This is a genomic window from Rouxiella silvae, assembly GCF_002093625.1.
In the GTDB taxonomy this organism is placed as follows: Bacteria; Pseudomonadota; Gammaproteobacteria; order Enterobacterales; family Enterobacteriaceae; genus Rouxiella; species Rouxiella silvae.
The window spans coordinates 1-57,671 of record NZ_MRWD01000009.1; the positions used below are offsets into that span (position 1 = coordinate 1).

52 protein-coding genes and 1 pseudogene (1 of these 53 running past the window's edge) are annotated in these 57,671 nt (G+C 50.4%); 31 read left to right on the forward strand and 22 right to left on the reverse strand.

Annotation, left to right across the window (positions count from 1 at the left end; translation table 11 throughout):
- From BS639_RS05160 to BS639_RS05180, 5 genes are all read left to right on the forward strand, one after another.
- The coding region (locus BS639_RS05160) for a winged helix-turn-helix domain-containing protein (protein ID WP_233427623.1) at positions 1-428 on the forward strand (428 nt) is incomplete at its 5' end.
- Positions 429-486: 58 nt separating this feature from the next.
- Entirely contained in the window at positions 487-1,767 is a 1,281-nt protein-coding gene (locus tag BS639_RS05165) for an MASE1 domain-containing protein (protein ID WP_084982409.1), read from the forward strand.
- Between the two features lies 1 nt (position 1,768).
- Positions 1,769-2,398: a response regulator transcription factor gene (locus BS639_RS05170; protein WP_084982410.1), complete on the forward strand. Its 630-nt coding sequence runs from the start codon at positions 1,769-1,771 to the stop codon at positions 2,396-2,398.
- Complete coding sequence (locus tag BS639_RS05175) at positions 2,395-5,142, forward strand: ATP-binding protein (RefSeq protein WP_084982411.1); 2,748 nt, start codon at positions 2,395-2,397, stop codon at positions 5,140-5,142. Before BS639_RS05170 ends, BS639_RS05175 begins: the two co-directional genes overlap by 4 nt.
- Before the next feature lie 124 nt (positions 5,143-5,266).
- A complete protein-coding gene (locus tag BS639_RS05180; protein ID WP_072156510.1) occupies positions 5,267-5,518 on the forward strand; it encodes a hypothetical protein in 252 nt (83 codons plus the stop codon).
- Positions 5,519-5,536: 18 nt separating this feature from the next.
- Here BS639_RS05180 and BS639_RS05185 read toward each other — a convergent pair whose 3' ends face one another.
- Together BS639_RS05185 and BS639_RS05190 are read right to left on the reverse strand one after the other, a co-directional pair.
- The gene (locus tag BS639_RS05185) at positions 5,537-6,718 is read right to left on the reverse strand and encodes an MFS transporter (RefSeq protein ID WP_084982412.1); all 1,182 of its coding nucleotides are present in this window, start codon (positions 6,716-6,718) and stop codon (positions 5,537-5,539) included.
- A complete protein-coding gene (locus BS639_RS05190; RefSeq protein ID WP_084982413.1) occupies positions 6,715-7,923 on the reverse strand; it encodes a serine hydrolase domain-containing protein in 1,209 nt (402 codons plus the stop codon). Before BS639_RS05190 ends, BS639_RS05185 begins: the two co-directional genes overlap by 4 nt.
- A 115-nt stretch (positions 7,924-8,038) precedes the next feature.
- Between BS639_RS05190 and BS639_RS05195 the strand changes: the two genes are divergently transcribed.
- Positions 8,039-8,926 carry a LysR family transcriptional regulator gene (locus tag BS639_RS05195; protein WP_055781353.1) on the forward strand — a complete coding sequence of 296 codons (888 nt, stop codon included), beginning with the start codon at positions 8,039-8,041 and terminating at the stop codon, positions 8,924-8,926.
- A complete protein-coding gene (gene pdxR, locus BS639_RS05200; RefSeq protein ID WP_084982414.1) occupies positions 8,923-10,338 on the forward strand; it encodes a MocR-like pyridoxine biosynthesis transcription factor PdxR in 1,416 nt (471 codons plus the stop codon). Before BS639_RS05195 ends, pdxR begins: the two co-directional genes overlap by 4 nt.
- Before the next feature lie 73 nt (positions 10,339-10,411).
- On the opposite strand, the gene BS639_RS05205 is transcribed toward pdxR, so the two are convergent.
- Positions 10,412-10,891, reverse strand: coding sequence for a carboxymuconolactone decarboxylase family protein (locus BS639_RS05205; protein WP_055781346.1), 480 nt, complete (start codon positions 10,889-10,891; stop codon positions 10,412-10,414).
- A 292-nt stretch (positions 10,892-11,183) separates the two neighbouring features.
- Here BS639_RS05205 and BS639_RS05210 point away from each other — a divergent pair, with 292 nt between their 5' ends.
- A complete protein-coding gene (locus BS639_RS05210) occupies positions 11,184-12,647 on the forward strand; it encodes an EmmdR/YeeO family multidrug/toxin efflux MATE transporter (RefSeq protein WP_055781344.1) in 1,464 nt (487 codons plus the stop codon).
- Positions 12,640-13,086, forward strand: coding sequence for a thiol-disulfide oxidoreductase DCC family protein (locus BS639_RS05215; protein ID WP_055781340.1), 447 nt, complete (start codon positions 12,640-12,642; stop codon positions 13,084-13,086). Before BS639_RS05210 ends, BS639_RS05215 begins: the two co-directional genes overlap by 8 nt.
- Before the next feature lie 74 nt (positions 13,087-13,160).
- Here BS639_RS05215 and BS639_RS05220 read toward each other — a convergent pair whose 3' ends face one another.
- The gene (locus BS639_RS05220) at positions 13,161-13,592 is read right to left on the reverse strand and encodes an OsmC family protein (RefSeq protein WP_055781335.1); all 432 of its coding nucleotides are present in this window, start codon (positions 13,590-13,592) and stop codon (positions 13,161-13,163) included.
- Positions 13,593-13,956: 364 nt separating this feature from the next.
- On the opposite strand from BS639_RS05220, the gene BS639_RS05225 reads away from it, so the two are divergent.
- The 3 genes from BS639_RS05225 (at position 13,957) to BS639_RS05235 (ending at position 15,825) form a co-directional block, all read left to right on the forward strand.
- Entirely contained in the window at positions 13,957-14,703 is a 747-nt protein-coding gene (locus tag BS639_RS05225) for a sulfite exporter TauE/SafE family protein (protein ID WP_055781331.1), read from the forward strand.
- Positions 14,704-14,729: 26 nt separating this feature from the next.
- Positions 14,730-15,443 (forward strand): ArsR/SmtB family transcription factor, encoded by a 714-nt coding sequence (locus BS639_RS05230; protein ID WP_055781326.1) that lies wholly within the window; start codon positions 14,730-14,732, stop codon positions 15,441-15,443.
- 88 nt (positions 15,444-15,531) lie between these two features.
- Complete coding sequence (locus tag BS639_RS05235; protein WP_055781323.1) at positions 15,532-15,825, forward strand: SelT/SelW/SelH family protein; 294 nt, start codon at positions 15,532-15,534, stop codon at positions 15,823-15,825.
- A gap of 24 nt (positions 15,826-15,849) precedes the next feature.
- On the opposite strand, the gene BS639_RS05240 is transcribed toward BS639_RS05235, so the two are convergent.
- Positions 15,850-16,767, reverse strand: coding sequence for a bestrophin family protein (locus BS639_RS05240; protein ID WP_055781320.1), 918 nt, complete (start codon positions 16,765-16,767; stop codon positions 15,850-15,852).
- An 808-nt stretch (positions 16,768-17,575) separates the two neighbouring features.
- Between BS639_RS05240 and BS639_RS05245 the strand changes: the two genes are divergently transcribed.
- The 5 genes from BS639_RS05245 (at position 17,576) to BS639_RS05265 (ending at position 24,992) form a co-directional block, all read left to right on the forward strand.
- The gene (locus tag BS639_RS05245) at positions 17,576-19,024 is read left to right on the forward strand and encodes a sugar porter family MFS transporter (protein WP_084982415.1); all 1,449 of its coding nucleotides are present in this window, start codon (positions 17,576-17,578) and stop codon (positions 19,022-19,024) included.
- Between the two features lie 387 nt (positions 19,025-19,411).
- Positions 19,412-21,337: a bifunctional 5-dehydro-2-deoxygluconokinase/5-dehydro-2-deoxyphosphogluconate aldolase gene (locus BS639_RS05250; protein ID WP_084982416.1), complete on the forward strand. Its 1,926-nt coding sequence runs from the start codon at positions 19,412-19,414 to the stop codon at positions 21,335-21,337.
- Between the two features lie 422 nt (positions 21,338-21,759).
- Positions 21,760-23,265 carry a CoA-acylating methylmalonate-semialdehyde dehydrogenase gene (locus tag BS639_RS05255; protein ID WP_084982417.1) on the forward strand — a complete coding sequence of 502 codons (1,506 nt, stop codon included), beginning with the start codon at positions 21,760-21,762 and terminating at the stop codon, positions 23,263-23,265.
- 25 nt (positions 23,266-23,290) lie between these two features.
- Positions 23,291-24,112 (forward strand): 5-deoxy-glucuronate isomerase, encoded by an 822-nt coding sequence (iolB, locus tag BS639_RS05260; protein WP_055781305.1) that lies wholly within the window; start codon positions 23,291-23,293, stop codon positions 24,110-24,112.
- 82 nt (positions 24,113-24,194) lie between these two features.
- Positions 24,195-24,992, forward strand: coding sequence for a TIM barrel protein (locus tag BS639_RS05265; RefSeq protein ID WP_084982418.1), 798 nt, complete (start codon positions 24,195-24,197; stop codon positions 24,990-24,992).
- A gap of 133 nt (positions 24,993-25,125) precedes the next feature.
- Here the strand turns inward: BS639_RS05265 and BS639_RS05270 are convergent, their stop codons facing one another.
- On the reverse strand, positions 25,126-25,962 hold the full coding sequence (locus BS639_RS05270) for a MurR/RpiR family transcriptional regulator (protein ID WP_084982419.1): 837 nt from the start codon (positions 25,960-25,962) through the stop codon (positions 25,126-25,128).
- A 424-nt stretch (positions 25,963-26,386) separates the two neighbouring features.
- Positions 26,387-26,794: an InvB/SpaK family type III secretion system chaperone gene (locus BS639_RS05275; protein ID WP_055781294.1), complete on the reverse strand. Its 408-nt coding sequence runs from the start codon at positions 26,792-26,794 to the stop codon at positions 26,387-26,389.
- Positions 26,795-26,911: 117 nt separating this feature from the next.
- Here BS639_RS05275 and BS639_RS05280 point away from each other — a divergent pair, with 117 nt between their 5' ends.
- A complete protein-coding gene (locus tag BS639_RS05280) occupies positions 26,912-27,379 on the forward strand; it encodes a DUF3237 family protein (RefSeq protein WP_055781291.1) in 468 nt (155 codons plus the stop codon).
- Between the two features lie 26 nt (positions 27,380-27,405).
- Here BS639_RS05280 and BS639_RS05285 read toward each other — a convergent pair whose 3' ends face one another.
- A complete protein-coding gene (locus BS639_RS05285; protein WP_084982420.1) occupies positions 27,406-28,296 on the reverse strand; it encodes a serine hydrolase domain-containing protein in 891 nt (296 codons plus the stop codon).
- A 159-nt stretch (positions 28,297-28,455) separates the two neighbouring features.
- Between BS639_RS05285 and BS639_RS05290 the strand changes: the two genes are divergently transcribed.
- Both BS639_RS05290 and BS639_RS05295 read left to right on the forward strand, forming a co-directional pair.
- Complete coding sequence (locus BS639_RS05290) at positions 28,456-29,481, forward strand: iron-containing redox enzyme family protein (RefSeq protein ID WP_084982421.1); 1,026 nt, start codon at positions 28,456-28,458, stop codon at positions 29,479-29,481.
- Between the two features lie 55 nt (positions 29,482-29,536).
- Positions 29,537-30,439, forward strand: coding sequence for a DMT family transporter (locus BS639_RS05295; protein ID WP_084982422.1), 903 nt, complete (start codon positions 29,537-29,539; stop codon positions 30,437-30,439).
- Between the two features lie 44 nt (positions 30,440-30,483).
- Here the strand turns inward: BS639_RS05295 and BS639_RS05300 are convergent, their stop codons facing one another.
- Positions 30,484-32,241: an SgrR family transcriptional regulator gene (locus BS639_RS05300; RefSeq protein WP_084982423.1), complete on the reverse strand. Its 1,758-nt coding sequence runs from the start codon at positions 32,239-32,241 to the stop codon at positions 30,484-30,486.
- Positions 32,242-32,386: 145 nt separating this feature from the next.
- Here BS639_RS05300 and BS639_RS05305 point away from each other — a divergent pair, with 145 nt between their 5' ends.
- The 4 genes and pseudogenes from BS639_RS05305 (at position 32,387) to BS639_RS05320 (ending at position 36,458) form a co-directional block, all read left to right on the forward strand.
- Positions 32,387-33,211 (forward strand): shikimate 5-dehydrogenase, encoded by an 825-nt coding sequence (locus tag BS639_RS05305; protein WP_084982424.1) that lies wholly within the window; start codon positions 32,387-32,389, stop codon positions 33,209-33,211.
- A gap of 92 nt (positions 33,212-33,303) precedes the next feature.
- Positions 33,304-34,359: pseudogene (locus tag BS639_RS05310) on the forward strand (fructose-specific PTS transporter subunit EIIC); the annotation flags it as partial.
- Between the two features lie 66 nt (positions 34,360-34,425).
- On the forward strand, positions 34,426-34,986 hold the full coding sequence (locus BS639_RS05315) for a VOC family protein (protein WP_084982425.1): 561 nt from the start codon (positions 34,426-34,428) through the stop codon (positions 34,984-34,986).
- Positions 34,987-35,249: 263 nt separating this feature from the next.
- A complete protein-coding gene (locus tag BS639_RS05320; protein WP_084982426.1) occupies positions 35,250-36,458 on the forward strand; it encodes an aldose 1-epimerase family protein in 1,209 nt (402 codons plus the stop codon).
- A 135-nt stretch (positions 36,459-36,593) separates the two neighbouring features.
- Here the strand turns inward: BS639_RS05320 and proA are convergent, their stop codons facing one another.
- The 5 genes from proA to gpt all read right to left on the reverse strand — a co-directional run bounded on the left by proA (position 36,594) and on the right by gpt (position 41,538).
- A complete protein-coding gene (proA, locus tag BS639_RS05325) occupies positions 36,594-37,847 on the reverse strand; it encodes a glutamate-5-semialdehyde dehydrogenase (protein ID WP_084982427.1) in 1,254 nt (417 codons plus the stop codon).
- Between the two features lie 9 nt (positions 37,848-37,856).
- Positions 37,857-38,960 (reverse strand): glutamate 5-kinase, encoded by a 1,104-nt coding sequence (gene proB, locus BS639_RS05330; protein WP_055781260.1) that lies wholly within the window; start codon positions 38,958-38,960, stop codon positions 37,857-37,859.
- 142 nt (positions 38,961-39,102) lie between these two features.
- Positions 39,103-39,504 (reverse strand): sigma factor-binding protein Crl, encoded by a 402-nt coding sequence (gene crl, locus BS639_RS05335; RefSeq protein ID WP_055781257.1) that lies wholly within the window; start codon positions 39,502-39,504, stop codon positions 39,103-39,105.
- 63 nt (positions 39,505-39,567) lie between these two features.
- Entirely contained in the window at positions 39,568-40,815 is a 1,248-nt protein-coding gene (gene frsA, locus BS639_RS05340; protein WP_084982428.1) for an esterase FrsA, read from the reverse strand.
- A gap of 264 nt (positions 40,816-41,079) precedes the next feature.
- A complete protein-coding gene (gpt, locus tag BS639_RS05345; protein ID WP_055781250.1) occupies positions 41,080-41,538 on the reverse strand; it encodes a xanthine phosphoribosyltransferase in 459 nt (152 codons plus the stop codon).
- Positions 41,539-41,784: 246 nt separating this feature from the next.
- Between gpt and pepD the strand changes: the two genes are divergently transcribed.
- Positions 41,785-43,245: a beta-Ala-His dipeptidase gene (pepD, locus tag BS639_RS05350; protein WP_084982429.1), complete on the forward strand. Its 1,461-nt coding sequence runs from the start codon at positions 41,785-41,787 to the stop codon at positions 43,243-43,245.
- Between the two features lie 387 nt (positions 43,246-43,632).
- Here the strand turns inward: pepD and dinB are convergent, their stop codons facing one another.
- A complete protein-coding gene (gene dinB / locus BS639_RS05355) occupies positions 43,633-44,691 on the reverse strand; it encodes a DNA polymerase IV (RefSeq protein ID WP_084982430.1) in 1,059 nt (352 codons plus the stop codon).
- A 300-nt stretch (positions 44,692-44,991) separates the two neighbouring features.
- On the opposite strand from dinB, the gene dpaA reads away from it, so the two are divergent.
- Positions 44,992-45,717, forward strand: coding sequence for a peptidoglycan meso-diaminopimelic acid protein amidase (dpaA, locus tag BS639_RS05360; RefSeq protein ID WP_055781238.1), 726 nt, complete (start codon positions 44,992-44,994; stop codon positions 45,715-45,717).
- Here the strand turns inward: dpaA and BS639_RS05365 are convergent.
- Both BS639_RS05365 and lpcA read right to left on the reverse strand, forming a co-directional pair.
- Positions 45,688-46,455, reverse strand: a complete 768-nt coding sequence (locus BS639_RS05365) for a class II glutamine amidotransferase (RefSeq protein WP_055781234.1) — start codon at positions 46,453-46,455, stop codon at positions 45,688-45,690. The two genes, dpaA and BS639_RS05365, sit on opposite strands and share 30 nt — an antisense overlap.
- A 40-nt stretch (positions 46,456-46,495) precedes the next feature.
- Complete coding sequence (gene lpcA, locus BS639_RS05370) at positions 46,496-47,077, reverse strand: D-sedoheptulose 7-phosphate isomerase (RefSeq protein WP_055781231.1); 582 nt, start codon at positions 47,075-47,077, stop codon at positions 46,496-46,498.
- Positions 47,078-47,337: 260 nt separating this feature from the next.
- Between lpcA and fadE the strand changes: the two genes are divergently transcribed.
- Positions 47,338-49,785: an acyl-CoA dehydrogenase FadE gene (gene fadE, locus BS639_RS05375; RefSeq protein ID WP_084982431.1), complete on the forward strand. Its 2,448-nt coding sequence runs from the start codon at positions 47,338-47,340 to the stop codon at positions 49,783-49,785.
- Between the two features lie 513 nt (positions 49,786-50,298).
- Here the strand turns inward: fadE and BS639_RS05380 are convergent.
- Both BS639_RS05380 and mtnK read right to left on the reverse strand, forming a co-directional pair.
- A complete protein-coding gene (locus BS639_RS05380) occupies positions 50,299-50,769 on the reverse strand; it encodes a YehS family protein (protein ID WP_055781224.1) in 471 nt (156 codons plus the stop codon).
- 198 nt (positions 50,770-50,967) lie between these two features.
- Positions 50,968-52,167: an S-methyl-5-thioribose kinase gene (gene mtnK / locus BS639_RS05385; RefSeq protein WP_084982432.1), complete on the reverse strand. Its 1,200-nt coding sequence runs from the start codon at positions 52,165-52,167 to the stop codon at positions 50,968-50,970.
- A 139-nt stretch (positions 52,168-52,306) separates the two neighbouring features.
- Between mtnK and mtnA the strand changes: the two genes are divergently transcribed.
- Positions 52,307-53,332 (forward strand): S-methyl-5-thioribose-1-phosphate isomerase, encoded by a 1,026-nt coding sequence (gene mtnA, locus BS639_RS05390; protein ID WP_084982433.1) that lies wholly within the window; start codon positions 52,307-52,309, stop codon positions 53,330-53,332.
- A 93-nt stretch (positions 53,333-53,425) separates the two neighbouring features.
- Here mtnA and BS639_RS05395 read toward each other — a convergent pair whose 3' ends face one another.
- The 3 genes from BS639_RS05395 to BS639_RS05405 are packed head-to-tail and all read right to left on the reverse strand — an operon-like array spanning position 53,426 to position 55,282.
- The gene (locus tag BS639_RS05395) at positions 53,426-53,971 is read right to left on the reverse strand and encodes a 1,2-dihydroxy-3-keto-5-methylthiopentene dioxygenase (RefSeq protein WP_055781214.1); all 546 of its coding nucleotides are present in this window, start codon (positions 53,969-53,971) and stop codon (positions 53,426-53,428) included.
- A 13-nt stretch (positions 53,972-53,984) separates the two neighbouring features.
- On the reverse strand, positions 53,985-54,671 hold the full coding sequence (gene mtnC, locus BS639_RS05400) for an acireductone synthase (RefSeq protein ID WP_055781210.1): 687 nt from the start codon (positions 54,669-54,671) through the stop codon (positions 53,985-53,987).
- Entirely contained in the window at positions 54,668-55,282 is a 615-nt protein-coding gene (locus BS639_RS05405) for a methylthioribulose 1-phosphate dehydratase (RefSeq protein WP_084982434.1), read from the reverse strand. Before BS639_RS05405 ends, mtnC begins: the two co-directional genes overlap by 4 nt.
- Before the next feature lie 259 nt (positions 55,283-55,541).
- Here BS639_RS05405 and BS639_RS05410 point away from each other — a divergent pair, with 259 nt between their 5' ends.
- The 3 genes from BS639_RS05410 to BS639_RS05420 form a co-directional block, all read left to right on the forward strand.
- The gene (locus tag BS639_RS05410; protein ID WP_084982435.1) at positions 55,542-56,702 is read left to right on the forward strand and encodes a pyridoxal phosphate-dependent aminotransferase; all 1,161 of its coding nucleotides are present in this window, start codon (positions 55,542-55,544) and stop codon (positions 56,700-56,702) included.
- Positions 56,690-57,463, forward strand: a complete 774-nt coding sequence (locus BS639_RS05415) for an amidohydrolase (protein WP_084982436.1) — start codon at positions 56,690-56,692, stop codon at positions 57,461-57,463. Before BS639_RS05410 ends, BS639_RS05415 begins: the two co-directional genes overlap by 13 nt.
- 143 nt (positions 57,464-57,606) lie before the next feature.
- Positions 57,607-57,671 carry the start of a glutamine amidotransferase-related protein gene (locus BS639_RS05420; RefSeq protein WP_084982437.1) on the forward strand. Its footprint extends 1,225 nt past the window's final position, so only the first 65 of its 1,290 coding nucleotides appear in the window; the start codon lies at positions 57,607-57,609; its stop codon lies off the right edge, out of view.

Here is a 57,671-nt window from a genome sequence, read left to right on the forward strand (position 1 = left end):
TTAACGAACCATTTGCCGATTCCGCTGCTATTACTTGCAAAGGAAATCAAATGAACATTAACAATAGAGTTTTTGAAGTCACAGAAAAACACAAAAGACTTATTATTTGCCTATTAAAAGGCATTACTCAAAAAAACGATATTATTAATGTTGTCTGGTATGAACAAGGCGGCATGGTCAGCGACAACAACTATCATCAACTTATCCATAAGTTTCGCAACCTGCTGTCTGAAAATAATCTGCCTAAAGCCATGTTAAGAACGATTCCACGACACGGCGCCATGCTTGACCTCACCTTGTTACCGGATATGCCCAGCAACGAATCGAGTCTGCCTGAGCATAGTGAAAAAAAAACCTTCAAATTCGCTACGTTAGGTGCAGGATTAATGACGAGTTTATCGCTGTTCGCCAGGTCGTTTTATCGATAAGGTTGTATACTCAAGATCTCGTGGTACTGTGACTCACGTTATTCTAAGAGTAAGTTAAATGATTAAATGGGCGTTTCCGCTGAAATGGTTACTGTTTTCATTAAGTTACTTATCTTTGGCTTTTATTTGCCTCGAAACGCGCGATAACGGCAGCCTATCCTCATCTATTTGGCTTCCTGCAGGACTTACTCTGGGTGTTTTATGCACCACCTCAGTATCTCGCTGGCCGATATGGCTGGTCAGCGCCGGAATTTTGCATGTCTTTGCCAGTTATCTCCACGACCGCCCGATGGATATCGCGCTGATTTTTGCCATCAATGATCTGATGATCCTTTGCTTTAACGCCATGATTTGGCAGAGCGCAATAAAGGGAAGCGCTAGCGTCAACAACCTGACTGCCATGACTATTTTTATCAGCATTGTGTTAGGTACGAGCGCGGTTGGAGGTATGATAAACGTCTATCTTCTCAGACTTTTGTCTTACCCCATTGTTTTCTCGCATTTCACCAGTTCCAGCATATCTAATGCCACTGGCTGCCTAGCAATGGCACCTCTCTTTGTGGTTAATCAACTCAGTCAACTTTCTGTAAACAAGCGGACCCATAGCCGAAGCCTGCTGTTGATGAGCAGTATTCTTATCTTGTCCGTTGCCATATTTTTACCCGAAAGCGACTTTGACCAAAGCGTTCCCGCTATCGAGTTTTCACTTTATTTATTGTTTGGCATGACATTACTTTCTTCATTATTTATTAATGAAAAAAGGCTTTCATTTCTCTATGTCGCGCTGGCGCTTATCATTAGCATCACGACTATTTATCATCGCGGCCCATTTTCTGCAGATTATTATGATAACGGCAGTGGAGTCACCGCCTCTCAACTTTATCTTTTAGCAATATTCATATCCGGGCTTCTGGTGCGCAGCGGCATTACCGATATCTACTTAGCAAAAAAACACAGCGACCAACAGTTGCTACTTGCCTATTCTGCAACGCCCACCCAGTTCCATTATCAATTTAAAATTAATGTTTCGCTGCAAAAAATCATCTGGAGCGATCCTGCCAGTCAGTTAATTAAATTCCCAGCTAACTTACTGGCGACACCGGCTCAACTATTAGGGCGAATGACCCCAGAAGACCGAATCATATTTTCCCCCTGGTTTGATGGTACAAATAAAACTACCGCAACACCTTTTTCACAATCACTTTCATTAGTGTTAACCGACTCGACATTCAGTGATACGCACATTGCTTTGTTATGCGACCACGACAATACTGCCAATATATATGTTAATGGGGTACTGATCGTTTATCAGAACAATCTAAGCCAAGCGGGCCGATAAAATGAAAACAGTATTGATAGCAGACGATCATCCGGTCTATCTACTCGGCCTTAAAACGTTGCTCGAAACGCAGTTTAGCCAAGACTTCTCCCTGAGTGGCATGGCCAGCAATGTCGATGAGCTGCTTAGTGCGCTTAAAAATTCTCAACCCGACCTGTTACTGACTGATTTCACCATGCCGGGAAATCAGCAATCCGATGGGCTGCACCTGATACAGTATTTAAGGCGCACCTATCCCACGCTACCTATAGTCGTGATAAGCGTTCTTTCTAATCAGGCTATTGTTAACGTTATGCTTAAAGCTGGGGTGATTGCGGTTATAAACAAGCAGAGCCTGGGCACAGAACTCAACGCGTGCCTCAAATCTTTGTCCATGGGCCTCGTCATACCACGCAATAGCCATCCTCAGATTGAAAAAAACCCTCAGTACCTCTCGGCCTATGGGCAACTTAGCCCAAAAGAAAGTGAGGTATTACGTCTATTAAATCAGGGTCAGACGGTGAACCAGATTGCCCAGATGCTGCATCGTTCAAAACAGACCATTAGTGGCCAAAAAAAGAGCGCCATGAACAAACTGAGCCTGTCAACGGATGCCGAGCTGTTTGAATATCTGCTTAAGATGGACCTGTGAGTCGGTTAACCGTCCTTTTCATTTTAACAATGCTGACCTGTGCCAACGCAGCGCAGGCGGCGTCGCTACGCGTTGGCATTGACAGCGTTGACGTGCGCTACAACGAAATAAATACCTCTATTCAAGATAATAATATTGAACCTGCGCTGCTAACCCTGTTAGAAAAACAGCTCAAGCAACAAGATTCAGTATTTAATGATTTTAAAATAATTCCGCTCAAAGACCACGGCAAACGGAACACTCTGCTGGCCGAAAAAGACCTTGATGCCGTATTTTCAGAAAGCGCCTTTGCAACTCTGCCTGGCAACTTGGTTGAAACCCTCCCTCTGTTTACGACTCACTGGCGTATGGTTTCACTCAGCGGCAGAATGGCGCAGGGGCTTGATTTCAGCAATCTTAACGACGTACGCGTCATTGTGGTTAGCGACGCGCCAATCGAGGCCTTAAAACAGCGTTATCCGCAGATCACTATCATCGTCAGCGCCTCTCTGGGAGATGCGGTCACACTCCTGAAAGCGGGTGCCGCTGATGGCGTATTTTGCCGAGAGCAGGCAGCCAATGTCCTCAGCGAAAACATATTCCCAGGACAGCTGCAGGTTTATCACCTTGATTCTCTAATAACTCGAACGCATCTGCTTACGCGCAACGACAACCCTGCCGCCCTGGCCGCGCTCAATCAGGCAATACAGCGGTTACCGCAGGAACAAGTGAACAACATCATCAGCCGTAACTTCACCGTGCAGACACTGATGAATATTGTGCCTCTGCTACAGCAAAATCATCGCAACTTTGATAATGCAGCAGTGATAGTGGCAGTGATCGCTTTATTTTTAATTGGCATTCTGTTTACTCAGATTTTACGGCGTAAAAAAGTCGAGCGGCGTCTAAAGGATGCGATAAAGTTTTGGGAAACCCTGCTCAACAGCCTGTCGACGCCGGTTATGGTTTCTAATTCTGCGGCCATTATTACTCACGTTAATCACGCGCTGTGTCGAAGTCTGCAGGTCGAGCCTGCAGCCGTTATTGGCAGTGCGGTTGAGCACTTTAATCAGCGTTTTTTTGCTAACCCTGCACTCGATACGGCAAGATTAGTGGAGGCAAGTCTCGCCACCGAAGCGCAGTTTTTTGAAGGCAGCTACCGTCAGCAAAACAGTCAGCACAGTATTGCTGGCTGGATAACGCCCTACAGCAACACTCATTTAGTACCACAGGGGCTGGTTATCGGCTGGTACGACATGACCGAGCGTATTCGACTTGAGGCTCAACTGGCGCAAGCGCTGGAAGAAGCCAACGCTTTCAGCCATGAAAAAAGTGAGTTTTTAGCCCGAATGAGCCACGAAATTCGCTCGCCGATGAACGTTATCATGGGCGTGCTTGAAATTGAAAATCAGCGCATCAATAATTCACAATCGCCCATCTCAGTGGCTTATAACGCCTCTCGCGGACTGCTAAGAATTATCGGCGACATTCTCGACTTGTCAAAAATAGAGGCGGGCGAAATGAAGCTGAAACTCGCGCCTGTTTCTCTTTATTCCCTGCTGGAAAACGCAGCGGATGCTTATCAGAATCTGGCAGAAAGAAAAGGGCTGCGGTTGGACAGCGATATAGAAAGCTGCTTCGGCCAAGATTACCTGCTGGACGAAGGCAAAATGGTTCAAATCCTTAATAATCTGCTCAGCAACGCGGTCAAATACACCCAGCAGGGGCACATAGCGCTTGCAATAAAGGTGATTGACCTTGGCGATAATACGCATCAGATCACACTTAGCGTCAGTGACAGTGGGATAGGTATTAAAGCATCACTGCTGCCGGGCATTATCAAACCCTACCGCCAAATATCCTCAGCGACGCCAGACAGCACCGGGCTTGGCCTAACTATTTGCCATCAATTGGTCACGCTTATGGGCGGTAAACTCGACATCACCTCACAGCAAAATCAAGGTTCGACGTTTACCGTTACCCTAGGTTGCCAATGTGTAGCATCGGCTACTGTCGCCACCACGCAGCCCGCCCCCATCACAGAAGGCGAGAGCTGTAGGCTGTGGATTATTGACGATTTGCCTGCCAATCTGCTGGTAATGAAACTGCAGCTTACCGCCTTGGGTCATCAGGTAACGACTTTCGACAGTGCACAAGAAGCACTCAAACACCTGCAGCAACCCGCGACTCGTCGACCCGATATGATCCTGACAGATTGCCAGATGCCGGGTATGTCAGGGTACGAATTCGCCACTCAGGTACGTCTTTTGGAAGGGGATAACACTGAGCATCTGCCCATCGTCGGGTGTACGGCGAACGCCTTTTCAGATGAGGAGACCAAGTGCATCAGCGCAGGGATGGACGGTCACTTAACCAAGCCTATGACCCAGTCAGATTTGAAAAATTGCCTGCATGAATTATTGTTTAATCGCCACATCAACCTAAGTGAAATCCTTACCCTGGCTTCAGATAAGCAACCGGTGATTATCAAGCTGATAGACGAACTGCAGAAAAGCAGTGCGGAAGATTTGATGCTGATTGAAAGCGCATGGAAAGAAAATGACCTTGAAACGATGAAAAGCAAAATTCATCGCCTCAAGGGCAATTTCGCCTTGACGCATTTTGAGGCAGGAAAACATCTCTGCCTGATGCTGGAAACGAAGCTAAACCATGCCGACAGTAATATCGCACTGCCCATGATGCAGCTTCATCATACCACTCGCCAGTTTATTGCCCTGCTGCATAAAATTTCGCCAGAAACATAAGTGCTGCGCCCCCGGCTGGGTTGATTAAATTTCGCCCTATCATGTTAATAGGTTGAAACCTGTGACGCCGAGAGCGAAAATAGCAGGGTTTGATTCATTCACTTTCACATTCGTTGTCGGACCTATGAGCGCAAGTAAACCACGCCGTCCGCATGGACGTTGGACCTATTACATCATGTATGAAGACATTCTGTGGCCCTGCCCGGTTCGTTGGGAGTGGGAAAACGGGTACGGCGGCTGGCTGCCTTTTTACTACTCGCCAACGCTGGAGTTTGTCGCGGGTGATCCGACCAAGGCCACCAAAGTTGCACCCGGTCGCGCCGCTGCCCCGAATAGAAGCAAACAACTCGCTTTTTTTGCAGCCCAGCACCGCTAACCGTCAGCCGCGTCATTATTAAACGGTTTCCGATTGGCGGGCCCCAGGCGTAAAGCCCGTTTTTCGGGCACTGAACGCAATCACTAGACCGATCGTCAGCAGCAGCAGCATCGCCCACGGAAATGCCCCCGCGCCCTGCGATTTCAACAATACTCCCCCCGCAATGCCTCCTCCGGCAATAGCCAAATTCCACGCCACCACAATCATCGATTGAGCAATGTCCGCACTGTCGCCTGCTGCATCGGCACAGGCGGTTTGCAGCAATGTGGCCGCGCCGCCAAAGGTTGCCCCCCAGGCAAAGATGGCGCAATAAAATACCGGTGCAATCTGTGCCACACTGCCAAAGGCCAGTGTGGTTAGTGCAAAAATCGCCAGGCTAAAAATCACACTCCTGCGCAGCCAGCGGTCAACCAGAAAACCGGTCAATCCAATGCCCAGCAGGGCGCTTAGACCAAACAACAGCAGGATACTGTCCGTCTGACCGGCAAGGCCGAGAGGCGTTAAAAAAGGCACAATATAGGTATAAAGAATGTTGTGCGCGGTTATCCAAGTAAAAATAACCATCAGCACCGGTCTCACGCCGGGCAGCAGCCACACCTGATACAGCGAGAGCTGCTTCTGACGCGCCTCTCCCGGAAAGTCTGGCACTTTGGCCAATATCCAGCCGATAAGCAGCAGCGTTAACACCGACATAATGCCAAATGCACTACGCCAGCCGACCCAAGAACCAATCCACGTACCAAGCGGCACGCCGAGTGACAGCGCCAGAGGTGTGCCAATCATCGCCAGCGTCATCGCCCTGCCCTGAAGTGCGGGCGCAACCATTCTGCGGGCATAGCCGGCGATCAGCCCCCAGGCCAATCCCGCTGAAGCGCCGGCAAAAAAGCGCGCCACCAGCGTAAGGGTGTAATCCGTTGAAAAGGTGGTCAGAGAATTAAACAGTAAAAAACCGATGGCCGAGCTCAACAGTGCACTGCGCCGCCGCCAACCGCGGGTCGCCACGGTCAGGGGAATAGCCGCCACCAGCGAGCCCAAGGCGTACAGCGTCACCATCTGACCGGCCATCGACGGCGAAACGTACAGGCCGTCGCTGATTTGCGGCAGCAGGCCCGCGGGCAATGTTTCCGTCATAATGGCGATAAACCCGGTCATCGCCAAAGCCAGCAGCCCTGATACTGGCAGTCGTGCGTCGCGGTTCATAAGTTATTCCCGCTAAAAAGGCTGGCATAGACGGCATCACGCAGGTCGCTGACAAACTGCCCAGACATTCCCTCATACAACGTATTGGTCAACGCCACCACCGTCAGTTCACGTTGGCGGTCGACAAACCACGAATGACCGTACGCCCCACCCCAGCGCCAAGTCCCTACCGACTCGGGCGACGCGGCCTCATCTGGGTCACGAAGTACCGAAAATCCCAGGCCGAAACCAAATCCCGGCGCGTTAGGCAGCAAGGCACCCGATGTTTGGTCACGCCCCATCTCATCAATGAGTGATGAAGAAATTATCGGCTCACCGCCCTGACGCAGCGCTTCAAAAAAACGCAGTAAATCAGGTGCGTTAGAGACCATTCCCGCACCGCCGGAGGGGAAAGCCTCGGCGTTCAGAATGCGATGCAATGAGTAAGGTATGCCAACGCTTTCTTCAAAGGGTGAAACGGATTCATTTTCTGCCAAAATGTGCGGCTGAGGATGGTCACTGACGTAAGGCGTCGCCAGACGCTCTGGCTGTAGGGTATAAAATCCACTGTCTTCCATGCGCAAAGGCTCAGTAACCAGACTTTTTACCGCCTGATCCAGGCGTAGGCCACACACCTGCTCAATAACCGCCCCCAGCACGTCAATGGCCAGCGAATAACACCAGGCGGTGCCTGGCGTATAAAGCAACGGCACGCTGGCCAATCGGCGTAAGTTTTCGCTCAGCGACTGTGTTGCATTATCCATGCCGTCAGAAACTCCGGCCTGCGCGTAAGGTCCCTGCGCATCACTTTCAAGAAAACGGTATCCCAGTCCAGCGGTGTGGCTCAGCAGTTGGCGCACGGTAATCGTCGCCGTTTCGCCGTTGGCCAAGGTCGGGCGAAAATCGGTCAGCAGCGCATCCACCGGACAATCGAGAAACAATCGTCCCTGACGAATAAGCGCCATTGCCGCCGCCGAGACAATCGGTTTGGACACCGATGCCAGGCGAAACAAGGTGTTCAGCGACATCGATTTCTGCGCTTCACGGTCGGCCCAACCGTCGGCGATTTGAAAGCAAATCTCCCCCCGATGGGCAACGATGACCACCGCGCCCACTAGGCGATTGTCAGCCAATGCCTGACCGATCACGCGATTAACGGCAGAAAACTGTTCATACTGACCTTTGTTGTCATGCGGATTTTTAACCCACGAAGCTGGCTGTACCATGTGATATTCCCTAAAAGATTACGTCGTGAACTCAAGATAGAACGCTTGGGAATGCGGAAAAAGTAGGGTAGATTTCTTTTATATACGGAATATTTTGTCCGTAATGGGAGATGAAATGGACAGCCTCAGCAGCCTTGGTGTATTTGTACAGGTCGCCGAAACCGGCAGTTTCGTTGCCGCAGGCGGCACATTGGGCGTGTCGGCATCAGCCGTCGGCAAAAGCATTTCACGCCTCGAAAACAAGCTTAACGTGCGGCTGTTTCACCGCAGTACGCGCAGCCTGACGCTGACCGCAGAGGGGCAGCTTTTTCTTGAGCGAAGCCGCAGGATACTGGCCGAATATGAAGCCGCCGAGCACGAGCTTAGCCTCGCGTCGCAGTATCCACGGGGTCGCCTGCGCATAAGCCTGCCGATGGTCGGCTCCTTAATGCTGCCAGTGCTGAGCGAGTTTATGTCCTGCTATCCCGACGTGGAGCTGGAGCTGAATTTCAGCGATAAAATGGTTGATGTGATTGAAGAAGGATTCGATGCGGTGATCCGTACCGGTGAAATGACGGATTCTCGCCTTAACCTGCGCAAGCTTGGTGATTACACTAAATTCGTTGTCGCCTCGCCCGCCTACCTCGCCAAACACGGCACTCCTCAGTCCCCCGAGCACTTGGCACAGCACAGTTGTCTGCACTATCGTTTTAGCCGCAGCGGAAAAATTGAACCCTGGCCGCTGGTGCACGAACGGCCGCTTGCTCTGCCACTTTCAATGGTTTGCAATAACCTTGAGGCGCAGGTTTACTTCGCCCAACAGGGCTTAGGAATAACCTGCCTGCCCGAATTTGCCGTGCGCGAGTCGCTTGCCAACGGTAAATTACAAAGCGTGCTCAACCCATTTGTCTCACACAGCGCCTCTTTCAATATCCTCTGGCCTTCGGGGGGTTGCATGACGCCGAGGCTGCGAGCTTTGATCGATTTTCTTTGTGAACACACCTTTGCGCGGAGAAAAGCATGAGGGCCACTGAAAGCAATCAATTAATGACTCTTGACCGGCTCAGTGATGAGCCGTTTTATCGTCAAATTTATCATCGCATCAGACGCTCAATTGCCGAAGCACTGTTAAAACCCGGCGACAGACTGCCCTCGGCGCGCCAGTTGGCGAAAGAGCTTGGGCTGGCGCGAGGGACTATCGAAGCTGCCTATTCTTTGTTGACCGCAGAAGGTTATATTCAGCCCCAAGGCCAAGCGGGCACACGCGTTGCCCCCAACATACCGCCGCAGTCTGCTCCAAAAAACATTGTCGTTGCCGCTCCTACTCACTACAGCGGTCTGCAACCGCCCGCTATTATGCCGTTGCAGATGGGACTGCCCGCGCTTGACGCGTTTCCACGAAAAATTTGGGCACGGCTGGGAGCGCGATATTTGCGCGCCATGCAGCCCAATGATATGAAGTATCCCGCTCACCTTGGCTTACCGGCATTGCGCAATGCGATTGCGGCTTATTTGCAGATGGCAAGAGGGATTCACTGTAACGGTTCGCAGGTGTTTATTACAGCGGGGTATCGAGGCACTCTACAGCTGATTTTACACACGCTGCTCAAACCCGACGATGAGGTCTGGGTAGAAGACCCCGGTTTTCCCTTAACCCGTGAACTGCTGAGAGGTGCCAATATAAAGCAGATTGCGGTGCCGGTTGATGCCGAAGGTATTGTGGTGTCAGAGGGACGGGAACGGGCGGAATATGCCCGCGCAGCCATCGTGACGCCGGCCCATCAAAGTCCATTATGCGTTTCGCTCTCACTGCCGAGGCGTCTCGCGCTGCTGGAGTGGGCTGCGCGCCAACAGGCGTGGATTATTGAAGACGATTACGATGGAGAGTATCGCTACGTCAGTCGTCCGCTTCCGGCGCTGAAAAGCCTCGATAATCAGGGCCGAGTTTTATACTGCGGCACCTTCAGCAAGGTGCTTTTTCCAGGGATTCGGCTAGCGTATCTGGTTGTACCCGAGCAGCAGGTCGAACACTTTGAGCGCACGAGTTTGAGTTTTTTTGAAGGGATGAGCGAAATGCCGCAGGCTATCGTCTGCGAAATGATGATGGAGGGGCATTTTTCGCGGCACATTCACCGCATGCGAAAACTCTATGCCGAACGGCGAGCCATGGCGGTGGCCGGGCTAAGTAAGATACTCGGCCACCATCTGACCATCGACCCACAGCCCGGCGGCATGCATTTGGTTCTTCGCCTACGCGCTCCGCATAACGACGCCAGAATTGCGGCCCGCATGCGCGAAAGTGGGCTTTATACCCACGCGCTGTCGAGCTGGAGCAGCAATAGTCAGGGTGAGCGCGGACTGCTTATTGGCTTTACCAATATTGAATCGCAGCACCAGGCCGAGAATATAGGCCGACAGATCCTGTCACTGCTGTGAGAAAAAAGGCTCGGCGCCCTATGCGTGGTTGCAGTAAGACGCCGTGATAAGACTGAGGTCGCGCTAGTCAAACTCAGTTAAGACCCGCCTTATCCAAGCCATAGGCCGCATCGGCCGATCCTGGCTTCATGCGAACGGCCACGTTTAGACGGTTCCAGCCGTTAATCGCCACCACCAGGAAGCTGAGGTCGGAAAGTTCCTCTTCTGAAAAATGGGTGCGCGCGCGGTCATAAATTTCGTCCGACACGCCTTGTGCAGAAAGCGTGGTCAACGCCTCGGTCCACTCCAGCGCTGCCCGTTCCCGTGGAGTAAACAGCGCTGACTCACGCCAGATAGCAATGTGGTGAACACGCAGCTCACGCTCGCCCATAATTTTGGCTTCTTTGACATGCATATCCAGACAAAAACCGCAGGCATTTATCTGTGAAGCGCGTACGGTGACCAATATTTTGAACTCCTTCACGACAGCGCTGTTGCCTACGGCAGTATTAAAATCGAGATATTTCTTGGCCAGTCCGGAAGAGAGCTGGAAATAATCTATACGCTGGTTCATTGAAAACCCTTTTCACTGTTGAATGATAGTTAATGCAATAGGCGACGCGGCCGCGGCCTCGCTGCCTGATGTCGACCATCATCGTGGAACTTGGCTCAGTGAAAAAGCACCAAGAACCGCCTTCTTAACTAGTCCATGATGGGATGATTTTCTGCGCTGTGGTTCGCCTGTTCAACCAGCTTGAAATAACGGTTTAATTTAAAAGATCTGATACAAAAAGACTTTGCATAATTGTTATTCTTTAATCATGCTTATTTAGTGAAATTCACTTTTTAATAAAGCTGGAACTATTTTGCAAAACCTTAGAGCCTCTGCGCTCAACGCTATCAAGCGTACCCCTTGGTATCCCAAGCGGCGTTCCTATCGGGTACTGTTTTGGCGAGAGATAACGCCGTTGGCCGTACCTATCTTCTTTGAAAATGCCTGTGTGCTGCTGATGGGGGTTTTAAGTACCTTTCTTGTCAGTTGGTTAGGCAAAGAAGCCATGGCTGGCGTTGGTCTGGCAGACAGCTTTAATATGGTGGTAATTTCGTTTTTTGCCGCTATCGATCTGGGTACTACGGTGGTGGTCGCCTTCAGCCTCGGCAAGCTGAATCACGAACGCGCACGCGATGCCGCCCGGCAGTCGCTTATTATCATGACTCTGTTTGCCATTATTCTGGCGCTTATCATCGAATTTTGCGGACAAAGTATTATTAATTTAATTGCCGGTAATGCGGCGCCGCAGGTAAAAGCCCTGGCGCTAAGTTATTTACGCGTCACGGTATGGAGCTATCCGGCAGCGGCCATTGCGCTCATTGGCTGCGGTGCACTGCGCGGAGCAGGTAATACAAAAATTCCGATGCTGATTAACGGCGGCATGAACATTCTCAACATAGTGATTACCACTGTACTGATTTACGGCTGCTTTTCTTGGAAAGGTCTCGGCTTTATCGGTGCGGGATTGGGCTTAACGATTTCACGCTATATTGGCGCCGCCGCGGTGCTGTACGTGCTGGCTATCGGCTTTAATCCCTCGTTAAAAATTTCGTTAAAAAGCTATTTTACCCGTATCAACACCAACATTTTGGTCGAAGTATTAGGCATTGGCATTCCGGCCAGCATTGAATCTGTACTGTTTAACGGCGGCAAACTGTTAACGCAAGTTTTTGTGGCCGGCATGGGTACCAACGTGATTGCCGGTAACTTCATCGCCTTCTCTATTGCGTCGTTAATCAACCTTCCGGGTAATGCACTCGGCTCCTCGGCTACGATTATTGTCGGCACGCGCCTGGGCAAAGGTGAGATAGGTCAGGCAGAGTTTCAGCTGCGCCACGTTTACTGGCTTTCGGCGATAGGCATTTGCTCGCTGGCACTGCTGTCGGTGCCGTTGGCGGGCATGCTCGCCTCGTTTTACACACGTGAAGAAGACGTCATCGACGTCGTGAAAATTTTAGTCTGGCTCAACGCGGCCTTCATTCCGTTCTGGGCCGCTTCTTGGGTATTACCTGCAGGATTAAAAGGTGCGCGCGATGCACGCTTCACCATGTGGGTGTCAATGCTCGGGATGTGGGGTTGCCGAATTGTGGCGGGTTATACCATGGGTGTGGTGCTCGGATTTGGCGTAGTCGGTGTGTGGTTAGGCATGTTCCTTGACTGGATCGTGCGCGGAGCATTCTTTTATTGGCGCATGGCCAGTGGTCGCTGGCTATGGAAGTATCCACGGCCGCAAAAAGACTTGCAGCCTGCTAAAGAGGAAGTGTCGGCCAATGGATAATCCAGCGCCTTATCTTCAGCCAGGTGAACGCGTGATTATCTATGATGGCGTTTGTCGGCTCTGCAACGGATGGGTCAACTTTCTGATTCGCCACGATAAAAAACACAGCGTAAGGATGGCACCGGTACAGTCAGAGGCGGGACGCGCGCTGTCGATTTGGGCCGGACTCTCACCCGAAAACGTCAATACTATTGTGTTGATTGACGGCGACCACGTTTATAAACGCTCAGAAGCCATATTTCGCGTCATGTCTTTTTTACCCTTTCCTTGGCGAGCGATGGCCGCGTTGCGTATTTTGCCGCTGCGTTTCAGAGATGCCTGCTACAACGGGATTGCGCTCAATCGCTACCGCTTATTTGGCCGTTATGACAGTGTAAAAAAGTTAGAAGCCGACCATAGTCAGAGATTTCTAAAAACGGGGGAAGAGGCTGGAGGATGACCACTGAAGTTTCAGCGGTCATCTGAGAAAACGCTATTGCGCACTGCGGGTCAAAATGAGTTGCCTAAAAAAATTTAATTATCTAACTCATATTTAAGGGTAATTTCAGCTTTAAGCAGTTTCGACACTGGGCAACCTTCTTTAGCCTTTTTGATGATGCTGTCGAATTTTTCTTCTGAAATCCCCGGCAATTTAACGTGACTCTCTAATGCGATGGCACTAATGGCAAAACCGCCGTCAACTTTATCAAGTGAAACTGTCGCTTTAGTATCAATGCCTTCAGGAGTGAAACCTTCTTCCCCCAGCATTAATGAAAGTGCCATCGAGAAACAGGCTGCGTGTGCAGCACCAATCAACTCTTCTGGGTTTGAACCGGCTTTTCCCTCAAAACGGGTATTGAAGCCGTAGGGCTGATCTTTCAGAGCACCACTCTCAGTACTAATGGTCCCTTTACCCTGCTTGATGTCGCCTTCCCAATGAGCCTGTCCATACTTTTTGATAGCCATAATTTCCTCTGCTCTGTTTAACACAGGGATAAGTATAGACGCTGATTAAGATACTGACAGGTGCTCCCCCTTCCGGCGCTTATCTCCGGCACTCGTTTAAAACGGCGTTAGCTCTGCAAGGGGGGGACTAAAAGTATATTAACATTTAAGATTTATCTGACGAAAGTAATTTTACGATTAATAATCATTATCATTTGAAAATTTACACAAGTGTTACTAAATATATCGTTCAGCAGACTCTTTAGACGATTGTCTACTGCTCGTTCAGTTTGCAATGTAGGCATATTTCGTTGGCTGACGAAGTATCCTCAATGCAGGGCGCGCAAGATGGCGGTATAACCAAGTCATTAGGAAATCTAAAACCATGAGTGAGTTCTCACCTGAAATATTGACAATGATTGCCGCCACCTTCTTGCTGGCCGGAACGGTCAAGGGCGTTACCGGCATGGGACTGCCGACGGTGGCAATGGGGCTGCTGGGTTCACTTATTTCACCGGCGACCGCGGCGGGACTGCTGCTTTTACCCTCACTCATCACCAATGTGCTTCAGCTTCGCGGCGCAACTGGCCTAACTCGACTCTGTGTCCGACTGTGGCCGATGATGACAATGATTGTTGTAGGCACTTTGCTCGGCAGTGGGTGGCTGGCGACAGGCAGTAATCATCACACCACCTTGGCGCTGGGCATAGCTTTAGGGGTTTATGCGGTCTGGACGCTGCTGGCCAGCCCCCTTTACGTTAGTAAACGGCTAGAAGTGTGGCTGTCACCGCTGATGGGTTTGGCAACCGGCCTGCTTACCGGAGGAACAGGCGTCTTTGTTATCCCCGCGGTCCCTTGGCTACAGTCGCTGGGGCTGGAAAAAGACGCGTTAGTGCAGGCGCTAGGCCTCTCTTTTACCGTCTCGACCTTTGCGCTAGCCGCAGGTTTAGGCTGGCACGGTGCATTGCATATCGAAGCTTTTGGCACGTCGGCACTCGCGGTTTTCCCTGCTATGCTCGGCATGATCGGTGGACAAAAGCTGCGCAAAAAAATCAGCCCGCAGGCGTTTAAGCGCGGTTTTCTTGTTTGCCTGCTGCTGCTGGGCATTGAAATGATTTGGCGTTCGCTGTAAAAAATCTCATCAACCTGGAGAAATGTATGCCCGTCAATCAGGCTCCCACGGCAGTTTCAGATACCCATCCCGAGGACCGTTTGGCAGCAACCGCGGCCGCGATGGCGGATAAATCTCGCGCCCGCATGCTGTGTGCACTAATGGACGGACGTGCCTATACCGCCACCGAACTCAGCGCCGTGGCAGATATTTCAGCCTCCACCGCCAGCGCTCATCTCACCCGCCTGAGTGACGAGGGATTTATCAACTGCCTGTCTCAGGGGCGGCATCGTTATTATCGTTTGGCCGGTCATGACGTTGCCGAACTGCTGGAATTAATGATGGGGATGTCCTGGAGGGCACAGCCGCGTCCACCGGTGACAACGCCGATTCATCTTCGGCAGGCGCGAACCTGTTATGACCATCTGGCGGGTGAGATTGCCGTTGAGGTGTACCAGTTTATGCAGGCAAAGCAGTGGATCTCTGGCGACGGCGACACACTGACTGCGTTGGGGCAGCGTCAGCTAGAGGCACTTGGCCTCGTTTTCCTCCCGACGACTTCGCGCCGAAAATTCTGCTGTCCCTGCCTGGACTGGAGCGAGCGACGCTATCATCTTGGCGGCCAGCTCGGCGCTGCGCTGCTTACCCTATTTGAAAATAAGGGCTGGATAACCCGACACCTCGACAGCCGCAGCTTGGATTTCACCGACCCAGGCCAAAAAGGGCTGCATAAGGTTTTTGGTATCGTCAGGCATGCCTAACGATCGGTCTGTGAGATTTAAAAAGTTTCAGTTATCTTTGCCGCACAACTGATGTGTTGAAACTCACTAAAAATCAAAGGTTCAGAGAATGGAAAAGCGCCCCGCCGTCACTATCAAATATTGCTCTCAATGCAACTGGCTGTTGCGCGCCGCGTGGATGGCACAGGAACTACTTAACTCTTTCAGCACTGACCTCGGGTCGGTGACGCTGGTTCCCGGCACCGGCGGTATTTATGAAATTATCCTCGATGAGCATCTTATTTGGGAACGAAAAAGAGACGGAGGCTTTCCCGATGCCGCACAGATTAAACAAAGAGTCCGTGATATTTGCTTTCCCGAGCGTTCTTTAGGCCACGTTGACGGCAAAAAGATTGATAAATAAGCCTTTCACTCGCTCATTGAGTGATTAATTAAGCTGGAACTGTTTATCCGGCAGCAGCTTTTGCGGCACGTTGCTTTCGTTGTTCATCTCACGAAGATTGATTTCGATGGCGTTACACATCGCGTTCAACGGCAAGTCATTGGGCGCGGTGCCAAAGGGGTCTTCCAACTCTTCAGCTAGAGCATCAAGAGAAATAAAGGTGTAGGAAATAAACACCGAGACGAGAGGTGTCATGTAGTGCAGGTCAGGTACCAGCGCAAAAGGCAGCAATGTACAAAACAGATAAACCGTACGATGCACGATCAGGCGATAGGCAAAGGGGATCGGCGTATTAGAAATTCGCTCACACCCCGCCAGCACCGCCGAAAGCTGATTTACATTCTGATCGATACTATGAAAAAGAATATCCGAAACATCCCCTTCCTGACGTCTTTTCCCCAACCATTGCCCAATTAACAACAAGATTTGATTACAGGGTGACGCGCTGTTGGCGATCGTTTGCGTGTCGTGTTCCGCCAGCAGGCGGGCTAAATCCTCATCCATCGGCGTTTTGCGTAGCTGATGTTTCAGACAGTAGCTAAACGCCATCAGCAGTGCGGCAAGCTCTTGCGCCAATTCGGGTCGCTGAGGAAGAATACTTTTTACTTGCCGTAGCAGTGAGCGGTTAACAATGAGTAAATTTCCCCACATCATGCGCGCCTCAGTGAAACGGGCATAGCTCACGCTGTTGCGAAAGCCGAGGAAGATAGCAATTGCCACGCCGAGCAGGCTAAAAGGCGCCAAGGTGAGTTTAACACCTAGGGCTTCGTACCACTGAAAACACAGAATGGCGACAACGGACATCGCCAGATTGAGGCTCAGACGAAATAATATTTCCGACAGCACCGAGCCGTGCCAAACAAAAAGTCTTCGAAACCAATGTTGGTGGGGTCTGACAATCATAAAAGCGGAGTGACTTTAAAGGGGGTTAAGCCTTTGTTATAGCAGATTCATTTGATGAATATCAATGCTGAAAATAAGCGCCTTAATCTCTTAATCAGATTTTACTCAGTTCTTAGAAGATCTGATTAATGTCGTAGAAGTCTTATTTTAAGGTCAAAATAATAGCTCATGCTCATACAGAGGGATAAATTATGCCTTACAGCAGTTAACTCAATAAGTTAAGTGGAATTTAATATGTCCTTCAAAGGTAAAGTTTGGCTCGCATTATTCGTTTCAATGGTTTCATTTTGGAGCGTAGTAGGTTACGCCGGTTATACATTGCTGACGCTTTAGCATCTAAATATTCACCCTCAAACTACGAAAATATTTCACAAAACAATCAGTGTAACGATCAAAAAATACTCAAATCCCGTCGGTGACCTTTTCTACCCGACGAGTAACAGCAGTATTCGATACAACGTCTTAATAGCCCTCCTTTCTCGCCCAGCTCATTTCAGTCCTGTTTCCCGTAATGTCCGTTTTTAACCCGTTTTTAAAAAAAAACCTCGACCCGATCACATAAATTTGTGTGAAACATCAGCCAACCCTATAAAATTAAATTTAAATCATCAACTTAGATAAAATCATAAGTAATTTAACCTATTTTTTAAATTGTAGCCCCCCTCACATTAATGAAATTAATAATTCATTAGCATTAATTTGCGAATATTTATTTCAATATAAATTCAAATAGAACATTTCATCAACCTATAGAAAACCTTTCACGTATCAGATAGTTAAATCGAATAGGTGAAAAGGGAGGGTAAAAATGGCTACAAATAAGACTCATTATAACCTTGTCTACCTGGTGCTCTGTTGCACCGTCGCCGCGTTTGGTGGCCTGTTAATGGGTTACGACAGTTCAATCATTTCAGGGGCGATTGAACCGTTAAGTGCATACTTCCAACTTACACCGGCGGAAACTGGCTGGGCAGTCTCCTGTATTCAGGTATCAAGCCTGCTCGGTTGCCTGTTAGCGCCAAAAATTAGCGATCGTTTCGGCAGAAAACGCTCTCTGTGCGTCACGGCAATTATTTTCGCCGTTTCTATTATCGGCACCGCACTGGCGCATAATTTCACCGCCTTTATACTCTTTAGACTGATTGGTGGCTTGGCGATAGGCTTGGCCTGCGTTATTTCCCCTATCTATCTGGCAGAGCTTTCGCCGTCCCGCTACCGTGGCAGAACTACCGCTCTCTACTCCATTTGCTGCGTTGGCGGACAAAGTGTCGTGATGCTGACTAACTTCTTTATCAGTAAATCAATGACATCTGACGTTTTAGTCGATACTGGCTGGCGTTATATTCTCTCTTCAGCGCTGGTTCCCTGCGTGGCATTATTGGTGTTCATCGCGTTTATCCCCGAGTCACCGCGCTGGAGTGTATTCCGCGGGCGCGATAAAGAGGCGCTCACAACGTTGGGTAAAATCTCTAATCCTGAACATGCAAAAACAGTGTTCAGCGAGATACGAGAATCGATTACAACCGACACCAGCAACAACGGCAAAACGAAGTTCAAGCTCAATAAAAAAACCATCCCACTGTTAATCATCGGCATTGGGCTGGCCGTGGGTAACCAGTTAAGTGGCGTCAATGTGATTCAATATTTCGGCCCTACGCTGATGAAAAACATCACTACCGATAACGACACCGCGATGTTCTTGGCCTTTGTTCTGGCATTTGCGCAGTTCCTAGGCGTGGTGGTCGGCATGATGCTGCTGGATAAAATCGGACGTCGCAGGCTGTTGCTTTGGGGCGCACTGGCGTCAACAGTCTGCCTTGCCTACTCCTTTGCAGCGTTTTATCTGCGCTTTCCCGGCGTGTTTTCCGTACTGGGTCTCTTTACCTTTATGTTCCTGTTTGGGATCACTTGGGGTCAGGTTATCTGGACCGTACTGGGAGAAATCTTCCCAATGGAAATTCGCTCCATCTGTGTCGGTATTTCAGTATGTTCACTGTCCGTTGCCAACTTTGCCGTCAGCACCACTTTCCCTATCATGAACAGTAACCCTTATCTGCAGGAAGTGTTCCACGGAGGGTTCCCTCTTCTGCTGTTCTCCGGATTCTCACTGCTGATGTTCGTGTTTACCTACCGCTTCGTTCCTGAAACGGCCAATGTACCCTTGGAGAGAATTGAAGCCATTGCACTGAGGCAATTTTACGGTCGAGATATCCATGAAGATGTCGAGCCAGTAAACGCGACATCATCGGTCATCTAGGCAACGTCATAAAAAACTTCTCTGCTAACGCGCTATCTACAACAGTGCTTGACTCGATGGCCTGAACTTTGTCCCGCACAAATTCAGGCCTCTTCTTATTTGAGTCCATTATTTAAAGATAAATAGTGTGGCGCAGATCAAAAATGGAGTAAAAAATCCAAAAAGGGTTTTTCGTTTCATTTTTAATGAAAATTAAAAAATAAAAATAAAACCATTCAATATCAATCATATAAATTAAAATACAGGCTGACAAATAAGACTATAATTAAGTATCTGTGAGCATTGTCATAAAAATAATGCGTTAAATAATTTCATTTTAATTGAAAATGAAATTATTAATCCTTAATATGCTTTAAAGGCCATTCAGCTTGGGTTGAGGATAGGAAGATGAATAACATGCAAAAGAAACTGGATGTAATCTGTTTGGGACGCATCGCCGTCGATCTGTACGGGCAGCAAATTGGTGCACGTCTGGAAGACGTCGGCACCTTTGCCAAATATCTCGGCGGTTCGTCAGGCAATGTGGCGTATGGCACAGCAATTCAGGGATTACGCGCCGGCATGCTGGCGCGCGTCGGCGATGAGCATATGGGCCGGTTCCTGCGCGAAGAGTTGATCCGCGTGGGCGTCGACACCCAGAGTTTGATAACCGATAAGGAGAGGCTTACTGGTCTCGTGTTGTTAGGGATTAAAGATCAAGACACGTTTCCGCTGATCTTTTACCGCGATAACTGTGCCGATATGGCGCTGACGCCGGAAGACATTGATGAAGACTACATTGCCTCATCGCGCGCGCTGGCGGTGACGGGCACTCACCTTTCCCATACTCAAACCCGTCAAGCGGTATTGAAGGCGCTAGAATACGCCCAAAAACATGGCCTGCGCCGTGCACTCGATATCGACTACCGTCCGGTTCTGTGGGGGCTGACCTCGCTGGGCGACGGCGAAACCCGCTTTGTCTCTTCTGAAAAAGTGACCCGCGAAATTCAGGAAGTGCTTCATCACTTCGACCTGATCGTGGGTACAGAAGAGGAGTTCCACATTGCCGGTGGCAGCACCGACACCCTTACCGCGTTAAAACGCGTGCGTGAACAAACCGATGCCACATTGGTGTGCAAACGTGGCGCGTTGGGATGCTCGGTATTCGAACAGCAGATCCCCTCTTCGTGGGAAGAGGTGAAACTGCACTCCGGCGTTCGTGTAGAGGTGCTTAACGTATTAGGCGCAGGCGACGCGTTTATGTCAGGTTTGCTACGCGGATATCTAAATGACGAAGGCTGGGAGCAGGCGTGCCGCTACGCCAATGCCTGCGGTGCACTGGTCGTTTCACGACACGGCTGCGCACCGGCCATGCCGACCAAAAAAGAGCTTGATGACTATTTGCTGCGCGATAAGTCAGTGCCTCAGCCTGATAAAGACGCTCGCCTGAATCATCTGCATCGAGTAACCACCCGCAAACAACAGTGGCCTGAGCTGTGTATCTTTGCCTTTGACCACCGCAAGCAGCTAGTCGATATGGCGCAGGAAGTGGGCGCTGATGTCAATGAGATCCCGCGCTTAAAAGTACTGTTGCTGGAAGGCGCACGTCAGGCCGCTCAGGAAGCCGGTTTGCACAACAACAGCGGGATTTTGGCTGACACGACGTTCGGGCAAAATGCCCTCAATGCAATTACCGGTGAGGGATGGTGGATTGGCCGACCGATTGAACAGCCAAGTTCGCGTCCGCTGCGTCTGGAGCACGGTAATATTGGTTCACAGCTAATCGACTGGCCGCTAGAGCACGTGGTGAAATGCCTGATGTTCTATCATCCAAAAGATGATCCGGCGCTGCGTGAAGAACAGGAGGCGCTGGCTCTGGAGGTGTATCAGGCGTGCTGCAAATCAGGTCACGAACTGCTGCTGGAAATCATTCTACCTGCTGATAATTCGGACCAGGACGAGAAGTATTATGCACAAACCGTGGAGCGTTTTTATACACTGGGGGTACAGCCAGACTGGTGGAAACTTCCAGCGCAGACCGTTGCAAACTGGAAGGTCATTAGCCAGTTGATCGATGAAAACGATCCTGAGTGCCGCGGTATATTGATTCTTGGTCTTGATGCGCCAGAATCAACCCTGAAGGCAGGTTTCGCGGCCGCGGCCGATATTCCGTGGGTTAAAGGCTTTGCCGTAGGCCGTACTATTTTCGGTGACGCCTCCCGTCAGTGGCTGGCTAACAAATTTGATGACCAACGATTGATTGATGACGTGAAGCAACGCTACCTCACGTTGATTAAATATTGGCGTGAGCACCGTCCTGCAAGTCACCGCTAAACGCCCCTTCCCCTCAGGCCATAAAAACCGCCGGAGGGGATTTCTTAATGTCACGCCTCTTATGTTGCTGCGGAATTGACAGACACCCCCGCATAATGAAATGTTTGTGCTGAAAAAATGAAATAAATAAGGACACCATTTCGTTTCAATACCCTCAGATTTTATCACGCTTCCGTTTTCGCCATTAAGGCCTGGATTTTAAAAATTAATCTTTTAAATCATATAAATACAAATAATTAATTTTTAAGATTTTTATGAAACACTGGAGTTAAGCATTAAAATCCCGCCTCAGATCACAGAAATATAAATTCCATTAAATTTAATTTGAAACATTTAATTCAAAGTAATAAAGTAATTTCTGACAGGCAACCCCTTAGCAGGGTCCAGAAAACTCATCAAGGTTCTGAGGTAAGGTAGAGAAGATGGAAACAATTGCGAATTTCATAAACGGCCAGCGCTCAACGAGCAGCAGCAAAGAAACACTTCCCGTCACCAATCCGGCTACTGGTCAGGTTATCCGTCAGGTCACCCAAAGTACCGACCAGGAAGTGTTGCAGGCGATTGAGCATGCGCACAAAGCTTTCCCCGCTTGGGCTAAAACTCCGCCACTGCGCCGCGCACGCATTCTTTTCGAGTTTAAAGCCTTAATCGAAAAAAATCGTGAAGAGTTGGCGGAGCTGATTGTCAGCGAACACGGCAAAGTTTATTCCGATGCGCTAGGCGAGTTGACGCGCGGTCTTGAAGTCGTTGAATTTGCCTGCGGTATTCCACACTTGCTGAAGGGTGAGTATTCCAACACCGTCGGCACCGGTGTAGACAGCTTCTCGGTGATGCAGCCGCTGGGCGTAGTCGCCGGCATTACGCCATTCAACTTCCCGGCGATGGTGCCAATGTGGATGTTCCCAGTAGCCTTGGCCTGCGGCAATACTTTTATTCTTAAACCACCGGCTCCTGCACCTTCTGCTTCACTGCGCTTGGCTGAACTGCTCAAAGAGGCTGGATTACCAGACGGCGTTTTCAACGTTATTCACTGTGGTAATGAAGCCGCCAGCCTGCTGACCCGCGATGAACGTATTCAGGCCGTAAGCTTCGTAGGTTCTTCTGCAGTAGCTCAACATATTTACGCCACTGCCAGCGCCCATGGCAAACGCGTTCAGGCCTTTGGTGCAGCGAAAAATCACGCCATTGTCATGCCCGATGCCGACTTAGATGCCACCGTGCAGGCCATTATGGGCGGTGCGTTTGGTTCAGCAGGCGAACGCTGCATGGCGTTGCCGATTGTGGTTGCGGTAGGTGATGACACTGCCGACAAACTGATCGCCAAATTGACACCGCTGGTCAATGCACTGCGCATTGGACCGGGCAACTTGCGCGGTAAAGAAGAAAATGAAATGGGTCCGGTTATCTCGAAAGCCCACCAAACTAAAGTTTTGGGCTATATCGATCAGGGCGTTGCAGAAGGTGCCAAACTGGTTATCGATGGCAGAAATCATCAGGTTGAAGGTCATCCAGAAGGTTTCTACGTGGGCGGCACGCTGTTTGATAACGTCACCACTGACATGAAAATCTACCGCGAAGAGATTTTTGGACCAGTATTGGGCATTGTCCGCGAGAAAGATTTCGAGTCTGCGCTAAACACGGTTAACGGCCACGAATTTGGCAATGGCAGCGCCATTTTTACCACTAACGGCCATTACGCACGTGAATTTGTACAAAACGTTGAAGCCGGCATGGTCGGCGTCAACATCCCGGTTCCTGTTCCGGTTGCCTTCCACTCATTTGGCGGCTGGAAACGTTCTGTGTTTGGCGCACTGAACGTTCATGGGCCCGACGGCGTGCGCTTCTATACCCGCATGAAAACCGTCACCACCCGCTGGCCAACCGGACAGCACACGGTTGCCGAATTTAGCATGCCCACTTTGGGTTAAAAATTTTCAACACAAGGAGAGGGACATGACCCGCTTGCTCAGTAAGTACGCACCGTCGCAAGACGGGCGTATCCAACACATTACGCCGGAAAGTGCAGGCTGGAAATATGTTGGTTTTGACGTCTATCAGCTTGAAGAGGGTCAGACACTGACCCTGCCTGCGGATGATAAAGAGCGCTGCCTGGTGCTGGTCTCGGGAAAGGCAAGCGTGGTCACTCCGACTGAGACGTTTGCCCATATTGGCGAACGCATGAGCCCCTTTGAACGTATTCCGGCGTGGTCGGTTTATGTACCACACAATATTCACGCCGAGGTACAGGCGGAAACTGCGCTGGAGCTGGCAGTATGTAGCGCACCGGGTTTTGGCAACCTTCCCGCTCGCCTAATCGCCCCGAAAGATGTAGGTGTTGAGCAGCGTGGTAAAGGACGTAATAAGCGCTTGGTGCACAATATTTTACCCGACGACCAACCGGCAGACAGTCTTTTGGTGGTAGAAGTCTATACCGATGAAGGTGCCACCAGCTCCTACCCCAGCCACAAGCACGATACGCCGGTAGAGGGTAAAGAGACGTATCTTGAAGAGACCTATTATCACCGTTTTGATCCGCCTCAGGGCTTTGCACTGCATCGGGTTTATACCGACGACCGCAGCCTCGACGAGTGCATGGCCCCTTACGACAGGGACGTGGTGCAGGTTCCCCGCGGTTACCATCCGGTGGCGACCATCGCCGGTTATGACAACTACTATCTAAACGTCATGGCAGGGCCAGAGCGTAAGTGGCAGTTCACCTGGGAGAACGATCATGCTTGGGTAAACTCAGATAACTATCCGAGAAATAAGAACTAATCAGTTGACTTAACGCCTTACCTCACACTTACAAGCAGCCTCAGGGCTGCTTTTTTAACAATGTTGGATTAGGAAAACGACGATGTTTGCTCTTAACGCCTCCCCTTTTCAACTGGCGGTATGCGCCGAAATGGTTTTTCTCGATCTGCCCTTTGTTGAGCGGGTAAAGCGCATTCATCAGGCAGGATTTGCAGTAGAAATATGGGACTGGACACAAAAAGATATTGACGCGCTGGCCGCCACCGGAGCCCGTTTTACCTCCATGACCGGTTATATCGACGGCAACCTGCTTGACGATGATCAAATTGGACGCCTGCTGGAGAGCGCCCAGGCCTCAATTGAGGTGGCAAAACGCCTTGATTGCCCGAGTCTTAATTTGCACGGCACCGGACTGGACAAGCAAGGTCTGCCGATTAAACCCCTTAGCGAAGTAACAGGGGCGATGTGGATTAGAGCCTACAAAACGCTGTGTGAAATTGCGAAATTGGGCGAGCGCCATCAGAAGGTGTTTCTGCTTGAGAACCTCAATACTCAGGTGGACCACCCAGGCACGCCTTTCGCGCGCGTGCAGGACACGCTAACCCTGATTTCAGCGGTGGACAGCCCTTGGCTAAAGATGAATTTGGACCTGTATCATGCGCAAATAGGTGAAGGGAATTTGATTGAACTGATCCGTCATTCGGCACCGTATATTGGTGAAATTCAGGTGGCCGACGTTCCTGGTCGCCAAGAACCTGGCACCGGTGAAATCAACTACCCGGCGATTGCCAACGCTCTGTACGCGATCGGTTATCGCGGCGTGGTTGGCATGGAGGCGTGGGCATCGGGGGATTCCAATAAAGCGATTGAGCGCTTTTTAAGGGCGTTTTCAGTGAGATGATAATTTTTTATTTCAATTTTTTTGTAGGTCAAGGGTGTGTGCTGCGCACGCTGAGCCGCCGCCCAGTGCCCACAGCGCATGCATTTTCCCCTGAAAGCCCTTGACCTTAATCTCAAGAATTTGAATCTAAGAATCAATCCGCGTGATTCAACGCCAAAGACACCGCCAAAGTTTGCGCCAAACACATCGATGCAACCTGCGAACGAAAACCGTCAAGCTGGGCTTCGCGTACCACAAAACACACGTCACTGAATGCCGCCAGTGGGCTGACTTGGCTGTCAGTAATGGCTATTTGACGCGCACCACGGCGGGCACCAAGCTGAACCAGCTCCATCGCTTCGCTGGCATAGGGAGAATAACTGATGGCGATTACCACATCTTTTGGACTCACCATGCTTAATTGCTCGGAGAACATGCCGCCCAACCCATCAATCAGAAAGGCGCGGCGCTCAAGATGGCGCAGTGCATAGGTCAGATAACTGGCCACGCTGAAAGAGCGGCGCAAACCGATGATATAGATATTGTCCGCTTGCGACAGCATCGCAATTGCCTCGTTAAGCTGCTCGGCGCTGATTTGCGTCGGTAACTGTTGCAGCGCCTGGGCGTTGACCATTGAGAACATATTCAGAACTTCATCAGGTTTTTCAGGCGCAGCGCCACCGTCTTCAGCACTAGATTGACGAGATAAACGCGCCCTTTCGGTATAGCTGACGGTCTCTTCCATCAGATGCTGACGAAATACCTGTTTCATTTCATTGAAACCGCTAAAACCAAACGCACTGGCAAAACGTATCAACGTTGAAGGTGGCACGTCGGCCCGCTGAGCAATAGATGCCACCGTATCAAACGCTACGCTATTGCTATTATCAAGAATATAACGAGCCACCTGCTTAAGACGCTTGCTCAGACTGTCGTAACGGTTACGGATGTCTTCCTGTAAAATAGACAATTGAGTTGAATGTTTCGACACGGGTCATCGTCCTTTATAAAACATGGTACTGAATGCTACAGTCTAACAAAGTGAACAAAAAATTTCATTTTATTAGACCCTGAGTCGCATTCCACTATGAACATCGTTGTTTATCAGGGAAGCTCAACGGCTAGTACACGCCTTAAGACTGTCAACGTTGTCTTTACCCTTTCATCTGCCAAAGGTCACCCTCCCAATCAGTCTGACTGAACTGCTCATTTTAACGGGCCCACGGCCCACTAAAGACGTGTTAGCAATGGCGTACATACACAACCTCATCCGTTTTTAGCCGCTATATGACATACACTGTGCACAAAACGAAAAAAACAATCCATTTTTATATCTAATGAAAAACTAATATCGTGATAGCCATCAAACTTAATGATGGAGGAATATTAAGGCAGTACAGGTCATTTTCGGCATGCTACTTCGATTGGCTGAAGCGTTCGCTCAATCGTAGGCAAAGCACGTAGAAGGCCTCAAGCAGAGCTTCAAGATTTGCCTCCTCGTCAAAGCAGGCGTCGTCCACCAACGCTTTCAACTCATAGCCTTCGCTGCCTAATCCCAGCACTGGCTGGCCAGTCACCACCCAGCAAATCGCCTCCTGCAACTCTTCCCACAGCTCGGTTCCCCAAGAAGAAAGCGTTGAACTGTCCATCCAGCTCAGAGAGCTCCATAGCCACAGCCTGTCGTCAATCACGGAGAAAAACAGGCTAGGAATATTGGAAAAACTGATCTCGATAGTAGAATGCGCATCGAACTGATGGGATTCAACGGGATATCCCATATTACTCAGGGTTTTACGCAAACGCTCTGCAATGTTGTAATGCATATACTCTATCCTTAGAATTCATAAATAATTAATGAAAAACAGCAACCTGCCACGGTGTACAAGCTAAATCGGTTCTGTCTTATTAACAGCTATAAATCGCTCAAATTTGGAGGGAAAATGCACCCTGAGCTTAAACACAGTTTTTCTGTCGAGATACGGGTTGATAAGCCAACAGTAATTAATGCCACCGCAGACGGGGGAAAACGCCAGCTTATTGCTATTCTGGAGGGAAAGGTTACCGGCAGAATAACCGGTTCAGTATTGCCGGGCGGCATTGATAGCCAAATCGTTCATTCCGATGGAACCTGCCACCTATCGGCGCGTTACGGCCTGCAAACCAGTCAAGGCTGTGTTTACATTGAAAACAACGGCATCCGTCGTATTCCTGAAGCATGGCGTAATAAATTATTTGAGGAAGACATGTCGTTCTTCAATCAGATCCCGCCTGAAGAAATCTATTTCAAAGCCGTGCCTAAGTTTGAAGTCTACAGTGAAACGCTGCGCTGGATGACCGAGTCAATTTTCGTCTGTATCGGACAACGCACCGCTGAGGGCGTTTCGCTAAATTTTTATGAAATTTTATAGGTAAGGATTTGCAGTCATGCTGTTGTTCATCCCCTGCTGGCAAGCCGCGCAGCATAAAATTCAGCAAGCCCTTCATCTATACCTTCGGTGAAACAGGCGACGGTAATCGGGTCTGCGCGGTCGGGAAAGTGATAGACTGCGTTGACACAAAAAGGCCCGGCACCTGAATGGCCGATTGCACGTTTTCCTTGATCTATTTTGCCGCTCATGAGTCCCAAACTGTAGCCACACTCGGTCCACGGCCTCCCGGGAATCGCACCGCCTAGGGGATAGCGTACCAGCATGTGCTCACGTATTTTATCACTAAGTAATTCACCGCTAAACAGTGCGTGTAAAATTTTAGCAGCGTCGTTTGCGGTCCCTGTCAGGCAGCCATGGTAGACCCAACCAGGGTGATACTGCGCGGCAGCTTGCCAATGCAGACTGGCAAACTGTTCTTGCGTAGTCGCCAGCTCAACGCTTTGTAAACCCAGCGGCGCGATAATGAGCTCATTCAGAAGGCTTGAAAAACTCCGCCCAGAAACGGACTCAAGATGTTCACGGGCCAGCATATAGCCAACGTTGGAGTAGGCCCAGCCCTCGCCCGGGGGAAACAGCGTGCCTTTCGCCTTTACTGCAGCCAAGAGTTTTTCTCGCGGCCAAGGCAACTGTCGGGCTGCAACATCGCGATGATAATCGGCAAGCTGCCCGTAGTCGGCAATACCGGCGGTATGCTGGAGCAGTTGACGCAGCGTATAGGCTTCACCGTCAAGGTGAGTATCGAGCTCAACCATGCCAGTGTCAGAAAGCTTCATAGCACAAATGGCAATAACGGTTTTGGTAAAACTCCAATAAGGAAAACGAGCCGCCGCGTGTGCACTTGTGTCTTGATGACCGTCACGCGTTATCCAGCTCCAATGAAACGTCTTATCTAACATATTCATTTCTCATTAATCAGACCTTATCGATTAAGTTAAACAATATTCTCACCCATGCCACCTAATATACTATAAAAAAACGAACATAATAATCTTTCTTCTGGCTAATAGGGTATGTAGGCTTACACTAAAAACATCCATAACAAAGAGGAGTTCATTATGTTTAACTTAGATGAAATTAAATCAACCATTAAAAATGACAGGTATAACTTCACGCAAAAAATTATTTCACATATCAACCAGCAGACTCCCTATAACATTAAAGAAAGTGACAGTGATATCGATAGAATACTAACAGAAGCTTATGATAAAAACGGTTTAGATGCGCAAAAAGTAGTTCAAAATGCATTATTTATGATTTACCAAATAAACTTATGCAGTCCATTATCTTCCACCGCCTTATTTCAATACGACCCTACTTTGCTGAGTATTAGGGGTAAAATTGAAACCCGCTGGCTTTCGCACGAGTTTACCAGCCTGCAAAGCCTTAACTTCTCCTCAAATTTTGAAACCTGCGCTGAATTCCTGATAAATCTTTGGAAAAACCACAACGCTTCCCATCACCCTTTGTTCGATTTTATAGAGAGCAAAGCGACAGAAGAACAACTTTATTTTTTCCTAAAAAGTGACAGCGCCCTTAACTTGCTCTTTTTCGATCTGGTCGCGTATACGCTTATTGGTGCACCACCGCAGACCCGAGGGACTATCTGTGAGAATATCTGGGATGAAATCGGTCACGGTGATAGTTATTTTACTCACGTAAATCTTTATAAAGACTTGCTTGAGAGGCGAAATATCGCCCTGCCAGAGAACCATTTTATTGAGCTGTATGGGGTGGAGGCGATTGCCGGACATAATGCTTTTATGCTCGGAGGCGTTAATCGTTGTCATTATTACAAGTTGCTTGGTGTAATGGCCATGACTGAAGTGCTCGACCCACCACAATATTCAAAGCTGGTAAAAGGCTGTGCGCGATTAGGATTGACGGCAAAGGATACTCATTATTATACCGAACACATCGACGTCGATATAAAACACGGTGAAGACTGGCTTTACAAGGTCATTAATGTCATTACCTTGCAGCAACCACAGGCAAGCAACGAGTTTTACCTTGGCAGTTTATTACGGCTAAATACTGCTGAAAGATATTATGACAACTTACTGAGTGAAATAAAAAAAATATAATCGACCTGCACACAAACACACATTTAGTGGCCTTATGGCCACTACAGGAAAAATAATGCCCTATTTATTATTGATTCTCGCGACACTTTTCTGGGGCGGGAATTATGTTGCCGGCCACATGCTGGTCAGCACTGTTAATCCTTATCTTTTAAGCCTCATTCGTTGGGGGCTCACCTCGGCGCTGATGTTTTCTCTCTATTGGAAAACCATAAAAAATGAGTGGCACTATTTAACAGAAAATATGCTTCTGAATTCACTCTACGCTTTTTTGGGGCAGGTTTGCTTTCCCCTCACCTTATATATCGGACTTCAGTACACCAGCTCCTTGAATGCCGCCCTCTATATTTCAGTAACGCCCTGTCTGGTTATCATCATAAATTTTTTCTTTTTTCACGAAAAAATCACCCGCAGGAATATAATCGGCGCCGTTGTCAGCACGGCTGGTGTAATCTATCTGGCTACTGCCAACGCCAGAGACGGCTCTTCGTTCTCAGCGTTTGGCATCGGTGATATTCTCACCATAATATCTGCACTAAGCTGGGCGTTTTACTGTGCATTATTAAGATTGAAAGATAAACGTGTGACTAACACCGCCTTTGTTGGCTTCTGCTCATTAATGGGTACGTTGATTCTGCTGCCCATCTATTTTGGATATCGCTTCTTTTCATATAATGACTCACTGTTAACTCAGGAGCCTAATTTCAGTACCGTTTTAGGCGTGCTTTATCTTGTGATATTCCCTTCATGGTTGGCTTATGTTTTTTGGAGCAAAGGGGTATCAATGCTAGGCACGACCCGCAGCGAGATATTTACCCATATTATCCCTGTTTCCGGCGGCCTGTTTAGCATCTTGTTATTAGGTGAAACCCTTCAAATCTATCATCTGATCTCACTCATCCTTATCACGTTTGGTATTGCTTGCTGCTCGGGGAAAAGTAAATTTGGACGATATGTTTAAAGTTTGTTATCCCCCGTGAGATAATGAAACCTTTTAATCTAGGCTTACTCCGGCTCCATCCAGGTCGTTTTAAAGTCAAACCAGCCAAGGTTATTAAGGTGAATACCCTGCGCCTGCTCGGGTCCTTTTAGCCGCATCCAATGGTGGAACAGCGGCTGTAGCCACCCCTCGCCCACCACGTTTTGCACCAACTGCTGTGAGCTTAAAGTCTGACTGCGCCACTGTTGTAACCATTCTAAAAACAACGGAATATTACCTCCAGACAGACTGTTTTTTAGCAGCGGCATGCCCAGCATCCATGCCCCCACGTTCCACTCTTCGGGTACCGCGAAGTTTACTGTTCCCAGCCATAGGTCAGCCTGAGCATCGCCGGTAGCCCAGCGCTCATAGTCAAGCTCAAGTATCTCAAGCTCGACCCCCTCGGCGGCAAGAATTGTCTTCATGTCATTGGCCAGCATCGTGTATTCAGGATGCTGTTCGTGATAGGCCAACCTCAATTTGGCAGGAAGATGCGGAGCCTGGGAAATTCCGGCATCCATGCAGTGAAACCACGAAGGCAGCAGGCTTCCGGTAGGCACCCAAAACTGGCGGATAGGCTCAATAAGCTGCTGAATTAATAAGTTTGGATTGAGCTTCTCGCGCAGCCAGCGGCGTTGCTCGATTGTCTTCCAATGGGTAGATCGACTGTCGCAGAGTAGGAAGTACCCGCCCCGTTCCAGAAACATTTCGCTCGAAAGGTCGGAAGGCTTCCCGGTAAAATTAACTGCGTGACCGGCAACGTAGTCCACATCACTAATACTTGAACTTAACCAGGCAGCGGACTGCGCAGGGACAGCATTCGTCGAGGAGGCGCTTTTATCCGTCAATGACAGCGTTGCCAGGTCAGGCCACATCAATACCTCAACTTCGTCCAGCAGCGCTCTGAATCCAAAATAGTGATCGAAAGCCTTCAATAACAGCCGCCAGTCGTTATTTTCACTGACCTGATAAGGCCCAGTTCCAATAGGCCGTGAAGCAAAATCACTGCGAGAAGCATGGTCTGCGGGCAAAATCATCGCCGCGGGATGAGACAATAAAAGAGGAAGCTGCGCATCTGGCTGAGTCAGTTCGACCACAACGCTTAGCGATCCACTTTGATAAATCTGCTTTATGTGAGAAAAAAGCGGCTGTAGCGCACAGCGGGTCAACGATGCCACCACGTCAAGACTCCCAAGTTCACGACCGTCATGAAACTGCACACCAGGACGCAGGTAAAAACGCCATTGAAGTGGGTCAATTTGTCGCCATTGATGCGCAAGGTCTTGCTCAACGCCGCCACTGTCCTCGTTGATACGCGTTAGTCCGTTAAAAATCTGTCGAACCAGATGCAACTCGGAACGTCTTAGCGGCGTCCCCGGATAAAGGTTAGGCATCGTTCGGTAGTAAGGCACTCTTATTGACTGATATTCATCGCGAATACTGTATCCAAGCTTACTACGCAGCAGTGAGGTCACCAGCTGTTTTTCATCGCCAAGCAGATTAATCGCCTCGTCAAAGTTGCCTTCATCCAACAGTTTATCGGCTTTTGCCACCAGCAGTTGATGGGCATTTCTTAGCAAGACCAGCTGCGAACGATGGCCACGACCGGCGACTGATTGCCAGTCAATCCACTGCAATTCCTGCATTTGAAGCAGCAGATTGCGCATGTGCCTTTTGCTGCAATGAAGTTGGTCCGCCAGCTCCTGTAGCGTGGTGCTCACCTTCTGCATCGGGAAAAAGTCCAGCAGGCGCAAATATTGCTGTTCAAGACGACGGCTTGGCATAAAAGAGGAACTCCAGACAGTAAAAGGCAGCAATTTTTAATATCACCTTTTTAGGGGATTATCTCTAAAATCGCAATAGCCGACGATCCGCATTTGTCTCGCCTCGGCCTGCGTATCATAAAAAAGTGAAATACAGGACTCTGTTATGACCAAACATTTGAACAAAGACACCATCATCTGCATGTCGCTCGCCGCCCGTCCGAGCAATTTCGGTACGCGTTTTCATAACTATCTCTACGACGCGTTGGATCTCGACTACTTGTACAAGGCGTTTACCACCCAAGACCTTAAAGGGGCCATAGGCGGCGTACGCGCATTAGGCATTCGCGGCTGTGCGATTTCAATGCCGTTCAAAGAAGAGTGTATTCCTATGCTCGATGAACTGGACGCTTCAGCCAAAGCCATTAACTCTGTAAATACTATCGTCAATACAGAGGGTTACCTCAAAGCCTACAATACCGACTATATCGCCATTGCCACCCTGCTCAAACAATATAAGGTTCCCAATGACTTCACCTTCGCCCTGCGCGGCAGCGGCGGCATGGCTAAAGCCGTGGCCTGTGCGCTTAAAGATGCTGGATTTACACAGGGCTTTATCATCGCCAAAAATGAAAAAACCGGTAGCGATCTGGCCAAACTTTACGGCTTTGAATGGCGTAAAGATATGACCGACCTCAAACCTGACTTGCTGATTAACGCCACACCCATTGGCATGGCGGGCGGCGAAGATGCCGACAAGCTTTCCTTCAGCGAGCAGCAGATCAATTCCGCACAGGTTATTTTTGAAGTGGTCGCCCTGCCTGCTGAAACGCCCTTAGTAAACTACGCAAAAAGTCAGAATAAAGCGGTGATTACCGGTTCTGAAGTTTTTGCGATTCAGGCGGTTGAGCAATTTGTTCTCTATACCGGCGTTCGCCCTAATGACGAACTGTTCCAACAAGCGGCTAAACATGCACGTCAAGGTGCATAGCGTCGTTGTTAAGCCTCAGTCTTTTATATAAAAAAACCTGTCGATACTTGTATCCGATGACATAAAAATAGAAGGCGTACCCTATGAATAAAGGCATTTATAAGCATCTCATGACTGGCGTTTCACATATGTTACCTCTGGTCGTCGCCGGAGGATTGTGCATCGCCCTTTCTTTTGTTTTTGGCATTCAAGCGTTTAAAGAGCAAGGTACGCTGGCTGCCGCCCTCATGGACATCGGCGGTAAGGCTGCCTTTGCCTTGATGGTGCCGGTGCTGGCGGGATACATCGCCTTTTCAATCGCCGACCGGCCAGGACTCGCACCGGGATTAGTCGGCGGCATGCTGGCAAGCCTGGGCGGAGCCGGCTTTTTAGGCGGCATTGTGGCTGGTTTTCTCGCCGGTTATACCGCTAAATTTTTGGTTGAAAAAGTCAAACTTCCCGCCGATATGGAAGCCTTAAAACCAGTATTAGTGGTGCCCTTATTGGCGACGCTGTTCACCGGTCTGGTCATGATTTATGTCGTCGGCGGTCCAGTAGCGGCGGCGATGAGCGCATTGACCACCTTCCTGGCGGGCATGACCACCGCCAATGCCGTCCTGTTGGGCGTGTTACTTGGCGTAATGCAGTGTTTCGATCTGGGTGGGCCGGTTAACAAAGCGGCCTACACCTTCGGCGTGGGACTTCTCGCCTCGCAAACCTATGGCCCGATGGCCGCAATTATGGCCGCAGGGATGGTTCCGGCACTGGGAATGGGTGTCGCGACCTGGTTGGCCAAATCCAAATTTACCCAATCCGAGCGTGAAGCAGGAAAAGCCTCATTTGTGCTCGGGCTGTGCTTTATCTCCGAGGGTGCGATCCCCTTTGCCGCGAGGGATCCGATGCGGGTTATCCCCTCAACGATGGCGGGCGGTGCTCTGGCGGGTGGCCTTTCAATGTTCTTTGGCTGCACGCTGATGGCGCCACACGGTGGGCTTTTTGTACTTGCCATCCCCCACGCTGTGGGCAATGTGGGGATGTATCTTCTGTCGATTGTTGCAGGAACAGGGGTGACGGGCGTGATGTATTCGGTATTAAAACCGGCAATGGTTGATGTTAAGGAGGAGGCAGAAGTGGCGGAAGGGACCTCCGCTTTTAGAGCGGGAAATTAGATCCTATCCACATTGCTGACTATGCTTAAGGATAAGCTTATATTTCAATACGGTAAGGAAAAAGCAATGATGGATAATAATCCAAAGAAACTCACCCGAGGCATCAATCACATTGGTCTGACAGTCCCTGATTTAGACCAGGCGACGACATTTTTTAAACAGGCACTGGATGCAAAGTTTGTTTATAACGGCCTGACAACCGACGATGAGCCGCGAAAAGGGGCAACAACGGAAAAACAGTTGGGCCTCTCATCGGGTGCGATGGTTATCAAACAACGTCTGCTACGCATCGGCAATGGTGCCAATCTGGAACTGTTTGAGATAATCAGTAACAGGCAGGCTTCTCCGGTAAGTCTTGAAGATATCGGCTGGAATCACATCTGTTTTTATGTGGATGACATTGAATATACGATTAAAAGCGTGACGTCTGCTGGCGGTACGCTTCTTTCACAGGTCCATGAAAACTCGCGCCATGAAGATACCGAAGGCAACGCTAGCGTTTACTTTAGAACGCCTTGGGGCAGCCTGGTAGAGTTACAGTCAATACCCAACGGCTACTACTATCCAGAAAACAACGAAGCCAAGACGTGGATCCCACAGGCAGAGTCTCGTGATAATAACCGCTGATCTTCTGCATAAATTTTAAACCCTCTACTTCAGGGATCGGAAAAGCTGAATCGATATCAGTTTTTCCGATCCCTACAATTATCACCCGCATTTTTTTATGTAATACCGTGTTCAGATCGTCATGAATCGTGATGTACCCCGCGTTTTAATCAACTTATTTACCCAAACATCCCGCAGGTGATACCCCTCACATATTTATCTCATTTAACTTTGTAGTCTGCCCTTGGTTTAAGCTAAATCAATTCAGCTAAAGGAAGAGAATAATGAAAAAGCGTATTCTGGCAGGGGTAATTCTGGCATTAATCAGCTCACAGGTGGCGGCAAAAAGTTGGATGCTGACCGATGCTGACACCAGTACTGAAAAGGGAGATTGGCAGATAAACAGTTCACAGCTGAAGTTAGGCAATGAGCCCTTCAGCATTCAACAAAAAGTGCTTCACGGCGGCAAGCAGGAAGGGTCAAAGGTTATCACTCTAACCAGTAAAAATGGCCTGACAATCATGCTAAGCCCGACACGAGGTATGGATCTGCTGCGTGTGACCGGCCACGGCGTTCGTCTCGGCTGGGATTCACCGGTGAACGAAGTGGTGAATCCTGCTTACATGAATCTTGAAAGCCGTAACGGCCTCGGCTGGCTGGAAGGTTTCAATGAGATGATGGTGCGCTGCGGATTCGAATGGACTGGTCACCCAGTGACTAAAGACGGCGTAATTTACACGCTGCACGGCAAGGCGGGAAACACGCCAGCTTCAAAAGTTGAAGTGATTGTTGATGACAAAGCGCCGCACGAAATCCGCATTCGCGGCCTGCTGAAGGAGCACACGTTTAAGAAAGCCAACCTCGAGACCTGGACCGAGCTCCGCTATGTGCCGGGCAGTGACTCTTTCACGATTCATGACGTATTAACCAATAAAGCAGACTATCCGCACGACTATCAGATTATCTATCACAGTAACTTCGGCACACCTATTCTTGAAGAAAATGCGCGATTTATTGCTCCACTGGCGTCAGTTTCACCGTTCAATGATTATGCTAAAAAAGGGTTAGACCACTGGGCAACCTACGGCGCGCCGACCAAAGACTTTGATGAAATGGTGTTTAACCTGAAGCCCAAAGCAGACAGCAACGGTAAAACAGTGGCCGCGGTGATTAACAGCAAAGGTGACAAGGGCGCATCGATTGAATTTGATACCCATCAGTTGCCGCTGCTCACTATGTGGAAAAATACTGACACATTGAAGCAAGGTTATGTTACCGGCATTGAACCCGGCACCAACTATGCGTATCCGGTCACTATCGAGAAAGAACAGGGGCGCGTTAAGCAACTTCAGGCGGGAGAAAGCACTGAATTTACACTGACCTATTCTTTGCTTAAAGATGCCGCTGCGGTTTCGAAAGTGGAACAGCGAGTGAAGGATATTCAGGGCAATGAGTCTATAAAAGTGGATGAGAAACCGATTGCCGTAGAGTAAGGCCGCACTCAATACCTCAGCAGCCACTACTGGTTTCATCTCAATTATTTTAATATCTGAAAAGAGAAAAACCGGTGTCGCATAATACTTCACCGGTTTTTTTAGCTTGAGGCAGAAGAATTAGGCCGTTAAGAGCTAAGGTCTCACCAAATCATCCCCATAACCGATCCACTTATAAGTGGTCAATGCTTCAAGGCCCATCGGGCCTCGGGCGTGGAGTTTTTGGGTACTTACCGCCACTTCAGCGCCGAGGCCAAATTGGCCGCCGTCGGTGAAGCGCGTGCTGGCGTTAACGTAGACCGCCGACGAGTCGACCTCATTCACAAAGCGCTCCGCGCTGCTTATTGAACGCGTCAAAATGGCGTCGGAATGCTCTGTGCCGTAGTGACGAATGTGCGCCACGGCGGCCTCGAGGTCTTCCACCACGGTGACGTTGAGATCCAATGACAGCCACTCGTCCTGATAGTCTTCGTCTTTCACTTCAACGACAGTGGCCGGTCCGTTTTTAAGCCAAGGCAACGCGGAAACGCTGGCGTGCAGAGTGACGCCCGCAGCATGCATCTTCTCGCTAAGCGCAGGCAGGAAGCGGCTGGCAATCGCTTCATGAACCAACAGCGTCTCGAGGCTGTTACAGGCACTCGGGCGCTGCACTTTGGCGCTTTCAATTACCGTCAGCGCTTTGTCGAAATCAACGCTTTCATCAACAAAGGTGTGACACACACCAATGCCGCCGGTGATGACCGGAATAGTCGACTGCTCGCGGCAGAGTTTATGCAGCGCAGCGCCACCGCGCGGAATAAGCATGTCGATGTATTTATCAAGGCGCAGCATCTCGGCCACCAGCGCGCGGTCGGGGCTTTGAATCGCCTGCACGGCGGCGCCAGGCAGTCCACACTGTTCAAGCGCTTTCTGAATAACGTTTACCGTCGCCAAATTAGTATGATGCGTCTCTTTGCCGCCGCGCAGAATAACGGCATTGCCCGTTTTCAGACACAGGCTGGCGACGTCTATAGTCACGTTGGGACGCGCTTCGTAAATCACGCCGACGACGCCAAGCGGCACGCGCCGACGTTGCAGTTTTAATCCGCTGTCCATCTGCGCGCCGTCGATCACTTGACCCACCGGGTCACTGAGACGGCACACGTCTCGCACGTCGTTGGCAATGGCGGTTAGGCGTGCGGGGGTCAACAACAGGCGGTCGAGCAGTGACTCTTTCATACCGTTTTCGCGCGCGGCGGCCATGTCGAGCTCGTTAGCCTGAATAATGCTCTGGCTGTTGGCCTCAAGCATGTCGGCAATCAGCATCAGCGCAGCATTTTTTTGCGCGGTGCTCAATGTAGAAAGCTGGTAAGACGCCAGTCTGGCGGCTTTGCCCATTTGCTCCAACATAATGACTCCTTAACTTACGATCATATCGTCGCGGTGAACGGCAACAGGACCGTATTCATATCCAAGAATGTCGTTGATCTGCTGGGAGTGTTGCCCGGCAATCATGCGCATTGCATCACTGTTATAGCGGCTAACGCCGTGTGCCAGATCGCGACCAGTCAGATTGCGGATGCGGATCACTTCGCCGCGCGAGAAATCACCTTTCACGTCGCGAATGCCTTTGGGCAGCAGCGAGCTTCCGCGCTCGAGCATCGCGGCAACGGCGCCGTCGTCAATGGTAATTTCACCGGCGGGTGGCGCGCCAAAGATCCAGCGTTTGCGGTTTTCTAGCGGGGTTTCCATGGCGTGGAAACGCGTACCGACTGAGTTACCGGCTATCACATCGCCAACTACGCCAGGCAGGCTGCCCGCGGCAATAATCGTGTCGATTCCGGCGCGGCATGCAATGTCGGCGGCCTGCAACTTAGTCGCCATACCGCCGGTGCCAAGCCCGGAGACGCTATCGCCGGCAATGCCGCGCAGTGCATCGTCGATACCGGTCACTTCGCGAATTAACTCCGCGTCGGGGTTAGTACGCGGATCGGCGGTAAACAGGCCCGGCTGGTCGGTCAACAGCAGCAGTTTATCGGCACCGGCCAAAATGGCGGCCAATGCGGAAAGATTGTCGTTATCGCCAACTTTAATTTCGGCGGTCGCCACGGCGTCGTTCTCGTTAATCACCGGCACGATGTGGTTATCGAGCAACGCATTCATGGTGTCGCGGGCGTTGAGAAAGCGTTCGCGGTCTTCGAGATCAGCACGGGTCAGCAGCATCTGCCCAATGTGGATGCCATAAATTGAGAACAGCTGTTCCCACAGTTGAATCAAACGGCTCTGCCCTACCGCCGCCAATAGCTGTTTGGAGGCGATGGTGGCGGGGAGTTCGGGGTAGCCAAGATGTTCGCGTCCGGCTGCAATGGCGCCAGAAGTGACGATAACAATGCGATGCCCTGCCGCATGTTGCTGGGCGCACTGACGCACCAGTTCAACAATGTGGGCACGGTTAAGGCGGCGTGAACCACCGGTGAGCACGCTGGTGCCCAGTTTTACAACCAACGTTTGGCTGCCACTCATAATCTTTCTGCCGTTTGTATTGAATTAAAATCGAAGGGTCGACGTCATCGCCTGTGCTGTATATCTAACAGCTGGAACGCGTTATGCCAACTGACATAACGCTAAATAATGACATACAATTGGGGTAGAGCGAAATCAGTCTTTACGCTGAAAGCTTGATGGGGTCTTTAGCAAAATCGTGTGCGGGTTCGAGCTTAAGTTCCATTTCCACAATCATGGCGTTCAAATTTTTGAAAAAGGTCTGCAGCGTGGTTTCAAGTTTATCGACCACTTCAGGATTTTTAATCTGTTGAGCTTTCCAATTGCCATCTTTGTCAAACAGGCCGTACTCGTAGATATAGGTAAATCTGTCACTTTCTGCCTGCAGCTCAATCCACCAGCCCCAAAACTCACGTTTTTCTGGAGCTGGCTTCACGTTTACGCAAACTGCCAGACAATCGAAGAAGAAACGCTCTTTTTCGCATTTCGCTTCGCGGATATAAGGCCCTAACGTGCCGAAACGTTTCATCAGTCTGCTTTTAGGATGACCACTAGGTAACGTCATGTACAATCTCCTTATGTAGGCCTCCATTTGTAGCAAACCGTTTAAAATTAGCAAACAATTTCGTTATGACAGTTTTAATTTTAACCACTGACAAATATCTTTAAGTGCCTTGTCAAAACTGCCATATAGCGGCTGCGAGGGGATGGCGATAGTTTTGCCATCTGCGCTGGAGGCCGCAATAAGTCTGGATTCTTCCTTTGGACTAAAGGGGTCATTCTCCCAATAGCATGAGAGCATCGGCACCGGCGTTCTTCTGCCCAGCAGGCCCTGCGTTTTCAGAGAATACCGATTAAGCTCAACCTTCAACGCCGCGTCGCTGGCGTAAGGCATGCCAATCCGGCTCGCCAGCACGTCCATATACATATCAGGCACGCGTTTCTGGCAATTCGCATCGGTCAGCATTTGATGAACAATCGGCCCCAGGCAGGCAACCGCCTTGATTCTGCGTGGCTCAAGATAGCCCAAGCGTACCGCAACATTGCCGCCAAAACGGGTGCCTAAAACGGCGACGCGCGTGCTGTTGACCCAGGGAATTTTATCAAGCTGCTGTAGCACCTGCTGATGCAGCACGCTGGTATCTTGCGTTAGCTTGGTGTGCGATGAAAACCCGACCGACGGCATGTCGATAGTTATCATGGCGATACCCAGCGGAGCCAGATAGCTGCGGAACAGGCGATGATAATCGCTTTGCAAAGAATCCAGGCCACCGCAAACCAACACCGCGGGTAAAGGTGCAGTGCCGCTGTTTGGCAGGTGCACAAATCCGACAATCGGCTTGCTGCCTTCCACCGGCAGTGAAAACTCTTTTAGCTTATAGGATGAACCTTCGGTGGATTTTTCGAAGGCTTTATTCGCCAGAACCTCGGCCTGCTCTGCCAAAGCATCGCCTTTTATGTGTGGATATCCGGCAACGCTGTAAAAATTAGCCGCCCGCAGCCAATATTCGCTGGCCTTTTCTGGGTCCTGCTCATCCTGCGCTTTCTGCTGCCAACTCATCGCCTGATTCGACCACTCATAGATCCAATTACCGTTGCGATAACCGACGACGGTATCCAACAGTTGGTCATCGGTGCGTTCGGCGGTTGAAACGGCAATGCGCGACAACACTTCTTCTACCTCCAAAGGGTCAATACCGCGCCACAGCCACATCAGACGATTCAGAGTGCGGTACCAGCAGGGTGCTGAATCGCCTTCAAGCGCGGAATGAATCGGCGGAGAAGAGTGACGATCGGCACGTGGAACCAGCGTGGAGGTCTCAGGATATTTAAATCGAGGTTTAAACAGTTTTACAGAAAGATTAGTGGGTGCCATAACAGTTAACATCCTCTTTTGGCAGGTAAGAAGGCGCGGGAGCACCCTCTCCAGTGAAGGATTATAACAAAGTCTGCGGAGGTCAGATCAGAACATAAATCAAAAACGCCCGCATAAGCGAGCGTTTAAATATCAACTGTTGAGAAACGATCCTCTAAAGCCTTTGAGTTGCAGGAAAGCGGCAACCAAGCACATCCCCAGGCGCTGACTCAGGTCAGTTATCAGGGCGGCCAACGCATCTGCGGTTCAAAGGGTGACGAGGATTTATTTGCCCGCGATAGGCGGGACGAAGACTACGCCCATATCCCAAGGCTGCTCAATCCAGGTATCCTGAGGAATATCAATTACGTAATCATCAACCAGCGGACGACCGGCTGGTTTGGCAAACACGGTGACGAAGTGTGCTTTTGGGTACATTTCGCGGATTGCCTGTGCGGTTCCGCCAGTGTCTACCAGATCATCAATGACGATAAAGCCTTCGCCGTCACCTTCAGCGCGTTTAACGATTTTCATTTCACGCTGATTGTCGTGGTCATAGCTGGAGATGCAAACGGTATCAACGTGACGGATATTTAACTCGCGAGCCAGCAACGCTGCTGGGACCAGTCCACCGCGGCTAACGGCAATAATGCCGGTCCATTGTTCTACCGGCAGCAGGCGTTTTGCCAGTGTGCGGGCGTGAATTTGCAGCATGTCCCAAGTTACAACGTACTTTTCGCTCATTTTTTAACTCTCAAAAAAGGGATATCCCAGCCTGTAAGATTAACGGCTTTTAACAAAATTATTCAGGGAAAAATTGTTGCGCGAGATTATAGTGAGTCCTGCGGTTAAAAACCAGCGCTTATCCCGCACGGAAAGGCCAAAATTAGCGGATTATCCCCTTTGCCTGACGCGCACAGTGCGGGAGAAAGTGATATTCTGTCCGCCATCTCGTCAACTCTTTTCGACCTACAAACCGGGAGACTTACAGTGTCTGAACTGTCTCAGCTTTCACCACAACCTCTGTGGGATATTTTTGCCAAAATCTGTTCAATTCCGCACCCTTCTTATCATGAAGAAGAATTGGCTAAACACGTTCTAGACTGGGCCGCCGAGCAAGGCCTGCACGCCGAACGCGATCAGGTTGGCAACATTTTGCTTCGCAAACCCGCGACTGCCGGAATGGAAAACCGTAAACCTGTCGTGCTGCAGGCCCATCTGGACATGGTTCCGCAAAAAAACAACGACACGGTGCATGACTTCCTTAAAGACCCTATTTTGCCTTACGTTGATAACGGCTGGGTGAAAGCCCGTGGCACCACGTTAGGTTCCGATAACGGTATCGGCATGGCGTCTGCGCTGGCGGTACTGGCGGATAAAAGCGTTGAGCACGGCCCGCTGGAAGTGCTGCTGACCATGACAGAAGAAGCCGGTATGGATGGCGCATTTGGTCTGCAGCCTAACTGGCTACAGGCAGAAATCCTGATTAACACCGACTCGGAAACCGAGGGCGAAATTTACATGGGCTGCGCAGGGGGGGTCGACTTTATTACCACTCTGCCGCTCCAGCGCGAAGCAGTTCCGGTGGGCTTCACCACGCTAAAACTGACGCTGAAAGGCCTGAAAGGCGGTCACTCTGGCGCTGAAATTCATTTAGGCTTGGGCAATGCTAATAAACTGCTGGCGCGCTTCCTGTGCGAACATGCACAAACGCTGGACGTTCGCCTGCTGGACTTGACCGGCGGAACCTTGCGCAACGCGATTCCACGTGAAGCCGTTGCTCAGTTGGCTGTACCTGCTGATAAAGTTGAGGCATTTAAGGCCGCCGCGGATGCTTTCCAGGCTACCGTTCAGTTCGAACTGGCCGCCGTTGAGAAAAACATCAAGCTGGTGATCGAAGCGCTGAACAGCGATGCCAAAGCGTTGAACAAAGACAGCCAGAGCCGTTTTCTGGGCCTGCTAAATGCAACGCCAAACGGCGTTATTCGCATGAGCGACGACGTAAAAGGCGTGGTTGAAACCTCGCTAAACGTAGGCGTTGTGACCATGACCGAAGGCGAGGCTGAAATCATCTGCCTGATCCGCTCCCTGATCGACAGCGGTAAAGACTATGTGGTTAGCATGCTGAGCTCTGTGGGCCAGCTGGCGGGCGCTAAAACGACACCTAAAGGCGGGTACCCTGGCTGGAAACCTGAGCCAACGTCACCGGTAATGGCGCAGGTCCGCGAGATTTACGAAAGTCTGTTTAACAAAACGCCAAACATTATGGTGATCCACGCGGGTCTGGAATGTGGTTTGTTTAAGAAGCCTTATCCTGACATGGATATGGTCTCAATCGGACCGACCATCACCGGACCTCACTCCCCGGATGAGCAGGTACACATCGGCAGCGTCGACCTTTACTGGCAACTGCTGACTGCGTTGCTGAAAGCTATTCCAGAACGCGGTTAATACCCAGTCAATATCCTGTGGATTTCAAACGACAGGAAGGCGGCAACTGAGCGACGCCCCAAGAGCTTACATAAGTTAGTGACTGGGGGGAGAGAAGGCAGCCAACGCCTCTGTCGTTTGAAAGATGCGGACAGTAAATATCCTGTGGATTTCGAACGACAGGAAGGCGGCAACTGAGCGACGCCCCAAGAGCTTACACAAGTCAGTGACTGGGGGGAGAGAAGGCAGCCAACGCCTCTGTCGTTTGAAAGATGCGGACAGTAAATATCCTGTGGATTTCGAACGACAGGAAGGCGGCAACTGAGCGACGCCCCAAGAGCTTACACAAGTCAGTGACTGGGGGGAGAGAAGGCAGCCAACGCCTCTATCGTTTGAAAGATGCGGATATTATTCCCACGGCAGCAACAGCTGCCGTTCTATCTGTGGATCCTGCAAAGTCACGTGCAACCCAACCAGCCTTACCCCTCGCCCTCCGCGACGCATTTCCCACGCTTCTTGCGCGACTTTTAGTAAATCAGCCTTATTTAATACCGGCCAAACGTGCTCTTGGGTAGTTTGCTGAAAATCATGAAACTTGAGTTTCACGCCCTGCCGGGCAATGCGCAAGTCGGGGCTGACGCGCGTTAGTCGGGTTTCAAGCTCGGGATATAGGCGGTCAATCAGCTCAACACAGCTTTCCCAATCGTGAATATCTTCTGCCAGCGTGCGCTCAACGCCCACTGATTTGCGCAACCGTTCAGATGAAATTTCGCGTTCATCAATCCCTTGACAGCGTTCCCACAAGACTCGTCCAAATTTTCCGAATCTTTTCAGCAACAGCGACAAATCATAGCGCTGCACGTCACCGCAGGTGATTAAACCGTTTTCTTCCAGCTTACGAGCGGTAACTTTTCCTACGCCGGGTATCTTGGCCAACGGCAAATTAAGCAGGAATTCATCCACCTTATCAGGGGTTATGACAAACTGGCCGTTAGGTTTATTAAGGTCCGAGGCAATTTTGGCAAGAAACTTGATAGGCGCAATACCGGCCGACGCCGTGAGGTTAAGCTCGTTGGAAATAGCCTGGCGGATTTCACTGGCCATTAACGTCGCCGATCCACTGCAGTGCGTACTGTGGGTCACGTCGAGGTAGGCTTCATCCAAAGAAAGAGGTTCGATCAGCGCGGTGTAGCGGGCAAAAATTTCGCGAATATGCAGCGATGCTTCTTTATAGGCCTCGCCCCTGCCGGGAATAACTTTAAGGTGTGGGCAGAGCTTTAAGGCCATGGCGGTGGACATGGCGCTGTGTACGCCGTAACGTCGCGCCGGATAGTTGGCGGTGCTTATTACACCCCGCCGGTCTTTGCTGCCGCCAATCGCCAACGGGATATCGCGCAGGGACGGATCGTCGCGCATTTCTACGGCTGCGTAAAAGCAGTCCATATCGACGTGTATGATCTTGCGCATAATCCCCCCCTTTCACTTCCTCAATAACTGTATAAGTATACAGTTGAGTTTCTAAATCTCAAGCACTGTCATTACGCGCAGTTGATCTAAAATTTGGCTTAATTGGCGGGACTTTTGTAAAAACCTGCAAATAAAGGCTTTTTTTATCTCAATCGCGAAATAAATTACATTTCAAACCATTGATAAAAATTTAATCAGTATTAATATGGCTGCGTTCAAGATATTGAATATCAGTGGCGGTCCGCGACGCTAAGTCAGCGGATAAAAAATAATAGAGTTGTAAATAAAGCAGGATTAAGAATGGTCAGAATCGCGCTGCTGCTTGCGATGCTTTTTAGTTTTCCCTTTTTTAGCGTGAGCACCGCTGTCGCCAGCGAACAGGCTCCTGTAGAAACGGGTGTTCAACAGCAATTATTAGGTTCCCCTGTTTATATTCAGATATTTAAGCAAGAGCGCACTCTCGAACTCTATGCCAAAGTTGAAGATAAATTCCAGTTGGTCGGCGCTTATCGTATTTGCGACTTCTCGGGTGGGTTAGGCAACAAACGTCGTGAAGGCGATTTTAAAAGCCCAGAAGGTTTTTATAACATCGATATTCATCATTTGAAGCCTGACAGCAAGTTTTATCGCGCCATTAATATTGGTTTCCCAAATGATTACGATCGCGCGCAGGGATATTCAGGTAAATACCTGATGATCCACGGTAACTGTTTATCTATTGGTTGCTACGCCATGACCGATGCCTATATGAACGTGATTTTTAATTATGTTCAGGCAGCCTTTAACAACGGCCAACGTAACGTTGAAATCAGCATCTATCCTTTCCGAATGACTGATGCCAACATGCAGTTAAACAGAAACTCTTACTACATTAATTTCTGGCGTCAGCTTCAGCCTGGCTATGCGTACTTCCAGAAGTACCACCAGCCGCCGAGCGTTTCAGTGGTCAACGGCGGTTATGTCGTTAATCAGACACAGACTCTGACACCACCGGCTTCACAGCTGGCGTTCGCCACAGTGAAATAATGCAAACTCGCCTGGAGCAATTTTGTTCCAGGTTTCATTGCCCGTCAGCGGCTGGGTCGCAATGACCGTCACGACATCGTCAGGCGTCGTTTGCTGCTGAAAATCAATCTCCACGTCCCTATCCAACAAGGTCGCTTTCCCAAACGGCGCGCGACGCGTTATCCAGTAAAGATTGGTCGAGCAGTAGGCCATTACAAAATGCCCATCTGACAGCAGCATATTAAACACCCCTTTCTTACGAAGCTCGCCGGCCAATGACGCAATATAGCGAAACACAGAAGGCCAACTGCGCGGCGTGCGCGGATAACGTTCGGTCAGCTTGTGCAGCAGCCAGCAGAAGGCGTATTCACTGTCAGTTTGTCCGATGGGGCGCAGCGTACCGGTATCAAGCTGACGATAGCCGCGCAGTTGCCCGTTGTGCGCATAGGTCCAGTTACGGCCCCACAGTTCGCGGGTAAAGGGATGGGTATTTTCCAGCGCCACCTCCCCCCTGTTCGCCTGGCGAATATGCGAGATAACGGCAAGGGATTTAATTGGGTATTCCTGCACCAGACGGGCAATGGGCGAATTAAAGCTGGGCTGGGGATCTTTAAAGGTGCGGCAGCCATTACCTTCATAAAAGGTAATGCCCCAGCCATCTTTATGCGGGCCTGTCAGCCCCCCACGTTGCACCAACCCGGTAAAACTGAAGCAAATGTCCGTAGGCACATTTGCACTCATCCCGAGCAGTTCGCACATTGCCAATCTCCTTAATCTACATAGGCAACAACGATAGTCGTTATTCAGCCATCTCTTTTTCTATTAACAATATCAGGATGTGGATGATTTTGATGTGAATTTCTTGCACTCGATCAGCATAACCAAAATGTGGCACGCGAATTTCAACGTCTGCACCCAGCGATGCCATTTTACCGCCGTCTTTACCGGTCAAGGTAATGACTTTCATCCCCTTGGCCTTGGCAGTTTCCAGCGCCTTAATAACGTTGCCGGAGTTACCTGAGGTTGAAATACCCAGCAGTACGTCACCTTTCTGGCCAACGGCTTCTAAATAGCGAGAGAAAATGTACTCGTAGCCAAAATCGTTGCTGACGCAGGAGATGTGACTAACGTCTGAAATGGCGATGGCCGGGTAGCCTGGACGGTTGTCGCGGTAGCGGCCCGTCAGCTCTTCGGCGAAGTGCATGGCGTCGCAGTGGGAACCGCCATTACCGCATGACAATACTTTGCCACCCGCTTTGAACGAGTCGGCAATCAGTTTTGCGGCACGTTGAATAGACGCAATATTGTTTTCGTCACTGATGAATTTATTCAGTACTTCAGCAGCTTCGTTAAGTTCAGTGCGGATAATATCCAGGTACATGGCAGCCTCTTAGCGTTTCTCTTGCAGCGGATTAACCGCGCGTAGAATTGTTTTGCTGTGCAGTGTAGCGGAAAGCCGAAAAAGCGAGAAGACTTCCCGCCATCTTCACGACGATAGTTTACGCTTTTCCGACTTCATGCTGCGAGTTTGTGACGTGAGTTGTAATTAAGATGTAAACGCGTTGATAAAGCCTTTAGCTTGGACTAAAACCATAGTATCAACCCAACAGGTCAGACCTCCTACAACTCAGGAGTTTTACTATGATAGTTCTTAGCGTTGTTATCCTACTGGTTCTTATTGGTGTGCTGTTTTATCACCGCGTCAGCCTGCTGCCGAGCAGCGTTGTTTTGCTGGTTTATACCGCGGCAATGGCCGTAATTGGCCTGTGGACGCTGTGGGTGCTGCTGCCTATGGCCATCGTTTTGCTGCCGCTCAATCTCCTTCCTCTGCGCCGCTCGCTGTTTTCCGGCCCGGCACTGCGTACCTTCCGCAAAGTGATGCCCAGCATGTCGCGCACTGAAAAAGAGGCGATTGAAGCCGGTACCACCTGGTGGGAAGGCGATTTGTTCAGCGGTACCCCGGACTGGAAAAAGCTGCAAGATTATCCTCAGCAAACGCTGACCGAAGAAGAGCAGCGCTTTATCGACGGGCCGGTTGAAGAAGCCTGCCGCATGGCCGATGACTTCCAGATAACTCATGAACTGGCCGACCTGCCGCCGGAGCTGTGGGCTTACCTGAAAGAGCACCGTTTCTTTGCGATGATTATCAAAAAAGAGTACGGCGGCCTCGAATTCTCGGCCTATGCTCAGGCGCGAGTGCTGCAAAAACTGGCCGGTGTGTCAGGTATTTTAGCCATCACTGTCGGCGTGCCAAACTCCCTCGGCCCGGGCGAACTGCTACAGCACTACGGCACAGATGAGCAGAAAGATCACTACTTGCCGCGCCTGGCCAAAGGACTTGAAATCCCTTGCTTTGCACTCACTAGCCCGGAAGCGGGTTCAGATGCCGGTGCCATTCCCGACGTTGGCGTGGTGTGCATGGGTGACTGGCAGGGTAAACAGGTTCTGGGTATGAAGCTGACCTGGAATAAACGCTACATTACTCTGGCTCCTATCGCTACGGTGCTGGGTTTGGCCTTCAAGTTAAAAGATCCAGACCACCTGCTGGGCGATGTAGAAGAGCTCGGGATCACCTGTGCGCTGATCCCGACCGACACTCAGGGTGTTGAAATTGGCCATCGCCATTTCCCGCTTAATATTCCGTTCCAGAATGGACCTACCCGCGGCAACGATATTTTCGTGCCTATCGACTACATCATTGGCGGACCTAAAATGGCCGGCCAAGGGTGGCGCATGCTGGTTGAATGTTTGTCGGTGGGCCGCGGTATTACCCTGCCTTCCAACGCCACCGGCAGCCTGAAATCGTTGGCGGTGGCGACGGGTGCTTATGCCTACATTCGCCGTCAGTTCAAACTGCCGATCGGTAAAATGGAAGGGATTGAAGAGCCGCTGGCGCGCATTGCCGGTAACGCTTATGTGATGGACGCGGCGGCTACGCTGATAACCAACGGAATTATGCTCGGTGAAAAACCGGCGGTGCTTTCAGCTATCGTGAAATATCACTGTACCCATCGCGGCCAGCGCGCCGTAATGGATGCGATGGATATTACCGGGGGTAAAGGCATTATGCTGGGGAAAAGCAACTTTGTTGCCCGTTCCTATCAGGGTGCACCGATCGCGATTACCGTTGAGGGGGCAAATATTTTGACCCGCAGCATGATTATTTTCGGTCAGGGGGCGATTCGCTGTCACCCTTATGTATTGAAAGAAATGGCCGCTGCGGAGGCGAAAGACTTGCACGCCTTTGACCGTGCGCTGTTTGGTCACCTCGGCCACGTTGGCACCAATAAAGTGCGCAGTCTGTGGCTCGGCCTGACGCACGGACGTACCAGCCGTGCGCCGGTGAATGACGTAACGCGCCGCTACTATCAGCATATCAACCGCCTGAGTGCCAACCTGGCATTGTTGTCTGACGTATCGATGGGTGTGCTGGGCGGCAGCCTTAAACGCCGTGAGCGAATTTCGGCACGCTTGGGTGATATTCTCAGCCAGCTTTATCTCGCCACCGCAACGCTGAAACGCTATGACGAGGAAGGACGTAATGAAGCTGATCTGCCGCTGGTTCATTGGGGCGTACAGGACTGTCTTAATCAGGCCGAAACGGCGATTACCGACCTACTGCGCAACTTCCCCAACGGCTTTATTGCTGGGCTGTTGACGATGGTGATTTTCCCGATTGGCCGCGTGCATCGCGCCCCTTCCGACCAGCTTGACCACCAATTGGCTCGCATTCTTCAGGTACCATCTGCCACACGAAGCCGCATTGCGCGTGGTCAGTATCTGACGCCAAGCGAGCATAATCCGGTAGGTCAACTTGAGGAGGCATTGGCCGACATTATTGCCGCCGAGCCGGTGCACAAAAGACTGTGTGAGGCGATGGGTAAAAAACTGTCGTTTACCCGCCTGGACAAGCTGGCACAGATGGGAATGGACGCCGGACACTTAAGCGCCGACGATGCCCGCATTCTGGCCAGAGCCGAAGAGAGTCGCCTGCGTTCAATCAACGTTGACGAATTTGAACCTGACCAGCTCGCGCAGCAAAAAACAGCAACCGAAAAACCCGCCACTCGACATACTGAAGCGGCATAAAAAAATAGCCACCCAATTGGGTGGCTATTTAGCTTACTTGTTGGTGGTAGTGATGATCACTTTGAGAGAGTTATTAGAAATATTCCAACTCCCCTTCCCGGCACTCAACACGACAGCCAATACAATAAGAACAATACCGAGGTATCGTTTCATTGCGCGGTCCTTGCTCAGACCGCTTCACGGGAATACCACCGGAGATACCACCGTGAAACAAGCACTGGAACGTGCTTGCATTTACGGCCGTTGGATATCCTTTTCAAAATCCGATGCCCACTTGCTTAAGGCGGCGAAAAGGCCCGCAGGCATCCTACACCCATTTGACTTAGGGTTCGCTTGACAGTCGATATTATTAAGAACAAACTGCCTTTACTGGAACGTGCTTGCTATACAAGAAAATAGTTAAGTATCATCCCGCTGGAAAGGCCGCTTACTTGACCAGCACAAAAAAACCGCCATCAGGCGGTTTTTTTGTTGGCGTAACAAGGTGATATGCTCAAAACATTCAGAGAATAATCAGCCTTTTTTCGGGCGTACGCGCATGGTCAGCCCCTTCAGGAAGTAGCGCAGAACCTGATCGCCGCACGGACGGTAGTTCTTGTGGCCTTCTTTACGGAAGAAAGCACTCAGCTCGCCTTCAGAAACCTTAAAATCAGCCGCTGCCAGAATGCCCTGCAAATCTTCAGTTTTCAGCTCAAAAGCCACGCGCAGTTTTTTTAACATCACGTTATTGGTGACGCGCTTTTCAACTTCTGGTGCCGGGAAACGATCGTCCCTACCGCGTTTGAAGAAAATCAGACCATTAAGGAAGTTTGCCATGACTTCATCAGGGCAAATCATGTAGTCCGCTTCGTCTTCTTTTTTCAGATAACGCGACATCACCGGCGGACTAATGGTAATTCCGGTGGATGCCAAAATCTCAATCAGCCTGCCTTCGCTCAAGTCGAGCATGTAGCGTACGCTGCGCAAGACGTCGTTATTCATCATAATTCTGTATTCCCGTGTGGGTGGTTGGTAACCGAGGGATTGCACAGGGGGTTACCCGCTGGCACCTCGTAGCCGGGCATTATACAAGTCTGGGGAACAATCGCCCCTTCTTTCTGATGACTTATTTGACGAATTTTGCAGCCTGATAAAATTCGCGGCGTTTTTTACTGTGTTTATCGAAAGGCCGCGAGATTGTAATCAGCCGTTCTGGCGAATTCGGGCAATCAGTGCGTCAATGTCGTCAATCTGTGGCGCAGTAATGATCAACCACTGGCCAAGGCTGACAGCGTGACGCTGGCATTCATGCCGCATGTCGTCATCAATGATATTTTTAAGGTCAGCAATATTAGAGAAACCGACAGTGCGACGAATAAGCTCCGAGCCGCAGTAACCCACCGCATCGTGCCATACCTGTTTCAGGAAATATTCGGCATATCCCGGTACTTTAAACGCCACGTCCTGCGTTTCATCACGCGCCAACTGTAGGAAGCGTTCCGAGAAGCTTAACCACAGGTCGCGCAGGTCCTGGAGCCGCTGTTCCCTGCCGTCTGCCGCTTCACGCGTGGCAACCAGACCTGGCAAACCGCAATAATTTAGCAGCAGGTTACCCATCGCAGAACCGGGATCAAAACCAATCGGGCCATAAAAACCAAATTCTGCGTCTATGACTTTCAGGCTGCCTTCGGCCACAAAGATTGATCCACTGTGAACGTCGCCGTGAAGTAGCGCTTCGGCATTACTGAGAAAACGCTGCTTGAGGGCCGCCACCGCTATCCGCAATGGGATATCGGCACGCAGTGCATCAACCGTCGGCTGCAAAGCAGCATCGTAGCGATTGCGTTCGTGTTCAATATAAGGATCGGTAAAGAACAAATCCTCAGTAATCAGACAAAGCTCAGGGTTAATGAAGCGGCCAACTTCTGATTTTTTATGCTGAGCATCCTGATAAAAATCTGAAGTATGGAACAGAGTTTGCGCCAGATATTCCCCCAACTGGCTAGCGGCCTGAGGATAGTGTTTACCCTGCACCAGCTCACCGCGCCAAATCAGATGATCGGAGAGGTCTTCCTGAACCATCACCGCCAACTCAGGATCGTGATGAATAATTTTAACCGTGTGCTGTGGGCAATATTGGCCATGAACAATCAGGGTTTCAGCTTCGATGCGAGCTCGGTCAATAGTGAGCGGCCAAGACTCTCCCACGCAGCGCACATACGGCAACGCCTGCTTCACAATCACCCTACTGACGCCGTTGGTATCGCGAATTTTGAACACCAGATTCAGGTTACCGTCGCCAATTTCGTCGGCAGTGACCAGAGATTGCGGGTCTTCAACACCACCAAACTGGCGGGCATATTCTACCGCGTCCGCAGAGCTAAATGTGTAATAACGTGACATCCTAACCTCTCGTAATCTTCTGAATTCAGCGCCACCCTGAGCGAATAGCCATAAAAGCATTTAGACGTCTATACATCCGAAACTTATGTTGGCAGAATAAGCAATCAGATGCAACCGTGCAACAGGGATTTGACTTACAATGCAGACACTCACAACAACCAGTTTACGCATCCGCAAAAGTCAGCTGTGGATCTTGGACCAACAGGCCTTACCACAGCGTGCTGAATGGCATCTTTGCCGAACCGTTGATGACTTGGTCGGCCATATCCACGCGTTGCGCGTTCGCGGAGCACCGCTGATTGGTTTATCCGCCAGCCTGTTGTTGGCCCAGCTGGCGGAAGAAGGCATGCCGGTAGCTGAGCTGCATCAAGCACTGGCCACTCTCCGCGCCTCACGCCCCACGGCGGTAAACTTGATGAACAATCTTGACCGCATGAAAATCGCGCTGGAACAACGTTTCCACATTCCGGCCATGGTTCAGGAAGCTGAAGGACTGGTCGGCGAAGACCGCGAACTTTGTGACCGTATTGCCACCCACGGCGCCGAATTGGTGACGGCGGGCAGTCGTCTTTTGACCCACTGCAACACCGGTGGTTTAGCCACGGCGGGCGTCGGTACTGCGCTCGGCGTCATTCATCGCGCGCACCAGCAGGGCAAAGTGTCACAGGTTTGGGTGGATGAAACGCGCCCACTCTTACAGGGCGGAAGACTGACGGCGTGGGAGTTGGGTGAGTTAAAAATCCCCTACCGGCTGATATGTGATTCGATGGCGGCGAGCCTGATGGCAAAAAAACAGGTCGATGCCATTTGGGTCGGAGCAGACCGCATTGCGGCCAACGGCGACGTTGCCAATAAAATAGGCACCTATAGCCTGGCGGTGTTGGCTAAATATCACGGCATTCCTTTTTACGTTGCCGCTCCGCACACCACTCATGATCCACACTGTCCGAACGGCGAGGCTATTCCTATCGAACAGCGCGCAGCAAAAGAAGTCACCGGCGTGTCAGGCAGCTTTGGTGATGTGCAGTGGGCACCGGTCGATGCAGAGGTCTACAATCCGGCGTTTGACGTCACGCCAGCCGAACTTGTCAGCGGATGGGTATTGGATTCGGGCGTGGTGACACCCGAACAGGTTAGAGACGGAATTTTTAGAGCAGCGCGGTAAAGCTAGTAAAGAGTGAAGGCCTTGAGTCCCGAGATGGCATTACCTCCATCCTTGCCCTCCCTCACTGAAAAAAGTGGGGGAGGGATTTTTCAATTATTCGCCTAATCTCGGATACGCATCGGCGATCGCATCACCGGTGAAGTGGGCCACCCATCCCTCCTGATTATCAAACAGACGGATCGCCGTAAATGAAGGCGAACCGCCCATGTCAAACCAGTGGCGGGTATTAGCAGGTACAGAGATCAGATCGTTTTTCTCGCACAGGATCTGGAAAATCTTGCCTTCGAGATGCAAACAAAATAGTCCGGCACCGTCAACAAAGAAACGAACTTCGTCTTCGCCGTGAGTGTGCTCAGAGAGAAACTTGGTACGCAGCACTTCACGCTGCGCATTATCGGGACGCATGCTTATCACATCCCAGCTCTGATACCCTTTTTCAGCCACCAGCTTGTTGATTTCATGCTGATAAGCCTCGATAACCTGCTCTGGCTGAGGATCGTTACCCAGCTCGCGATCGGCCTGCCAGCGTTCGAAACGAACATCAATCTTGCGTAACTCAGCGGCAATTTCATTACCGTCGCGGCTTTCCCAAATAGGTGCTGAAGGATTGCTGTCGCTGAAGATAGTCAGTGCACTCATTGCAAACTCCTGGTCAGTGGGTAAGGTCAATCTCGACCTGATCAAATCGGTTAACCTGCGGGTGATCGCTCAACTCGTCGGCTTCGTCGCGTACCAGCTGGCAGGTATTCCAGCCCGCCTCACGCGCAGCGTCAAGCTCTTGGCGGATGTCAGACAAAAACAGCAAGTCAGAGGCCGGCAGCATGAGTTGTTCGGCTATATTTTGGTATGAAGCCACTTCTCGTTTGGCACCGACGCGGGTGTCGAAATAGTCGGTAAACAGCGGCAAAAGATTACCTTCCTCGCTGTAGCCAAACAACAGCTTTTGCGCATCCACCGAGCCGGAGGAGTAAACGTACAGTTTAATGCCCTGAGTCTGCCACTGCGCCAGCTGCGGCGCTACGTCCGGATAAAGATGTCCGCGAAAGTCACCGTCGGTATAACCGGTTCGCCAGATGATCCCTTGCAGCGTTTTCAGCGCGGGGGATTTTTCGTCTTTATCCATATAAACATAGAGTTGATCGACAAGATCGACGATTTCGGCCTGCGGTTCGTTAATTTCTTCACGCAGCGCGTCCAGCGCCTGTAGCACCTCGAGGTCTTCTGCATGTCGAGTAATAAAATCAGCAAGTCGCGCACGCGCGTAAGGGAAAAGTACCTGATGTACAAAACGGATGTCAGTGGTTGTTCCTTCAATATCGGTAACAATGGCGCGGATCATTTTGCCTCCAACAGGCGAAGTTGCAGTTCACACTGGAATAAAAACTCGAGTCCTTCGAGATGACGACGAGCCTCGGCGACATTTTTGCCCCAACAGGTCAGGCCGTGTCCACGGATCAGAAAACCATAGTGTAGCGGATGTGACTGCGCCCATTGGGCAATCTCTGCTGCCAGCGCCGGAATATCCTGACTGTTATCGAAAATAGGAATAATGACCTTATCCAGGTGGCTGCGCTGACCGGCCAGTGACTTCTGCATTTCATAACCTTGCAGCACCAGACCTGCGCTGCGCTCAATCCTGGACAGCACGGTAGAGTTCACCGAATGGGTGTGCAGCACGGCGCCAACCTGCGGATAAAGGTTATACATCAGAGTATGCAGACCCGTTTCGGCAGAAGGCGTTCTTCCACTTGGTACATGATTGGTGGCAATCTCAACTCGCAGAAAATCATTTTCTGTCAGTTGCCCTTTGTCTTTACCAGACTCGGTAATCAGGCAGTATTCGCTGCCTTCACGCACGGACATATTGCCGCCGGTGGCCGGACACCATCCCTTCTCACCAATCCAGTGACAGGCGGCAAGCAGAGCATGTAGAGGGTTATTTTCGGTCATCATTATTCCTGAGAAGGCCGGGTATTTAAGAGGAAGCGGCCTCCACTTTATTATTGTTTATTATGTTCCGCTATAAATTAGATGATTAGGATATTTAGCCGTTTAAACATCTAAGCGTCTTGATTGCCAAATATTAACATCGTGCGGTAGTATCAACCAATAGATATCGACAATCTCAGGTATCGAGCAATCAGCTTTCGATGAGCAAAACAGAGATACATTTTTTATCGCTTAAACCGTGTCTGGAGCAAGAAAAGCAATGAGCACAGCAGCACTTATTCCACAGAGCAAACTGCCCGCACTAGGAACCAATATTTTCTCGCAAATGAGTGCGCTGGCGCAAAAGCACAATGCAATAAATTTGTCGCAGGGCTTCCCAGATTTTGACGGACCAGAGTACCTGCGTCAGCGCCTGAGCGTGCACGTGGCAGAGGGGTCGAATCAGTATGCGCCGATGACAGGCACTGCGGCTCTTCGTAACGCTATCGCCGATAAAACCGAGCTGGGCTATGGTTACAGGCCTGATGCTGAGACGGATATTACTGTCACCTCAGGGGCCACCGAAGCGCTGTACATCGCCATTACTGCTCTGGTCAGTGAGGGCGATGAAGTCATCAGTTTCGACCCGAGCTACGACTGTTACGCACCGGCGGTGCAGCTGGCAGGCGGTGTGAGTAAGCGTATTCAGTTGCAGCCACCAGAATTCAAGGTTGACTGGGCGCACTTTGCCGATCAAATCACTGACCGTACTAAAGTGGTTATCATCAATACGCCACACAACCCGACGGCGACGGCCTGGAACAATCAGGACGTTGACCGTCTGTGGCAAATTATCGCCGATCGTAATATTTTCGTAATAAGTGATGAAGTCTACGAGCATATCTGTTTCGCCAAACAGGGACACGCCAGCGTATTGCGCCATCCACAGCTACGCCAACGCGCCATCACCGTGTCCTCTTTTGGTAAAACCTTCCACATGACCGGCTGGCGCGTGGGGTACTGTGTGGCACCGGCAGCTATCAGCCTGGAACTGCGTAAAATTCACCAGTTTTTGACCTTTGCTATCACCACGCCGGTTCAACTGGCCTTGGCCGACATGCTGCGCGAACAGCCGGAACACTGGCTTGAGCTGCCAGAATTTTACCGCGCCAAGCGCGACCGTCTGGCTCAGGGGCTGGAGAAAAGCCGGCTGAAAGTATTGCCAAGCGAAGGGACATATTTCCTGCTCGTAGACTACAGTGAAGTCTCTGATTTAGATGACGTTGCATTCTGCCAATGGTTGGTTGAACATGTGGGTGTCGCGGCAATACCGCTGTCGGTATTCTGCGCCGAACCTTTCCCACACAAACTGATCCGCCTGTGCTTCGCCAAGAAAGAAGCCACGCTGGATGCTGCTGCGGAGCGCCTGTGTCAACTTTAAAACTGTCGTTGTTACAACAGCCACTGGTTTGGCTGGACGGCGAAGCGAATCTGAGCCACTTTGATTCGCTGCTCGGCCCACTTGTCGGTCGAGATTTGATTATTCTGCCCGAGATGTTTACCACCGGCTTTGCCATGCAGGCACCCGAGCGCGCCCTGCCTGAATCACGGGTTATTGAGTGGCTGCATCAGTGGGCACAAAAGTTGAACGCCATGATTGGCGGCAGCGTAGCGCTCTCTACGTCGAAAGGCGCAGTCAACCGTTTCCTGCTGGTTGAGCCTCAGGGCAAAGTACATTTCTACGACAAGCGTCATCTGTTCCGCATGGCCGGTGAGCATAACTATTACATCGCCGGTAAACGTCGAGAAGTGGTTGAATGGCGCGGCTGGCGCATTCTGCCACAGGTTTGCTATGACCTGCGTTTCCCTGTGTGGTCTCGCAATGGTCAAGATTATGATCTCGCTCTTTACGTTGCTAACTGGCCAGCCCGCCGCACGCATCACTGGCAGGCACTGCTGACCGCACGCGCCATCGAAAATCAGGCCTACGTGGCCGGTTGCAACCGCGTGGGTGATGACGATAACGGCCATCACTACAGCGGTGACAGCCTGATCATTAATGCCCTTGGTGAAGAGCTCGCGCGCGCTGAACCTGGCGCATCAATGATTATTGAAGCCGAGCTTTCGCTAGAGGCCTTACAGGATTATCGCGAGTCCTTCCCGGCATGGCGCGATGCCGACAGTTTCCTGCGTCACGAATAAAATTTCCCTATTAGGAGAGCCTGCCTGCGGGCTGGCTCTCTTTCAATAAGGTCAATTAATGTAAACTCATCACCTTCCGTCCACAGCTGGTGTAATTCTTGCATTCAATTTCCTCTGCTAAAACATCTGACAGAGGCTAACTGATGACTATCACGTTTATTGCACACTCCACGCCTGAACCTGCATTTTATGGTGCGCTGGCCGCGAT

Bases quoted from the DNA above. Each gene is read 5' to 3' on its own strand.
- BS639_RS05305 (WP_084982424.1), top strand. From the start codon at position 32,387: ATGACCAAACATTTGAACAAAGACACCATCATCTGCATGTCGCTCGCC.
- BS639_RS05380 (WP_055781224.1), bottom strand. From the start codon at position 50,769: ATGATGAATAACGACGTCTTGCGCAGCGTACGCTACATGCTCGACTTG.
- BS639_RS05265 (WP_084982418.1), top strand. From the start codon at position 24,195: ATGTTTGCTCTTAACGCCTCCCCTTTTCAACTGGCGGTATGCGCCGAA.
- BS639_RS05410 (WP_084982435.1), top strand. From the start codon at position 55,542: ATGAGCACAGCAGCACTTATTCCACAGAGCAAACTGCCCGCACTAGGA.
- dpaA (WP_055781238.1), top strand. From the start codon at position 44,992: ATGGTCAGAATCGCGCTGCTGCTTGCGATGCTTTTTAGTTTTCCCTTT.
- BS639_RS05215 (WP_055781340.1), top strand. From the start codon at position 12,640: ATGGATAATCCAGCGCCTTATCTTCAGCCAGGTGAACGCGTGATTATC.
- BS639_RS05190 (WP_084982413.1), bottom strand. From the start codon at position 7,923: ATGGTACAGCCAGCTTCGTGGGTTAAAAATCCGCATGACAACAAAGGT.
- BS639_RS05295 (WP_084982422.1), top strand. From the start codon at position 29,537: ATGCCCTATTTATTATTGATTCTCGCGACACTTTTCTGGGGCGGGAAT.
- BS639_RS05230 (WP_055781326.1), top strand. From the start codon at position 14,730: ATGCCCGTCAATCAGGCTCCCACGGCAGTTTCAGATACCCATCCCGAG.
- BS639_RS05395 (WP_055781214.1), bottom strand. From the start codon at position 53,971: ATGAGTGCACTGACTATCTTCAGCGACAGCAATCCTTCAGCACCTATT.
- proA (WP_084982427.1), bottom strand. From the start codon at position 37,847: ATGTTGGAGCAAATGGGCAAAGCCGCCAGACTGGCGTCTTACCAGCTT.
- BS639_RS05165 (WP_084982409.1), top strand. From the start codon at position 487: ATGATTAAATGGGCGTTTCCGCTGAAATGGTTACTGTTTTCATTAAGT.
- BS639_RS05275 (WP_055781294.1), bottom strand. From the start codon at position 26,794: ATGCATTACAACATTGCAGAGCGTTTGCGTAAAACCCTGAGTAATATG.
- iolB (WP_055781305.1), top strand. From the start codon at position 23,291: ATGACCCGCTTGCTCAGTAAGTACGCACCGTCGCAAGACGGGCGTATC.
- BS639_RS05250 (WP_084982416.1), top strand. From the start codon at position 19,412: ATGAATAACATGCAAAAGAAACTGGATGTAATCTGTTTGGGACGCATC.
- BS639_RS05185 (WP_084982412.1), bottom strand. From the start codon at position 6,718: ATGAACCGCGACGCACGACTGCCAGTATCAGGGCTGCTGGCTTTGGCG.
- BS639_RS05195 (WP_055781353.1), top strand. From the start codon at position 8,039: ATGGACAGCCTCAGCAGCCTTGGTGTATTTGTACAGGTCGCCGAAACC.
- BS639_RS05405 (WP_084982434.1), bottom strand. From the start codon at position 55,282: ATGACCGAAAATAACCCTCTACATGCTCTGCTTGCCGCCTGTCACTGG.
- gpt (WP_055781250.1), bottom strand. From the start codon at position 41,538: ATGAGCGAAAAGTACGTTGTAACTTGGGACATGCTGCAAATTCACGCC.
- lpcA (WP_055781231.1), bottom strand. From the start codon at position 47,077: ATGTACCTGGATATTATCCGCACTGAACTTAACGAAGCTGCTGAAGTA.
- mtnC (WP_055781210.1), bottom strand. From the start codon at position 54,671: ATGATCCGCGCCATTGTTACCGATATTGAAGGAACAACCACTGACATC.
- BS639_RS05280 (WP_055781291.1), top strand. From the start codon at position 26,912: ATGCACCCTGAGCTTAAACACAGTTTTTCTGTCGAGATACGGGTTGAT.
- BS639_RS05320 (WP_084982426.1), top strand. From the start codon at position 35,250: ATGAAAAAGCGTATTCTGGCAGGGGTAATTCTGGCATTAATCAGCTCA.
- frsA (WP_084982428.1), bottom strand. From the start codon at position 40,815: ATGGCACCCACTAATCTTTCTGTAAAACTGTTTAAACCTCGATTTAAA.
- BS639_RS05170 (WP_084982410.1), top strand. From the start codon at position 1,769: ATGAAAACAGTATTGATAGCAGACGATCATCCGGTCTATCTACTCGGC.
- BS639_RS05315 (WP_084982425.1), top strand. From the start codon at position 34,426: ATGATGGATAATAATCCAAAGAAACTCACCCGAGGCATCAATCACATT.
- BS639_RS05285 (WP_084982420.1), bottom strand. From the start codon at position 28,296: ATGTTAGATAAGACGTTTCATTGGAGCTGGATAACGCGTGACGGTCAT.
- BS639_RS05300 (WP_084982423.1), bottom strand. From the start codon at position 32,241: ATGCCAAGCCGTCGTCTTGAACAGCAATATTTGCGCCTGCTGGACTTT.
- dinB (WP_084982430.1), bottom strand. From the start codon at position 44,691: ATGCGCAAGATCATACACGTCGATATGGACTGCTTTTACGCAGCCGTA.
- proB (WP_055781260.1), bottom strand. From the start codon at position 38,960: ATGAGTGGCAGCCAAACGTTGGTTGTAAAACTGGGCACCAGCGTGCTC.
- crl (WP_055781257.1), bottom strand. From the start codon at position 39,504: ATGACGTTACCTAGTGGTCATCCTAAAAGCAGACTGATGAAACGTTTC.
- BS639_RS05245 (WP_084982415.1), top strand. From the start codon at position 17,576: ATGGCTACAAATAAGACTCATTATAACCTTGTCTACCTGGTGCTCTGT.
- BS639_RS05240 (WP_055781320.1), bottom strand. From the start codon at position 16,767: ATGATTGTCAGACCCCACCAACATTGGTTTCGAAGACTTTTTGTTTGG.
- BS639_RS05365 (WP_055781234.1), bottom strand. From the start codon at position 46,455: ATGTGCGAACTGCTCGGGATGAGTGCAAATGTGCCTACGGACATTTGC.
- BS639_RS05235 (WP_055781323.1), top strand. From the start codon at position 15,532: ATGGAAAAGCGCCCCGCCGTCACTATCAAATATTGCTCTCAATGCAAC.
- fadE (WP_084982431.1), top strand. From the start codon at position 47,338: ATGATAGTTCTTAGCGTTGTTATCCTACTGGTTCTTATTGGTGTGCTG.
- BS639_RS05290 (WP_084982421.1), top strand. From the start codon at position 28,456: ATGTTTAACTTAGATGAAATTAAATCAACCATTAAAAATGACAGGTAT.
- BS639_RS05180 (WP_072156510.1), top strand. From the start codon at position 5,267: ATGAGCGCAAGTAAACCACGCCGTCCGCATGGACGTTGGACCTATTAC.
- BS639_RS05255 (WP_084982417.1), top strand. From the start codon at position 21,760: ATGGAAACAATTGCGAATTTCATAAACGGCCAGCGCTCAACGAGCAGC.
- BS639_RS05225 (WP_055781331.1), top strand. From the start codon at position 13,957: ATGAGTGAGTTCTCACCTGAAATATTGACAATGATTGCCGCCACCTTC.
- pdxR (WP_084982414.1), top strand. From the start codon at position 8,923: ATGAGGGCCACTGAAAGCAATCAATTAATGACTCTTGACCGGCTCAGT.
- BS639_RS05220 (WP_055781335.1), bottom strand. From the start codon at position 13,592: ATGGCTATCAAAAAGTATGGACAGGCTCATTGGGAAGGCGACATCAAG.
- mtnK (WP_084982432.1), bottom strand. From the start codon at position 52,167: ATGTCACGTTATTACACATTTAGCTCTGCGGACGCGGTAGAATATGCC.
- mtnA (WP_084982433.1), top strand. From the start codon at position 52,307: ATGCAGACACTCACAACAACCAGTTTACGCATCCGCAAAAGTCAGCTG.
- BS639_RS05205 (WP_055781346.1), bottom strand. From the start codon at position 10,891: ATGAACCAGCGTATAGATTATTTCCAGCTCTCTTCCGGACTGGCCAAG.